The sequence below is a fragment of the Pseudomonas sp. 06C 126 genome (assembly GCF_001855215.1).
Taxonomy (GTDB): Bacteria; Pseudomonadota; Gammaproteobacteria; order Pseudomonadales; family Pseudomonadaceae; genus Aquipseudomonas; species Aquipseudomonas proteolytica.
Map to the genome: position 1 here is coordinate 169,061 of NZ_MIFU01000086.1, position 56,239 is coordinate 225,299.

Annotated in this window: 56 protein-coding genes (2 of these 56 cut by a window edge); 7 read left to right on the forward strand and 49 right to left on the reverse strand. The window is 61.3% G+C overall.

All coding sequences use genetic code 11. The features are described from left to right. The 47 genes from BHC62_RS15070 to BHC62_RS15300 all read right to left on the reverse strand — a co-directional run. Positions 1 to 413, reverse strand: the 5' portion of a protein-coding gene (locus BHC62_RS15070; protein ID WP_029292574.1) for a ParA family protein. Its footprint begins 376 nt before the window's first position; only the first 413 of its 789 coding nucleotides appear in the window; the start codon lies at positions 411 to 413; its stop codon lies off the left edge, out of view. A gap of 51 nt (positions 414 to 464) precedes the next feature. Then, positions 465 to 1,352 (reverse strand): flagellar motor protein MotD, encoded by an 888-nt coding sequence (motD, locus tag BHC62_RS15075; RefSeq protein ID WP_029292572.1) that lies wholly within the window; start codon positions 1,350 to 1,352, stop codon positions 465 to 467. Positions 1,353 to 1,590: 238 nt separating this feature from the next. After that, positions 1,591 to 2,331, reverse strand: coding sequence for a flagellar motor protein (locus tag BHC62_RS15080; protein ID WP_029292570.1), 741 nt, complete (start codon positions 2,329 to 2,331; stop codon positions 1,591 to 1,593). Further along, on the reverse strand, positions 2,331 to 3,452 hold the full coding sequence (locus BHC62_RS15085) for a chemotaxis response regulator protein-glutamate methylesterase (RefSeq protein WP_029292568.1): 1,122 nt from the start codon (positions 3,450 to 3,452) through the stop codon (positions 2,331 to 2,333). Before BHC62_RS15085 ends, BHC62_RS15080 begins: the two co-directional genes overlap by 1 nt. A 49-nt stretch (positions 3,453 to 3,501) precedes the next feature. Beyond that, positions 3,502 to 5,718: a chemotaxis protein CheA gene (locus tag BHC62_RS15090; protein ID WP_070995421.1), complete on the reverse strand. Its 2,217-nt coding sequence runs from the start codon at positions 5,716 to 5,718 to the stop codon at positions 3,502 to 3,504. 276 nt (positions 5,719 to 5,994) lie between these two features. Next, positions 5,995 to 6,783 carry a protein phosphatase CheZ gene (locus BHC62_RS15095; protein ID WP_029292564.1) on the reverse strand — a complete coding sequence of 263 codons (789 nt, stop codon included), beginning with the start codon at positions 6,781 to 6,783 and terminating at the stop codon, positions 5,995 to 5,997. An 18-nt stretch (positions 6,784 to 6,801) separates the two neighbouring features. Then, positions 6,802 to 7,176 carry a chemotaxis response regulator CheY gene (locus tag BHC62_RS15100; RefSeq protein ID WP_162473193.1) on the reverse strand — a complete coding sequence of 125 codons (375 nt, stop codon included), beginning with the start codon at positions 7,174 to 7,176 and terminating at the stop codon, positions 6,802 to 6,804. Positions 7,177 to 7,344: 168 nt separating this feature from the next. Further along, positions 7,345 to 8,085, reverse strand: coding sequence for an RNA polymerase sigma factor FliA (gene fliA, locus BHC62_RS15105; protein WP_029292560.1), 741 nt, complete (start codon positions 8,083 to 8,085; stop codon positions 7,345 to 7,347). Beyond that, positions 8,082 to 8,915 (reverse strand): flagellar synthesis regulator FleN, encoded by an 834-nt coding sequence (gene fleN / locus BHC62_RS15110; RefSeq protein ID WP_003192912.1) that lies wholly within the window; start codon positions 8,913 to 8,915, stop codon positions 8,082 to 8,084. The genes fliA and fleN overlap by 4 nt, the downstream gene beginning before the upstream one ends. Positions 8,916 to 9,015: 100 nt before the next feature. Further along, positions 9,016 to 10,332 (reverse strand): flagellar biosynthesis protein FlhF, encoded by a 1,317-nt coding sequence (flhF, locus tag BHC62_RS15115; protein ID WP_029292553.1) that lies wholly within the window; start codon positions 10,330 to 10,332, stop codon positions 9,016 to 9,018. Positions 10,333 to 10,343: 11 nt separating this feature from the next. After that, the gene (gene flhA / locus BHC62_RS15120) at positions 10,344 to 12,458 is read right to left on the reverse strand and encodes a flagellar biosynthesis protein FlhA (RefSeq protein ID WP_169852090.1); all 2,115 of its coding nucleotides are present in this window, start codon (positions 12,456 to 12,458) and stop codon (positions 10,344 to 10,346) included. A 134-nt stretch (positions 12,459 to 12,592) separates the two neighbouring features. Further along, positions 12,593 to 12,796: a cold-shock protein gene (locus BHC62_RS15125; RefSeq protein ID WP_070995422.1), complete on the reverse strand. Its 204-nt coding sequence runs from the start codon at positions 12,794 to 12,796 to the stop codon at positions 12,593 to 12,595. Positions 12,797 to 13,029: 233 nt separating this feature from the next. Next, positions 13,030 to 14,166: a flagellar biosynthesis protein FlhB gene (gene flhB / locus BHC62_RS15130; protein ID WP_029292547.1), complete on the reverse strand. Its 1,137-nt coding sequence runs from the start codon at positions 14,164 to 14,166 to the stop codon at positions 13,030 to 13,032. 3 nt (positions 14,167 to 14,169) lie between these two features. Next, positions 14,170 to 14,955: a flagellar biosynthetic protein FliR gene (gene fliR, locus BHC62_RS15135; protein WP_029292545.1), complete on the reverse strand. Its 786-nt coding sequence runs from the start codon at positions 14,953 to 14,955 to the stop codon at positions 14,170 to 14,172. A gap of 4 nt (positions 14,956 to 14,959) precedes the next feature. Then, positions 14,960 to 15,229, reverse strand: a complete 270-nt coding sequence (gene fliQ, locus BHC62_RS15140) for a flagellar biosynthesis protein FliQ (RefSeq protein ID WP_003192936.1) — start codon at positions 15,227 to 15,229, stop codon at positions 14,960 to 14,962. Positions 15,230 to 15,233: 4 nt separating this feature from the next. Next, positions 15,234 to 15,977, reverse strand: a complete 744-nt coding sequence (gene fliP, locus BHC62_RS15145; protein ID WP_029292538.1) for a flagellar type III secretion system pore protein FliP — start codon at positions 15,975 to 15,977, stop codon at positions 15,234 to 15,236. Further along, positions 15,977 to 16,411, reverse strand: coding sequence for a flagellar biosynthetic protein FliO (fliO, locus tag BHC62_RS15150; RefSeq protein ID WP_029292536.1), 435 nt, complete (start codon positions 16,409 to 16,411; stop codon positions 15,977 to 15,979). The genes fliP and fliO overlap by 1 nt, the downstream gene beginning before the upstream one ends. Position 16,412: 1 nt before the next feature. Next, the gene (gene fliN, locus BHC62_RS15155; protein WP_029292534.1) at positions 16,413 to 16,880 is read right to left on the reverse strand and encodes a flagellar motor switch protein FliN; all 468 of its coding nucleotides are present in this window, start codon (positions 16,878 to 16,880) and stop codon (positions 16,413 to 16,415) included. 55 nt (positions 16,881 to 16,935) lie between these two features. After that, complete coding sequence (fliM, locus tag BHC62_RS15160) at positions 16,936 to 17,904, reverse strand: flagellar motor switch protein FliM (protein ID WP_029292532.1); 969 nt, start codon at positions 17,902 to 17,904, stop codon at positions 16,936 to 16,938. A gap of 9 nt (positions 17,905 to 17,913) precedes the next feature. Next, the gene (gene fliL, locus BHC62_RS15165) at positions 17,914 to 18,417 is read right to left on the reverse strand and encodes a flagellar basal body-associated protein FliL (RefSeq protein WP_029292530.1); all 504 of its coding nucleotides are present in this window, start codon (positions 18,415 to 18,417) and stop codon (positions 17,914 to 17,916) included. Between the two features lie 202 nt (positions 18,418 to 18,619). Then, positions 18,620 to 19,942: a flagellar hook-length control protein FliK gene (locus BHC62_RS15170; protein WP_070995423.1), complete on the reverse strand. Its 1,323-nt coding sequence runs from the start codon at positions 19,940 to 19,942 to the stop codon at positions 18,620 to 18,622. Positions 19,943 to 20,032: 90 nt separating this feature from the next. Beyond that, positions 20,033 to 20,374 (reverse strand): Hpt domain-containing protein, encoded by a 342-nt coding sequence (locus BHC62_RS15175; protein ID WP_029292526.1) that lies wholly within the window; start codon positions 20,372 to 20,374, stop codon positions 20,033 to 20,035. A gap of 30 nt (positions 20,375 to 20,404) precedes the next feature. Then, positions 20,405 to 22,117 (reverse strand): fused response regulator/phosphatase, encoded by a 1,713-nt coding sequence (locus BHC62_RS15180; protein WP_070995424.1) that lies wholly within the window; start codon positions 22,115 to 22,117, stop codon positions 20,405 to 20,407. Then, a complete protein-coding gene (locus tag BHC62_RS15185; protein WP_070995425.1) occupies positions 22,114 to 22,419 on the reverse strand; it encodes an STAS domain-containing protein in 306 nt (101 codons plus the stop codon). Before BHC62_RS15185 ends, BHC62_RS15180 begins: the two co-directional genes overlap by 4 nt. A gap of 223 nt (positions 22,420 to 22,642) precedes the next feature. Continuing rightward, positions 22,643 to 23,092, reverse strand: a complete 450-nt coding sequence (gene fliJ, locus BHC62_RS15190) for a flagellar export protein FliJ (protein WP_029292520.1) — start codon at positions 23,090 to 23,092, stop codon at positions 22,643 to 22,645. A 6-nt stretch (positions 23,093 to 23,098) separates the two neighbouring features. Then, positions 23,099 to 24,457 carry a flagellar protein export ATPase FliI gene (gene fliI / locus BHC62_RS15195; RefSeq protein ID WP_029292518.1) on the reverse strand — a complete coding sequence of 453 codons (1,359 nt, stop codon included), beginning with the start codon at positions 24,455 to 24,457 and terminating at the stop codon, positions 23,099 to 23,101. Beyond that, entirely contained in the window at positions 24,447 to 25,211 is a 765-nt protein-coding gene (gene fliH / locus BHC62_RS15200) for a flagellar assembly protein FliH (protein WP_029292516.1), read from the reverse strand. The genes fliI and fliH overlap by 11 nt, the downstream gene beginning before the upstream one ends. Before the next feature lie 10 nt (positions 25,212 to 25,221). Continuing rightward, a complete protein-coding gene (gene fliG / locus BHC62_RS15205; RefSeq protein WP_029292514.1) occupies positions 25,222 to 26,241 on the reverse strand; it encodes a flagellar motor switch protein FliG in 1,020 nt (339 codons plus the stop codon). Continuing rightward, entirely contained in the window at positions 26,234 to 28,009 is a 1,776-nt protein-coding gene (fliF, locus tag BHC62_RS15210) for a flagellar basal-body MS-ring/collar protein FliF (protein ID WP_070995426.1), read from the reverse strand. Before fliF ends, fliG begins: the two co-directional genes overlap by 8 nt. A 16-nt stretch (positions 28,010 to 28,025) precedes the next feature. Further along, entirely contained in the window at positions 28,026 to 28,355 is a 330-nt protein-coding gene (fliE, locus tag BHC62_RS15215) for a flagellar hook-basal body complex protein FliE (RefSeq protein ID WP_029292509.1), read from the reverse strand. A 131-nt stretch (positions 28,356 to 28,486) separates the two neighbouring features. Next, positions 28,487 to 29,866, reverse strand: a complete 1,380-nt coding sequence (locus BHC62_RS15220) for a sigma-54 dependent transcriptional regulator (protein ID WP_070995427.1) — start codon at positions 29,864 to 29,866, stop codon at positions 28,487 to 28,489. Positions 29,867 to 29,872: 6 nt separating this feature from the next. Next, positions 29,873 to 31,084 (reverse strand): PAS domain-containing sensor histidine kinase, encoded by a 1,212-nt coding sequence (locus tag BHC62_RS15225; RefSeq protein ID WP_029292505.1) that lies wholly within the window; start codon positions 31,082 to 31,084, stop codon positions 29,873 to 29,875. A 110-nt stretch (positions 31,085 to 31,194) separates the two neighbouring features. Then, entirely contained in the window at positions 31,195 to 32,670 is a 1,476-nt protein-coding gene (locus BHC62_RS15230) for a sigma-54 dependent transcriptional regulator (protein WP_029292502.1), read from the reverse strand. A 173-nt stretch (positions 32,671 to 32,843) separates the two neighbouring features. After that, positions 32,844 to 33,140 (reverse strand): flagellar protein FliT, encoded by a 297-nt coding sequence (gene fliT / locus BHC62_RS15235; RefSeq protein ID WP_029292500.1) that lies wholly within the window; start codon positions 33,138 to 33,140, stop codon positions 32,844 to 32,846. Between the two features lie 25 nt (positions 33,141 to 33,165). Further along, a complete protein-coding gene (gene fliS, locus BHC62_RS15240) occupies positions 33,166 to 33,555 on the reverse strand; it encodes a flagellar export chaperone FliS (protein ID WP_029292498.1) in 390 nt (129 codons plus the stop codon). A gap of 127 nt (positions 33,556 to 33,682) precedes the next feature. Next, the gene (gene fliD / locus BHC62_RS15245; protein ID WP_070995428.1) at positions 33,683 to 35,047 is read right to left on the reverse strand and encodes a flagellar filament capping protein FliD; all 1,365 of its coding nucleotides are present in this window, start codon (positions 35,045 to 35,047) and stop codon (positions 33,683 to 33,685) included. A gap of 83 nt (positions 35,048 to 35,130) precedes the next feature. Beyond that, positions 35,131 to 35,475: a flagellar protein FlaG gene (locus BHC62_RS15250; protein ID WP_029292493.1), complete on the reverse strand. Its 345-nt coding sequence runs from the start codon at positions 35,473 to 35,475 to the stop codon at positions 35,131 to 35,133. Between the two features lie 74 nt (positions 35,476 to 35,549). Next, positions 35,550 to 37,262: a flagellin gene (locus BHC62_RS15255; protein ID WP_070995429.1), complete on the reverse strand. Its 1,713-nt coding sequence runs from the start codon at positions 37,260 to 37,262 to the stop codon at positions 35,550 to 35,552. A 402-nt stretch (positions 37,263 to 37,664) separates the two neighbouring features. Further along, on the reverse strand, positions 37,665 to 38,594 hold the full coding sequence (locus tag BHC62_RS15260) for a ketoacyl-ACP synthase III (protein ID WP_029292488.1): 930 nt from the start codon (positions 38,592 to 38,594) through the stop codon (positions 37,665 to 37,667). A 268-nt stretch (positions 38,595 to 38,862) separates the two neighbouring features. Further along, a complete protein-coding gene (locus BHC62_RS15265; protein ID WP_070995430.1) occupies positions 38,863 to 40,482 on the reverse strand; it encodes a flagellar hook-associated protein 3 in 1,620 nt (539 codons plus the stop codon). 14 nt (positions 40,483 to 40,496) lie between these two features. Then, a complete protein-coding gene (flgK, locus tag BHC62_RS15270; protein ID WP_029292484.1) occupies positions 40,497 to 42,521 on the reverse strand; it encodes a flagellar hook-associated protein FlgK in 2,025 nt (674 codons plus the stop codon). 10 nt (positions 42,522 to 42,531) lie between these two features. Next, positions 42,532 to 43,788 carry a flagellar assembly peptidoglycan hydrolase FlgJ gene (gene flgJ, locus BHC62_RS15275; protein ID WP_070995431.1) on the reverse strand — a complete coding sequence of 419 codons (1,257 nt, stop codon included), beginning with the start codon at positions 43,786 to 43,788 and terminating at the stop codon, positions 42,532 to 42,534. Positions 43,789 to 43,798: 10 nt separating this feature from the next. Then, complete coding sequence (locus BHC62_RS15280) at positions 43,799 to 44,887, reverse strand: flagellar basal body P-ring protein FlgI (protein WP_029292480.1); 1,089 nt, start codon at positions 44,885 to 44,887, stop codon at positions 43,799 to 43,801. Between the two features lie 27 nt (positions 44,888 to 44,914). After that, positions 44,915 to 45,610, reverse strand: coding sequence for a flagellar basal body L-ring protein FlgH (flgH, locus tag BHC62_RS15285; protein ID WP_070995432.1), 696 nt, complete (start codon positions 45,608 to 45,610; stop codon positions 44,915 to 44,917). 52 nt (positions 45,611 to 45,662) lie between these two features. Next, positions 45,663 to 46,448 carry a flagellar basal-body rod protein FlgG gene (gene flgG / locus BHC62_RS15290; RefSeq protein WP_029292476.1) on the reverse strand — a complete coding sequence of 262 codons (786 nt, stop codon included), beginning with the start codon at positions 46,446 to 46,448 and terminating at the stop codon, positions 45,663 to 45,665. A gap of 67 nt (positions 46,449 to 46,515) precedes the next feature. Beyond that, positions 46,516 to 47,256 (reverse strand): flagellar basal body rod protein FlgF, encoded by a 741-nt coding sequence (locus tag BHC62_RS15295; RefSeq protein WP_029292474.1) that lies wholly within the window; start codon positions 47,254 to 47,256, stop codon positions 46,516 to 46,518. Positions 47,257 to 47,553: 297 nt separating this feature from the next. Then, positions 47,554 to 49,116 carry a sigma-54-dependent transcriptional regulator gene (locus tag BHC62_RS15300; RefSeq protein ID WP_070995433.1) on the reverse strand — a complete coding sequence of 521 codons (1,563 nt, stop codon included), beginning with the start codon at positions 49,114 to 49,116 and terminating at the stop codon, positions 47,554 to 47,556. A 277-nt stretch (positions 49,117 to 49,393) separates the two neighbouring features. Between BHC62_RS15300 and phhA the strand changes: the two genes are divergently transcribed. The 3 genes from phhA to BHC62_RS15315 all read left to right on the forward strand — a co-directional run bounded on the left by phhA (position 49,394) and on the right by BHC62_RS15315 (position 51,843). Then, positions 49,394 to 50,185, forward strand: coding sequence for a phenylalanine 4-monooxygenase (gene phhA, locus BHC62_RS15305; RefSeq protein WP_029292469.1), 792 nt, complete (start codon positions 49,394 to 49,396; stop codon positions 50,183 to 50,185). A gap of 105 nt (positions 50,186 to 50,290) precedes the next feature. After that, positions 50,291 to 50,647, forward strand: coding sequence for a 4a-hydroxytetrahydrobiopterin dehydratase (locus tag BHC62_RS15310; protein WP_017134918.1), 357 nt, complete (start codon positions 50,291 to 50,293; stop codon positions 50,645 to 50,647). Further along, entirely contained in the window at positions 50,644 to 51,843 is a 1,200-nt protein-coding gene (locus BHC62_RS15315) for an amino acid aminotransferase (RefSeq protein WP_176770978.1), read from the forward strand. The genes BHC62_RS15310 and BHC62_RS15315 overlap by 4 nt, the downstream gene beginning before the upstream one ends. Positions 51,844 to 51,965: 122 nt before the next feature. Here BHC62_RS15315 and BHC62_RS15320 read toward each other — a convergent pair whose 3' ends face one another. Beyond that, positions 51,966 to 52,775 (reverse strand): UDP-2,3-diacylglucosamine diphosphatase, encoded by an 810-nt coding sequence (locus BHC62_RS15320; RefSeq protein WP_029292463.1) that lies wholly within the window; start codon positions 52,773 to 52,775, stop codon positions 51,966 to 51,968. A gap of 134 nt (positions 52,776 to 52,909) precedes the next feature. On the opposite strand from BHC62_RS15320, the gene BHC62_RS15325 reads away from it, so the two are divergent. The 3 genes from BHC62_RS15325 (at position 52,910) to BHC62_RS15335 (ending at position 55,053) form a co-directional block, all read left to right on the forward strand. Continuing rightward, the gene (locus BHC62_RS15325; RefSeq protein WP_070995435.1) at positions 52,910 to 53,668 is read left to right on the forward strand and encodes an AraC family transcriptional regulator; all 759 of its coding nucleotides are present in this window, start codon (positions 52,910 to 52,912) and stop codon (positions 53,666 to 53,668) included. Between the two features lie 93 nt (positions 53,669 to 53,761). Then, positions 53,762 to 54,643, forward strand: coding sequence for a DMT family transporter (locus BHC62_RS15330; RefSeq protein WP_070995436.1), 882 nt, complete (start codon positions 53,762 to 53,764; stop codon positions 54,641 to 54,643). Between the two features lie 128 nt (positions 54,644 to 54,771). After that, positions 54,772 to 55,053 carry a hypothetical protein gene (locus BHC62_RS15335; protein WP_070995437.1) on the forward strand — a complete coding sequence of 94 codons (282 nt, stop codon included), beginning with the start codon at positions 54,772 to 54,774 and terminating at the stop codon, positions 55,051 to 55,053. 38 nt (positions 55,054 to 55,091) lie between these two features. Here BHC62_RS15335 and BHC62_RS15340 read toward each other — a convergent pair whose 3' ends face one another. Continuing rightward, positions 55,092 to 55,379, reverse strand: coding sequence for a SelT/SelW/SelH family protein (locus BHC62_RS15340; protein WP_029292454.1), 288 nt, complete (start codon positions 55,377 to 55,379; stop codon positions 55,092 to 55,094). An 84-nt stretch (positions 55,380 to 55,463) separates the two neighbouring features. Between BHC62_RS15340 and BHC62_RS15345 the strand changes: the two genes are divergently transcribed. Further along, a protein-coding gene (locus BHC62_RS15345) for a patatin-like phospholipase family protein (protein WP_029292452.1) crosses the window boundary here: on the forward strand, positions 55,464 to 56,239 show its beginning. Its footprint extends 1,414 nt past the window's final position; 776 of the gene's 2,190 nt are visible here — the first part of the coding sequence; it begins with the start codon at positions 55,464 to 55,466; its stop codon lies beyond the right edge, outside the window.

The following is a 56,239-nucleotide window of genomic DNA, read 5'->3' on the forward strand; positions in this document are numbered from 1 at the left end:
ATCAGCACGCCGAGCAATGGCGGGCTGTCGATGATTGCGTAGTCGAAGTCCTGCCACAGTTGCGCCAGACTCTTGGCGATCACCAGGCCCAGGCCGCTCTGCCCCGGCGACTGGCGCTCAAGGGTGGCCAGGGCGGTGCTGGAGGGCAGCAGGGAAATCTTCTCGTTGCTGGTGGGCAACAGCAGTTGCCCGGGCAAGCCGGTGGGCACACTGCCCTTGTGCAGGAACAGGTCGAAGCAACTGTGCTCCAGGGCATCGGGGTCGTAGCCGAAATAGCTGGTCATCGAGCCGTGGGGATCCAGGTCGACAATGACCACACGCTTGCCCGCCTCGGCCAGCAGACCGGCTAAGGCGATGGAGGTGGTGGTCTTGCCGACTCCACCTTTTTGATTGGCAACTGCCCAGACTCTCATTCGGATTGTTCCTCCCGGCAGGCACTGGCTCGACCGAGAAATAGCACGAGGTTATAGAGCCGGTGACGGAGAATTGACGGCACTCTCCCGAACCGGCGGCTTTACGGGCGTCGGTGCAGTTTGTGTGCCAGCCCGCTTCATTGCAGCATCAGGTTGTGCATTGGCCGCGCCGGTGGCGGTCAGGCTGCGGCGCACATCCAGGTTGCGCGACACCACCAACACCACCCGACGGTTGCGCGCGCGGCCTTCGGCCGTCGCATTATTGGCCACGGGCTGGAATTCACCATACCCCACCGACGCCAGGCGCCCAGGGTTCACGCCCTGCATCGCCAGCATGCGCACGATGCTCGCCGAACGCGCCGACGACAGCTCCCAGTTAGTGGGAAATTGCGCAGTGTGGATCGGCTGGTCATCGGTAAAACCTTCGACGTGGATCGGGTTGTCGAAGGGCTTGAGGATGGCCGCCACCTTATCGATGATGCTGAACGCAATATCACTGGGCAGCGCATCGGCACTGGCGAACAGCAGGCTGGAATTGAGCTCGATCTCCACCCACAGCTCGTTGCCGCGAATGGTCATCTGGTTGGAGCTGATCAGGTCGCCAAATGCCGCACTGATATCGTCGGCGATGCTCTTGAGCGGATCGCTGCCGCCACTGATACCGGCGTCGGTCTCGTCGCTGTCCTTGACCAGGGGCTTGGCCGGGGTCATGGTCTTGGGCCGCTCGTCGCCAATGGGAATCGGCTTGAGGGCCCGGTCGGAATCGGTAAAGACGCCCACCAGGGCTTCGGAGATGACTTTGTACTTGCCTTCGTTGATCGAAGAGATGGAGTACATCACCACGAAGAAGGCGAACAGCAAGGTGATGAAGTCGGCGTAGGACACCAGCCAGCGCTCATGGTTGACGTGCTCTTCAGGCTCGCGGCGGCGACGGCTCACAGGCAGTACCCCTCTCGGGCTTGCTGTGGCAGCCGGGCTTGCTGTGGCGAGCGGGCTTGCCCCGCGCTGGGCTGCGAAGCGGCCCTAAAATAACCACCGCGCAGTGTCAGACAGTTCGCCGATCCAGGTTTTGGGGCTGCTACGCAGCCCAGCGCGGGGCAAGCCCGCTCGCCACAGCCACAGCTACAGCCACAGCCACCACCACAACCAGCCTGCTCGGCGCCGATGCTCATGGTCATCAATCCATGAAGCCCTGGAGCTTCAATTCGATGGAGCGCGGGTTCTCGCCCTCGGCAATCGACAGGATGCCCTCCAGGAGCATTTCCCGGTAGCGGGATTGGCGCATGGCAATGGATTTGAGCTTGCTGGCAATCGGCAGCAGCAACAGGTTGGCACTGGCCACGCCGTAGATGGTGGCGACAAATGCCACGGCAATGCCGCTGCCCAGTTGCGAGGGGTCGGCCAGGTTGCCCATCACGTGGATCAGGCCCATGACCGCACCGATGATGCCGATGGTCGGCGCATAGCCGCCCATGCTTTCGAAAACTTTGGCCGCGTTGATATCGCGGCTTTCCTGGGTGTAGAAGTCCACTTCGAGGATGCTGCGGATCGCTTCCGGCTCGGCGCCGTCGACCAGCAGTTGCAGGCCTTTGCGCGCGTAGCTGTCGGGCTCGGCATCGGCCACGCCTTCAAGGCCGAGCAGGCCTTCCTTGCGAGCGGTGAGGCTCCAGTTGACCACGCGATCGATACCGCCGGCCAGGTCCACGCGCGGCGGGAAAATGATCCACACCAGGATCTGCATGGCCCGCTTGAATGAGCTCAGGGGTGACTGCAACAGCGCCGCGCCGACGGTGCCGCCGATCACGATCAGTGCTGCCGGGCCGTTGGCCAGGGCGCCAAGGTGGCCGCCTTCCAGGTAATTGCCGCCAATAATGGCGACAAACGCCAGGAGTATCCCAACCAGGCTCAACACATCCATCAGTGACAGGCCTCCACCAGGTGCTTGCCGATGTCATCCAGGCTGTAGACCGCGTCGGCTAGGTCGGCCTTGACGATGGCCATGGGCATGCCATAGATCACGCAACTGGCTTCGTCCTGGGCCCAGATCGAGCTACCGCCCTGCTTGAGCAGGCGCGCGCCTTCGCGACCGTCCGCGCCCATGCCCGTGAGGACCACCGCCAGAACTTTGTCACCGTAGGACTTGGCGGCCGAACCGAAGGTGATATCCACACACGGCTTGTAGTTCAGACGCTCATCACCCGGCAGGATTTTCACCGCGCCGCGACCGTCGACCATCATTTGCTTGCCACCGGGGGCCAGCAAGGCCAGGCCCGGGCGCAGGATATCGCCGTCTTCGGCTTCCTTGACGCTGATGCGGCACAGCTTGTCCAGGCGCTCGGCAAAGGCCTTGGTAAATGCGGCGGGCATGTGCTGGATCAGCACGATGGGCGCGGGGAAGTTGGCGGGCAATTGGGTCAGGACGCGCTGCAAGGCCACCGGGCCGCCGGTGGACGTACCGATCGCCACCAGTTTGTAGGCCTTGCGCTTGGGCGCAGGCGACGCAGGAGTTGGCGCCGCCGTGCGCGTCGGCGCCACGGCAGGCCGTGCCACTGGAGCGGGAGCCGGACGCCCGAAACTGCTGCTGGTCGGTGCAGGCGCCGCTACCGGGGCGGGAGCCACCGGGGCACGGAAGCTGCTGCGGTTGCTGCGCGAGATGCTGTGCACCTTCTCGCAGAGCATCTGCTTGACCTTCTCGGGGTTGCGCGAGATGTCTTCGAAATTCTTCGGCAGAAAGTCCACGGCGCCAGCGTCCAGCGCATCGAGGGTCACCCGGGCGCCTTCGTGGGTCAGCGACGAGAACATCAACACCGGGGTCGGGCAACGCTGCATGATGTGGCGCACGGCGGTGATGCCATCCATCATCGGCATCTCGTAGTCCATGGTGATCACGTCCGGCTTCAACGCCAGGGCCTGATCAATCGCCTCTTTGCCGTTGGTGGCCGTACCGACCACCTGGATGTTGGAATCCGCTGAAAGAATTTCCGAGACGCGGCGGCGGAAGAAACCCGAATCATCCACCACCAGAACCTTGACTACCATAACCACTCCGTTAGGCCGGGCGAGGGACAATCGCCCTGCCCGGGCCGAATCAAATACGCCGTGCGGCGTAACGCTTGAGCATGCTCGGAACATCGAGAATCAGCGCGATCCGACCGTCACCGGTAATGGTCGCACCCGACATGCCTGGCGTTCCTTGCAGCATCTTGCCCAATGGCTTGATGACCACTTCTTCCTGGCCAACCAGTTGATCGACGACAAAGCCGATACGCTGGGTGCCCACGGACAGGATCACCACGTGGCCTTCGCGCTGCTCTTCATGAGCGGCGGATGCCACCAGCCAACGCTTGAGGTAGAACAAAGGCAGGGCCTTGTCCCGCACGATCACCACTTCCTGGCCGTCGACCACATTGGTGCGCGACAGGTCGAGGTGGAAGATCTCGTTGACGTTGACCAGCGGGAAGGCGAACGCCTGGTTGCCCAGCATCACCATCAGGGTCGGCATGATCGCCAGGGTCAACGGCACCTTGATGACGATCTTCGAGCCCTGGCCCTTGGTCGAGTAAATATTGATCGAGCCGTTGAGCTGGCTGATCTTGGTCTTCACCACGTCCATGCCCACGCCACGGCCGGACACGTCGGAAATCTCGGTCTTGGTCGAGAAGCCCGGGGCAAAAATCAGGTTGTAGCACTCGGTATCGGTCAGGCGGTCGGCCGCGTCCTTGTCCATGACGCCGCGCTTGACCGCGATGCCGCGCAGGATATTGGAGTCCATGCCTTTGCCGTCATCGGTGATCGACAGCAGGATATGGTCGCCTTCCTGTTCGGCCGCCAGAATCACTTTGCCCAGGCGCGGCTTGCCGCTGGCTTCGCGCTCTTCCGGGGTTTCCACACCGTGGTCAACCGCGTTGCGCACCAAGTGGACCAGCGGGTCGGCCAGGGCCTCGACCAGGTTTTTGTCGAGGTCGGTTTCTTCGCCCACCAGTTCCAGGGCGATCTCTTTTTTCAACTGCCGGGCCAAGTCACGGACCAGGCGCGGGAAGCGCCCGAAGACCTTCTTGATCGGCTGCATGCGCGTCTTCATCACCGCGGTCTGCAGGTCGGCAGTGACCACGTCGAGGTTCGACACGGCCTTTTGCATGGCTTCGTCGCCACTGTTCAAGCCCAGGCGCACCAGGCGGTTACGCACCAGCACCAGTTCGCCGACCATGTTCATGATGTCGTCCAGGCGCGCGGTATCTACCCGCACGGTGGTTTCGGCTTCACTGGCCGGGGCTTTTTCGGCAGCGGCCGGCGCGCGGGCTGGCGCCGGGGCGGCGGCACGTGCTGGAGCCGGTGCAGCGGCCTTGGCGGCAGCGGGTGCCGGTTTGGCCACCGCTGCTGTAGCGGTCGCGGTGGCTGTGGCGGCAGGCGCCACTTCAGAGAACTTGCCCTTGCCGTGCAATTCGTCCAGCAGGGATTCGAATTCGTGGTCGGTGATCAGGCCATCCGCCGCCGGTGCAACAGCAGGCGCCGCAGCAGCGGGTGCAGCAGGTGCAGCCGCCGCCGCAACTGCCGGCAACGCATCGGCAGCAAACGAGCCCTTGCCATGCAACTGATCGAGCAGCGCTTCAAATTCGTCGTCGGTGATATCGGTGCTGGCCGCTGGCGCAGCAGCCTCCACAGGCGGCGGTGTGGCCGCCACGGCGTCCGGCGCGAACTGGCCCTTGCCGTGCAACTGGTCGAGCAAGGACTCGAACTCGGCGTCGGTGATGTCTTCGCTGGTCGGCACCATGGCCGGCGCAGCCGCTGCCGGTGCTTCGGCCTCGGCCTTGACGGCATTGAGGGAGTCCAGCAGTTGTTCGAATTCGCTGTCGGTAACGTCGGGTTCGGCAACCGGTTCAGGCGCCGCTTCAACCACCGGGGCGGCGGCCAGGGCGGCAGGTTCTGCCAGGCGCGCCAGGGCGGCCAGCAGTTCCGGGGTGGCGGCAGTAATCGGTGCGCGTTCACGCACTTCATTGAACATGCCGTTGACCGCGTCCAGGGCTTCGAGGATCACGTCCATCAATTCCGAATCAACGTGCCGCTCACCCTTGCGCAGGATGTCGAACACGTTTTCGGCGATGTGGCAGCACTCCACCAGCTCATGGAGCTGGAGGAAGCCGGCGCCCCCTTTTACAGTGTGAAAACCGCGAAAAATTGCATTGAGCAGGTTCGCATCATCCGGTCGGCTTTCCAGCTCGACCAGTTGCTCGGACAACTGCTCTAGAATTTCGCCGGCCTCTACAAGGAAATCCTGAAGGATTTCTTCATCGGCGCCGAAGCTCATATACGTGCTCCTTTAGGTCCTGATAACGGCAAATGGCGGATCGCGTTGGAGCTGTGAGCGGGCCAGGCAAGGCGCGGAACGCAGGCAAGGGTTGTTTCCTTGTCAAGTTCCGCAACGCAGCATGGCGCGCTCACAGCTCCAACCCGGAGGGCCGCGCCCCGCAAGGCGCAATCCGTCGTTATTCGTCGTTCATTTGGAAAAACCAAACTTCTCTCCTCATGCCTAGTCTTGCGCCTTGCGGGGCGCGGCGCGACCGTCATTTGCCGTTATCAGGACCTAAAAGCCTAAACTGGACAGCAAATCGTCTACGTCATCTTGACCTGACATAACGTCTTCACGTTTATCGGCATGAATCTGCGGACCTTCACCCTTGGCGAGGTGTTTTTGTGGATCTTTTTCCGAGAGGATCGCTTCGCGGTCATGTTCGATGCCGGCAAAACGGTCGACCTGGCCAGCCATCAGCACCAGCTTGAGCAAGTTGCTTTCCACTTCAGTGACCAGCAGGGTCACGCGCTTGATCACCTGACCGGTGAGGTCCTGGTAATCCTGGGCCAGCAGAATGTCATTGAGGTTGCTGGAAACCGTACGGTTTTCCTGCTCGCTGCGTGACAGAAAACCTTCGACCCGACGCGCCAGGTCACGAAATTCTTCTGCGCCTACTTCGCGACGCATGAAGCGCCCCCAGTCAGCGCTCAACGCCTTGGCCTCATTGGCCATGCCGTTCACCAGAGGCGTGGCGTTTTCCACCAGGTCCATGGTGCGATTGGCTGCCGCCTCAGTCAGCCTGACCACATAGGACAGGCGTTCGGTGGCATCGGTGATCTGCGAGATTTCCTCGGCCTGGGGCATGTGCGGGTCGATCTGGAAATTGACGATCGCACTGTGCAACTCACGGGTGAGCTTGCCCACCTCCTGGTACAGGCCGCGGTCGCGGGTCTGGTTGAGCTCATGGATCAACTGCACCGCGTCGCCAAACTGGCCTTTTTCAAGGCTGTCGACCAACTGGTGAGCGTGTTTTTTCAAGGTCGACTCAAAGTCCCCCTGCGATGTTTCTTTATGCTCCATAGCTCCCCCGTGGCGACATCAACCGTGGATGCGTTCAAAGATCTTTTCGATCTTCTCTTTCAACGCCAATGCAGTGAATGGCTTGACCACGTAGCCGTTGACCCCAGCCTGGGCGGCTTCAATGATCTGTTCACGCTTGGCTTCGGCGGTCACCATCAACACCGGAAGATTGCGCAGTTTTTCATCGGCGCGCACATGGCGCAGCAGATCGATACCGGTCATGCCAGGCATGTTCCAGTCGGTTACCAGAAAGTCGATGCTCCCGCTGTTGAGGATCGGAATCGCCGTAATACCGTCATCCGCCTCGACCGTGTTAGTGAACCCAAGGTCACGCAACAGGTTTTTTATGATCCGCCGCATCGTTGAGAAGTCATCAACGATGAGGATTTTCATGTTCTTGTCCAATTCGACCTCCAAGCAGTCTTAAACGCGTCCAGCACCTGGGCGCGCCATATCATTCAACAGGCATTACACAAAAAGGACTGCCGGGGCGCACCACGAGCCGCTCCCGCCCGGCTTGCGCCCTGGCGGTTATCGCTCACAGTGTCCCCACACTGCCTGTCAGCGCGCTCGCCACTCTCCCAAACGCCCCCGCAAGCGGGCCGCGCATTGGCTATGTAGCTGGCTGACCCGCGATTCGCTGACCCCCAGGACCTCACCGATTTCCTTGAGGTTCAGCTCTTCGTCGTAGTACAGCGCCAACACCAGCCGCTCACGCTCCGGCAGGTTGGCAATCGCCTCTGCCAGGGCGCCCTGGAAGCGTTCATCTTCCAGGTCGCGTGAAGGCTCCTGGTGAGCGCTCGCGCCGTCCTCGTGCAGCCCTTCATGTTCGCCGTCCTGTAGCAGGTCGTCGAAACTGAACAGGCGGCTGCCCAAGGTATCGTTCAAAATCCCGTAGTAATCGTCGAGACTCAATTGGAGTTCGGCCGCAACTTCGTGATCTTTAGCGTCGCGACCGGTTTTTGCTTCAATTGAGCGAATTGCGTCACTCACCATCCGGGTATTGCGGTGGACCGAACGCGGCGCCCAATCACCTTTACGCACTTCATCGAGCATCGCGCCACGGATGCGGATACCCGCATACGTCTCGAAACTCGCACCCTTGCTCGCGTCGTACTTGGTCGACACTTCGAGCAGGCCGATCATCCCCGCCTGGATCAGGTCTTCGACCTGGACACTGGCGGGCAGGCGTGCCAGCAGGTGGTAGGCAATGCGCTTGACCAGAGGCGCATAGCGCTCGATCAATTCGCCCTGGCTGTCACGCGCTGATTTTTTGTAAAGGTTGTAGCCGCTGGCTGTCATAGCACCGGTCCTGCACTCGTCTGATGCACCAATCGCTCGACGAAAAACTCCAGATGCCCCCGGGGATTGGCGGGCAGTGGCCAGGTATCGACCTTCTGAGCAATTGCCTTGAACGCCAACGCGCATTTCGAACGAGGGAACGCTTCATAGACTGCACGCTGCTTTTGCACAGCCTTGCGCACACACTCGTCATAGGGAACTGCGCCGACGTATTGTAAGGCGACATCGAGGAAGCGATCCGTGACCTTGGTCAACTTGGCGAACAGGTTGCGCCCCTCTTGCGGGCTCTGGGCCATGTTGGCCAGCACGCGGAAGCGGTTCATGCCGTAGTCGCGGTTGAGCAGCTTGATCAGGGCGTAGGCGTCGGTAATCGAGGTGGGTTCGTCGCAGACCACCAGCAACACTTCCTGCGCGGCGCGTACGAAGCTGACCACCGACTCGCCGATCCCGGCGGCGGTGTCGATCACCAGCACGTCGAGGTTGTCGCCGATATCACTGAAGGCCTGGATCAGGCCGGCATGCTGCGCCGGGCTCAGATGCACCATGCTCTGGGTGCCGGAGGCGGCCGGGACGATACGAATCCCCCCTGGCCCCTGCAACAGCACGTCGCGCAGCTCACAGCGGCCCTCGATGACATCGGCCAGGGTGTGTTTGGGCGTCAGTCCCAGCAGAACGTCAACGTTCGCCAGGCCCAGGTCGGCATCCAGCAGCATGACGCGGCGGCCAAGCTCTGCCAGGGCCAGGGACAAATTCACTGACACGTTAGTTTTCCCGACGCCACCTTTGCCGCCGGTCACCGCGATCACCTGTACGGGATGCATGCTGCCCATGTTCTTTCTTTACCTTGTCTTGCTTAGCCGCAGGCTACATAGGGTGGCCGCGGTAGCAGACCATCGATGTAGGTACATTGCACTGTGTTTCATGTTGCCTTCAGCCGACCCGCTTGGCTGGGTTGTGATAGAGGTCGGCGAACATATCCGCCATCGCCTCTTCACTGGGTTCGTCCTGCATTTGCACACTGACTGCACGGCTGACCAACTGATGACGGCGCGGCAGATGCAAGTCATCCGGGATCCGCGGCCCGTCGGTCAGGTAGGCGACCGGTAGTTCATGGCTGATGGCAAGGCTCAACACTTCGCCCAGGCTTGCCGTTTCATCCAGCTTAGTCAGGATGCAACCGGCCAGCCCGCAACGCTTGTAGCTGTGGTACGCAGCAGTCAGAACCTGTTTTTGGCTGGTTGTTGCAAGTACCAGGTAATTTTTCGACTTGATCCCACGCCCGGCCAGGCTTTCCAGTTGCATGCGCAACGCCGGATCGCTGGCTTGCAGGCCGGCGGTATCGATCAGCACCACGCGCTTGCGCAGCAGCGGGTCGAGGGCGTTGGCCAGGGATTGGCCCGGGTCGACATGGGTCACCGGCACATTGAGGATGCGGCCCAAAGTCTTGAGCTGCTCCTGGGCACCGATGCGGTAGCTGTCCATGCTCACCAGGGCAATATTGTGGGCGCCGTACTTGAGTACATAACGGGCGGCCAGCTTGGCCAGGGTGGTGGTCTTGCCCATGCCGGCAGGGCCGACCATGGCAATCACGCCACCTTCTTCAAGGGGTTCGATTTCCGGGGTCTGGATCATCCGCGCCAAGTGGGCCAGCAGCATGCGCCAGGCCTGGCGAGGTTCTTCGATACCGGTGGTCAGCTCCAGCAGGTCACGCGACAACGGGCCGGACAAGCCGATGCGTTGCAGGCGACGCCAGAGGTTGGCCTGTTGCGGCTTGCTGCCTTGCAACTGGTTCCAGGCCAGCGAGCCCAACTGCACTTCCAGCAGCTCGCGCAGGCCGTTGAGTTCAAAGCGCATCGAGTCGAACACGCGCTGGTCGACCGCCGCAGCCGGCGCCGGCGCAGCAGGGCGCGGCGGCTCGACGAAGGTCGGCTCCACCAGGGGCTCGGCCGCGGTCAGCGGCAGGCCGGCAAACAGTTGGCGGTTGGTGGTCGCATCGCTGTCGCCACGCATGCTCAGCTCGGCCTGGGCCGAGACAATGCGCGAGGCGGTCTTGCGCAACTCGTCTTCGAGTTCCATGTTTGGCACGCGCGGCGCCAAGGCCTGGGGTTTGTAATCCAGGGCAGCCGTCAGCTCGACACCGCCGGCAATGCGACGGTTACCGATAATCGCTGCGTCGGCGCCCAGTTCATCACGAACCAGCTTCATGGCCTGACGCATATCGGCGGCGAAAAAACGCTTTACTTGCATAACCCACTACCTCAGCCGTTGGGCCCTACTGTCGCGACGATAGTCACTTGCTTGTTGTCAGGAATTTCCTGATAAGCCAATACGTGCAAATTCGGTACTGCCAGGCGTCCAAACCGCGACAACATCGCCCGGACGGGGCCGGCTACCAGCAGAATCACCGGTTGGCCCTGCATTTCCTGACGTTGTGCGGCGTCGATCAACGAACGCTGGAGCTTTTCAGCCATGCTTGGCTCCAGCAAGACGCCCTCTTCCTGGCCTTGTCCGGCCTTCTGGATACTATTGAGCAATATTTGTTCCAACCTTGGTTCCAAGGTGATTACAGGCAGCTCAGAGTCAAGCCCTACAATGCTTTGGACGATGGCACGCGACAAACCGACGCGTACCGCCGCCACCAGCGCGGCAGTATCTTGACTCTTGGCAGCATTGTTGGCGACAGCCTCGGCAATGCTGCGAATATCGCGCACCGGCACCTGTTCGGCCAACAGCGCCTGCAAAACCTTGAGCAGTTGCGACAGCGACAACACCCCCGGCACCAGCTCTTCGGCCAGTTTAGGCGAGGCTTTGGCCAGCAATTGCATGAGTTGCTGGACTTCTTCGTGGCCAATCAGCTCGTGGGAGTGTTTGTACAGAATCTGGTTGAGGTGCGTGGCAACCACGGTGCTGGCGTCGACCACGGTGTAACCCAGCGATTGTGCCTGGCTCCGCTGGCTGACTTCGATCCACACCGCGTCCAGGCCAAAAGCCGGATCTTTGGCGGTTATGCCGCTCAGGGTGCCAAATACCTGCCCGGGGTTGATTGCCAACTCGCGGTCGGGGTAGATCTCGGCTTCGGCCAGGGTCACGCCCATCAGCGTCAGGCGATAGGCACTGGGGGCCAGGTCGAGGTTGTCGCGGATATGCACGGTGGGCATCAAAAAGCCCAGGTCCTGGGACAACTTCTTGCGCACACCCTTGATCCGCGCCAACAACTGGCCGCCCTGGTTGCGGTCCACCAGGGGGATCAGGCGGTAGCCGACTTCCAGGCCGATCATGTCGATGGGCGTCACGTCATCCCAGCCCAACTCCTTGGTTTCCTGGGCACGGGCCGGCGACGGCAGCAAGTCCTGCTGGCGTTCCACCTCTTTCAAGGCCTGGACCTTGACCGTGTTCTGCTTCTTCCAGAACAGGTACGCGCCGCCAGCGGCCAGGGCGGCCATGCTCAGGAACGAGAAATGCGGCATGCCCGGCACGATGCCCATGATCGCCATGATGCCGGCCGCCACGGCCAGGGCCTTGGGCGAGGCGAACATCTGGCGGTTGATCTGCTTGCCCATGTCTTCGGAGCCGGACGCACGGGTCACCATGATCGCCGCAGCTGTTGATAACAACAGTGATGGCAATTGCGCCACTAATCCGTCACCGATGGTCAGCAGGGCGTACACCTTGCCCGCATCGCCGAAAGTCATGCCGTGCTGGAAGATCCCCACCGCCATGCCGCCGATCAGGTTGATAAACAGAATCAGCAAGCCGGCGATGGCGTCGCCGCGCACGAACTTGCTCGCACCGTCCATGGAGCCGTAGAACTCGGCTTCCTGGGCCACCTCGGAACGGCGGGCCTTGGCCTGGTTCTGGTCGATCAGGCCAGCGTTGAGGTCGGCGTCGATTGCCATTTGCTTGCCGGGCATCGCGTCGAGGGTAAACCGCGCGCTCACCTCGGAGATGCGCCCGGCACCCTTGGTCACTACCACGAAGTTGATGATCATCAGGATCGCAAACACCACGATACCGACCACGTAGTTACCGCCGATCACCACCTCGCCGAAGGCCTGGATCACCTTGCCCGCCGCAGCGTGACCGTCCTGGCCGTGCAACATGACCACCCGCGTGGAGGCCACGTTAAGGGCCAGGCGCAGTAGCGTGGCAACCAGCAAAATGGTAGGGAAGACCGCGAAATCCAACGGCCGCAGCGCATAGACGCAGACCAGCAGCACGACGATCGACAGGGCAATGTTGAAGGTGAAGAACACGTCCAGCAGGAACGGCGGCATCGGCAACATCATCATTGCCAACATCACCAGCAGCAACAGCGGCACACCCAGATTGCCTCGCGAGAGGTCTGTCAGGGTGCCACGGGCTGTGCTGAACATATTAGAGCGATCCACCGGTATTCCTCGTGTCCCTTGAAGCAAAACTTTGACGCCAGGAGGCGACTTGAAGGCGCTGTTGCAAGAAGCCTTCCAACTTTTGCTTGAGGACTATCGGTGGTACGCCAGGATGCTGGCTAGAGCGGCCTGACGTCTGCCGCTTGCTTGCCCTTTGGACCCTCGATGACATTGAACTCGACCTTTTGGCCCTCTGCCAGAGCTCTGTGACCACTACCGACAATGCCGGAAAAGTGAACAAACAGATCCTCTCCCCCACCGTCTTGCGTAATGAAGCCAAAGCCCTTTGAATCGTTGAACCACTTCACTGTGCCCGTTGCCATTGCCCGTCTCCCGGATCAGCCCATTCTTCACGGCCTATCAAAGCGCGCTACGCGAGTGCCGGCTACTGTCAAAGTTGACAGGTTGGGAGGAACGCTGGACGAACGGTAACTGGCTGAAGATCGGATTGCCTGTTTCGACGCCATCGCGGGCAAGCCCGGCTCCCACATTGAAATGCAATCAACTGTGGGAGTCGGGCTTGCCCGCGATGGCGTCAGGGAATGCACAACGCAGCTCAGGAGTCGCGCTGCAAATCCGGCGGAATCGGCAAATCCTTGAGCGGATCCGGACGCTTGCCCTTCCCCGCACGGTATTGGCGGATCTGGTAGACGTAGGCCAGTACCTGCGCCACCGCCAGGTACAGCCCGGCCGGGATTTCATGGTCAAGGTCGGTTGAGTAGAAGATCGAACGCGCCAGCGCCGGTGACTCCAGCAGCAGGATGTCGTTGGCCTGGGCGATTTCGCGGATTTTCAGCGCCGTGAAGTCACTACCCTTGGCCAGCAATAGCGGCGCACCGCCCTTCTCGGCGTCGTATTTGAGCGCCACGGCATAGTGGGTCGGGTTGGTGATGACCACGTCGGCATCGGGCACCGAAGCCATCATCTTGCGCTGGGACATCTCGCGCTGCAGCTGGCGGATGCGCTGCTTCACTTCCGGCTTGCCTTCCTGGTCCTTGTGCTCGTCGCGCACTTCCTGCTTGGTCATCAGCAGTTTCTTGTGGCTTTCCCACAGCTGGATCGGCGCATCCACCGCTGCAATCAGGATCAGCCCGCAGGCCATCCACAATGAGCTCCACCCCACCAACTGCACGCTATGGATGATTGCCAGGTCCAGCGGCTCATGGGCGATACGCAGCAGGTCGTCGATATCTGACTTCAACACCACCAGTGCCACGAACAGGATGATAAAGAATTTCGCCAAGGCCTTGAGCAGCTCCACCACGGCCTTGGCGGAGAACATGCGCTTGATCCCGGCACCGGGGTTCATCCGGCTGAATTTTGGCGCCAGGCTGCCGGCTGCAAACAGCCAGCCGCCCAAGGAGATCGGCCCGATGATCGCCGCCAGGAGCAAGGTGATCAGCACCGGTTGCGCGGCAAGGATCGCGATCTTCCCTGAGTGCAGCAGGTAGATGCCCATGGCACGCGGGTCCAGCAGCACTTCCCGGGGCAGGGAGAAGTTGTGCTTCATGATTTCCATCAGGTCCTGGGCCAGGCCGCCGCCGTAGATCAGCAGGCCACCGGCACCGGCGAGCATCACCGCGAGGGTGTTGAGCTCTTTGGAGCGGGCAATCTCGCCCTTTTCCCTGGAGTCCTTTTTACGTTTCTCCGTGGGGTCTTCTGTTTTGTCCTGACCACTCTCGCTCTCGGCCATGGCTCAGCGCGCCCGTGCCAGATCACGTAAGAACTGCAAGGCGTCACTGGCCAGCGGTTGATACTGATTGAGAATGTCGGCCAGGCCGACCCAGAAAATCCCCAGGCCCAACACCAGGGTCAGCGGGAAACCAATGGCGAAGATGTTCAACTGCGGCGCAGCGCGGGTCATCACGCCGAACGCAATGTTGACCACCAGCAACGCGGTGATCGCTGGCAGCACCAGCAGCAACGCGGCGCCCAGCACCCAACTGAGGCGGCCGACCACTTCCCAGAAGTGATTGACGATCAAGCCCTCGCCCACCGGTAACGTGGTGAAGCTCTCGGTGAGGATCTCGAACGCCACCAGATGGCCGTTCATTGCCAGAAACAGCAAGGTCACCAGCATGGTCAGGAACTGCCCGATCACCGCCACCGATACGCCGTTGGTGGGGTCGACCATGGAAGCGAAGCCCATACCCATCTGGATCGAGACGATTTGCCCGGCAATCACGAAGGCCTGGAAGAACAGGGTCAGGGAGAAGCCCATCAAGGCGCCGATCAGGATCTGTTCGGCGATCAGCAACAGCGCACTGAGGTCCAGGGCGTTGACCGGCGGCATCGCTGGCAACGTCGGCACGATGACCACCGTAATCGCTACCGTGAAAAACAGGCGTACGCGCTTGGGAACCAGCGTGGTACCGATCACCGGCATGGTCATCAGCAAGGCGCCCACCCGAAACAGCGGCAGGATGAACGCAGCCACCCAGGTGCTGATCTGGGTGTCGGTCAACGCCAGCAAGGACTGCATCAGGTCAGCCGATCAACTGCGGAATACTGCCGTACAACTGCAGGATGTATTCCATGAAGGTCTGCACCAGCCAGGGGCCGGCAACGATCAGCGTCACCAGCATCACCAGCAGGCGAGGAAGGAAGCTCAAGGTTTGTTCGTTGATCTGCGTGGCAGCCTGGAACATCGCCACCAGCAAACCCACCAACAGGCTGGGCACCACCAGCACGGCGACCATCAGGGTGGTCAGCCACAGTGCTTCACGAAACAGGTCGACGGCGACTTCTGGAGTCATGGCGCTATACCCCTCCGAAACTGCCGGCCAGGGTGCCGATAATCAGCGCCCAACCATCCACCAATACAAACAGCATGATCTTGAACGGCAGCGAAATGATCAGCGGCGACAGCATCATCATACCCATGGCCATCAGCACACTGGCCACCACCAGGTCGATGATCAGGAACGGGATAAAGATCATGAAGCCGATCTGGAACGCGGTCTTGAGCTCGGAGGTGACAAACGCCGGCACCAGGATGGTCAAGGGTGCCTGGTCCGGGCTGGCGATGTCAGTGCGCTTGGACAGGCGCACGAACAGCTCCAGGTCGCTGGACCGGGTCTGCGACAGCATAAAGTCCTTGATCGGGCCCTGGGCCTTTTCCACCGCGTCCTGGGCCGTCATTTTCTCTGCCAGGTAGGGTTGCAGGGCTTGCTGGTTCACCTTGTCGAACACCGGCGCCATGATGAACAGCGTCAGGAACAGCGCCATGCCGGTGAGGATCTGGTTCGAGGGGGTCTGCTGCAGCCCCAGGGCCTGGCGCAGGATCGAGAACACGATAATGATCCGGGTGAAGCTGGTCATCAGCATGACGAACGCCGGGATAAAACTCAGCGCGGTCATGATCAGCAGGATCTGCAGGCTGACCGAATATTCCTGGGCGCCGGCCGCATTGGTGCCCAGGGTGATCGCCGGGATCGACAACGGGTCCGCGCCGAACGCCAGCGGCGCTGCCAGCAACAGCATGAGCGTCAGTAGAACGCGCATTACTTCTTATCCTTCTGGTCCTTGCCCATCAGCTCCATCAGGCGCTGGGCGAACTCCGGTGTGGCGGCCTCGGTCTGGGCCACGCTGACCGGATGCTTGAGCACATGCAACGGGGTAATGCGGCCTGGGGTGAGGCCGAGCAGGATCTGCTCTTCGCCCACCTGCACCAGCACCAGGCGGTCACGCGGCCCCAAGGCCCGCGAGCCCACCAGTTCAATGACCTGGGCGTTGCCCGGGCCGATGCGTTGCACCCGGCGCAACAGCCAGGCGAGGACGAAGATCAGCCCCACCACCAGCAACAGGCCCAGCACCAACTGGGTCAGTTGCCCCGTCACGCTGGCGCCGGCGGCGGGCACGGCGACCTGGGCCACCGGTTCAGCCGCCATCACGCCCAGGGGCAATGCCCACACGAGTCCCAGCCAGCGGCGCGCCATCTCAGCGAAGCTTCTTGATACGTTCGCTGGGGCTGATCACGTCAGTCAGGCGGATGCCGAACTTCTCGTTGACCACTACGACTTCGCCATGGGCAATCAATGTGCCGTTGACCAGCACATCCAGCGGCTCGCCGGCCAGGCGGTCGAGCTCGATCACCGACCCCTGGTTGAGCTGCAGCAGGTTGCGGATATTGATCTCGGTACTGCCCACTTCCATGGAAATCGACACCGGGATATCGAGGATCACGTCCAGGTTCGGACCATCCAGCGATACCGGCTCATGGTTCTTCGGCACGCTGCCGAACTCTTCCATAGGCAAGCGGTTGCCCACGGGTGCAGTGGCGGCGTCGGCTGCCAGCAAGGCGTCGATATCGTCCTGGCCTGCATCGCCGGTTTCTTCCAGCGCTGCCGCCCATTCGTCAGCCAGGGCCTGGTCTTCGGCGGAAGTGTTTTCGTGTTCGGTAGCCATTACATGTCCTCGGCGCAGCAAAAATCATGAATTAGGGATGCATCATCGGGTTGAGTCAGCGACGGTTGATCGGCTCGACCACTTGCAACGCCAGGTTGCCCTTGTGGGAACCGAGCTTGACCTTGAACGACGGCACGCCGTTGGCGCGCATGATCAATTCGTCTGGCAGTTCGACGGGAATCACATCCCCCGGCTGCATATGCAAAATGTCCCGCAGGCGCAATTGGCGACGCGCCACGGTGGCGCTCAGCGGCACGTCGACATCCAGCAGGTCTTCGCGCAGGGCCTTGACCCAGCGTTCGTCCTGGTCGTCGAGGTCGGACTGGAAGCCCGCATCGAGCATCTCGCGCACCGGCTCGATCATCGAGTACGGCATGGTCACGTGCAGGTCGCCGCCACCGCCATCGAGTTCGATGTGGAAGGTGGAGACCACAATGGCTTCGCTGGGCCCGACGATGTTGGCCATGGCCGGGTTCACTTCCGAGTTGATGTATTCGAAATTGACTTCCATGATCGCCTGCCAGGCTTCCTTCAAATCGATAAAGGCCTGCTCCAGCACCATGCGCACCACGCGCAGTTCGGTAGGCGTGAATTCACGGCCTTCGATCTTGGCGTGACGGCCGTCGCCGCCAAAGAAGTTGTCCACCAGCTTGAACACCAGCTTGGCGTCGAGGATGAACAGCGCGGTACCACGCAGGGGCTTGATCTTCACCAGGTTGAGGCTGGTGGGCACGTACAGCGAATGCACGTACTCGCCAAACTTCATTACCTGCACGCCGCCCACTGCCACGTCCGCCGAGCGGCGCAGCATGTTGAACATGCTGATACGGGTGTAGCGGGCAAAACGTTCGTTGATCATCTCCAGGGTCGGCATGCGTCCGCGGACGATGCGATCCTGGCTGGTCAGGTCATAACTTTTGACGCTGCCGGGCTCGGCAGCCATTTCGGTCTGTACCAGACCATCGTCGACGCCATGCAACAGGGCGTCGATTTCATCCTGGGACAGCAGGTCTTGCACGGCCATGTCGTGATCCTACTGCAATACGAAATTAGTGAAGAGCGCCTGCTCGACCACGACTTTGCCCAGTTCTTTCTGGGCCACTTCCTGCACGCTGGCAGTGACTTTCTGGCGCAGCATTTCCTGGCCCACCGGGGTGGCCAGGCTGTCGAAACTCTGCCCGGAGAACAGCATCACCAGGTTGTTGCGGATCACCGGCATATGCACCTTGAGGGCATCGAGGTCCGCCTGGTTGCGCGCCAGCAGGGAAATACTCACCTGCAGGTAGCGTTGTCGACCGTTCTGGTTGTAGTTGGCGACAAAGGCCGGGAGCATCTGCTCGAAGATTGCCGGTTGCTTGACGTTGCTGGCGGTCTCGGCCGCAGGTACCGGCTTGCTCTGGGCACTGTGCATAAAGTACCAGGTAGCCCCCACCGATACGCCGATGGCCAATAACAAGGCCAGGACAATCAACAGGATCATCTTGAGCTTGCCCTTGCCTGCTGCAGGAGCTGTTGCTGCGTCGTCACTCTTCGCCATGCCAATAATCCGTCACTATTCGGGGTTTCATAGATCCACGGGAAGGCAAGAGCAAGTGTTATGCCAGAGTTGTCACGGTTTTCAGCAACGCTACAAAACCAGTGTGGGAGCTGGCTTGCCTGCGATAGCGGTGTGTCAGGCACGAGCTATATTGCTGACCCACCGCTATCGCAGGCAAGCCAGCTCCCACAGAGGTCAGGTTTCAGGCGTAGTAGTCCACGGCGCTGGAGCCGATGACGGATTGGGCTATCGGCGCCGCCACTTCGGTGGCTTCGCCGGCAAGGCCGGTGTCATGCCCATCGTTGTGCCCACCACTGCCGCTGACACCACGGGCCTGGTTTTGCTGTTGGTCCTGGCCCTGGCCCTGCCAGCCACGGGACTGGTCGGAGACATTCACATCAACCTGGCCCATGCCCTGCTGGGCGAACATCTCCCGCAGGCGCCCGGACTGGCTTTCCAGGGCCTCGCGCACGGCGGCATGGCCACTCATGAAATTCACCTGAGCCTGCTGGTCGGCGGTGATGTTCACGCGGATATCCAGGCGCCCCAGTTCGGCCGGCTGCAATTGGATATCGGCAGATTTGAGGTTGGCGCTGGACAGGTACATGACCCGGTTCACCACTTCCTCGGTCCAGCCACCCTGGTGCATGGCCAGCGGCTGGTTGTTCAGCGGCAAGGCGTTGGCAGTCTTGGGCGTGGCAGCCTGGGTCAAGGCGGCCAGGCGATTGGCGAAGTCATCGACGCGGGTGTCGCTGCTCGCGCCTTTCAAATCCTTGAGGCCATCTTCGATCAGGCCACTGAAAGCCTTTTCGCCCCCCTGGTCGGTGCTGTCCTTGGCCGCCTGCTGGTCGACCATGGCCGCCAGGCCGTTGGTGAAGTTCTGCGCGGCGGTGGGTTCAGCCTGGGTCGGCAAGTTCTTTTGCGCCGCCTGGCTGCTGGCTGAGACATGGCCGCCCTGCTCCATCGCCAGGCGCACCGCCGGCAACGAGTCCAATGGATCGGCTTCGGGGTCGAAGGCCGGCGCGACCTCTTCCGTGACCGGCGGCGTGGTCACCAGCAGCGGCGTGCTGACGTCATCCGCCACTCCCGCCTGGGCCGCCACTGGGGCGGGGGCCACCGCCGCGATCACGGCTGGATCGAGCACCGGGTCGACTGCCGGTGGCTGGGCTTGCGCCAGATCCTTGTCGGCACTTTTATCGTCATCGCTGCTGGCTGCCGCGTCTGCCTTGGCGGGCGGCTTGGCAGGCAAAGTCTTGCCGCTATCGGCAACTGCTGGAGTGCCAGCGGCAGGCTTGTCGTTGCCGACATCCTTCTTCGCGCTGGCCTCGGCCGGCTTGTCGCGGCTGGGCTTGGGCGCCATTTCCACAGCCTTGGAAGGTGCCGCCTTGGACTCCTTGGCGAACACCTGTGCAAAGCCTGGCGCTTTGGCCCGCGCGTCCGCGGCCGTTGCCTGCGCATTGGCGGGGGAAGCCTGCGGCTTGACCGCGGGGGCGGCCTGCAGGAGCGAGTTGGGGGCTAGAGGCATAGTTCAGGTCTCCGCTGCGCAGGGTCGAGGGCGCAGGCAGAAGATAGAGAGCAAAAGTCGGGCCAGCTTTGCAAACCGGCCCGGGCAACCCTAGAAGCGCTGGCGCTCGGATTCATACAGCGGCTTGACCAAGGCAAACTCGTGGTCGATCTGGTCGACCAGTTTGCCCAGGTCGGTCACCTGCGCCTTGGCTGATTCTGCCTCCAGGCGCTGGCACAGCCGCGCCAGGCGCACCGCACCGAGGTTGCCGCTGCTGCCCTTGAAGCTGTGGGCAATCCGCCCCAGCGCCTTGGCGTCATCGCGCGCCTTGCGCAGTGCTTCGACGCGCTTTTGCGAGTCATCGAGGAAGGTGTCGAGCAAAAGGGGGTATTCACCCTCCATCACTTCCCGCAAACCCACCAACACTTCAGGGTCCATATGTATCTGCGTCACTTGCTCGCTCCTTGATCAAGAATCGGCGGATTATGCCAGAGCCACCCAGCAAAACTCCACGCACACGCTGCGCCCGCCATCGGTCCAGCGTACATCGCTGCTCAGTTGCCGGACCAGGTTCAGCCCGCGCCCAGACAGACGGTCGATATCCAGCGGCCGCGCCAGCATGGCTTCCACGTCAAAGCCCGGACCGCTGTCTTCGATACGCAGGCTCAGGCGCCCACCCACTTCGGTCGGCAGCACATCCACATGTATGCGTACATAACCACTGTTCAACTGGTCGAGCCGCTCGCTGCGCAGGCGATAGTAGCGGGCAAAGCCCTGCACATCGCGCTTGAGCTGGGAGTCCAGGCCCAGCACGCCATGCTCCAGCGCATTGGAATACAACTCGGCCATTACGCTGTACAGCGCGCCACTCTGGCCGCGCAGGCCGTGGATTTCCAGGAGCAGTTGCAGCAAGTACGGCAACGGGTTGTAACGTTTTAGGGTTTCGGCGCGAAATTCAAAACTCACTGACCAGTCCAGCGGGCACGACTGCCCACTGTCGGTGTATTGCATGGTCGAAGAATGCAAAACCTGGCCGGGCAACAGGCTGATTTCCACCAGGCTCACATCATCGCGTACCTGGCCACGAAACCCGGCAAGGGCTTGTTCGATTTCCTCAAACAGGCGCTCAGGCTCGCGGTTGGCGGCGAACACCTCAAGCAAACGTTCCACCCCAAACAATTGTTCGCTGGCATCCGCCGTATCAATCACCCCATCGGACAGCAGGAACACCCGATCCCCCAGGGCCATCGGCCAGACTTCAGTGCCATCGTCAAAGACCTCGGGCGCCAACACGCCCAGCGGCAAATGCCGGGACACCAACGGCGTACGCCTGCCGGTGGCCACTTCGTGCACATAGCCATCGGGCATCCCGCCGTTCCATACCTCTACTACCCGCCGCTGCACACTGAGGCACAACAGCGTGGCACAGCAGAACATGTCCACCGGCAGGATGCGCTTGAGCTTGGCGTTCATCTCCCGCAGGGTCTGCGCCAGGCCATAGCCTTTGGCGGTCATGCCGTAGAACACCTCGGCCAGGGGCATCGCGCCGACGGCCGCCGGCAGACCATGGCCGGTGAAATCCCCCAGCAGCACGTGCATGTCCCCCGATGGTGTGTAGGCCGCCAACAGCAGGTCGCCGTTGAACAGCGCATAGGGTGATTGCAGGTAGCGAATGTTCGGGGCCGCGTTGATGCAGCCGGAGTGGGCGACTTTGTCGAACACCGCCTTGGCCACCCGTTGCTCGTGCAGCAGGTAGTCATGGTGGCGGGCGATCAGGTCGCGCTGCTCGAGGACCGTGGCCTGCAACCGGCGCAGGCGGTCCATGGCGTTGATCTTCGCCGCCAGGATGACCTGGTTGTAGGGCTTGGCCAGAAAGTCGTCGCCGCCGGCATCCAGGCAGCGCGCCAGGGCTTCGCTCTCACGCAGGGAGGTGAGGAAAATGATGGGCACCAGCGCCTCGCCAGCCAGTTGCTTGATCTGCCGGGCCGCCTCGAAGCCGTCCATCACCGGCATCAGGGCATCCATCAACACCAACTGCGGGCGGTCGCGGGCAAACACCTGCACCGCTTCGGCGCCGTTGCTGGCGGTCAGCACGTGATGGCCCTGGCGGCGCACGATGGTCGAGAGCAATAGCAGATCAGTGGCGCTGTCTTCGGCGATCAGCACGGTCAGGGTGTCGAGGGCCTGGGCGCTCAACTGATCTCAAACAGTCTGTCGAAGTTGGAGATGGCGAAGATCTTGCGCACGTCAGAGCTGCTGTTGATCACTCGCACATCCGCGTTATCGCCCCCGGCATGATCACGCAACAGCAGCAACATGCCCAAGGCTGAGCTGTCGAGATAGGTGGCCTCTTTCAAGTCCACCACGTAGACATCGGGAACCTTGTAGAACCGCTCATAGGAATCACGAAAGGGCTGGTGACTACCGAAATCGAATCGGCCCTTGATTGCGATCGTCAACTGCTTCCCATCCAGGGACACTTCTGACTCGACTGACATACGACTGCTTCCTTGTCGTGGGTATGTGCAACAAGGTGTAGCAGGTGATCAGGCAGTGGGCAAGGTGCTGCTGTGGCGAGGGGGCTTGTCCCCGCTGGGCTGCGCAGCAGCCCCAACAAGACCGCTGAGTTTTTTCAGATAGACCGGGGCGGCAGGTCTTGGGGCTGCTGCGCAGCCCAACGGGGGACAAGCCCCCTCGCCACAAAAAGCACCTTAGGTCCGGTTAGTACTGATCCTGGCGTGGCAAGCGCTGGGACAGCTCATCCAACAGCTTCTGCTCGCGCTTGTCTTCCAGGGCGCGGGCTTCGTCGATGTAGCGCTGCACCAGCTTGCGCAGGCCTTCAACCCGGGCGTAGGCCTGTTGCCAGCCTTCGCGGGCCTTGTCGAGGTTGTTCTGGTGCCAGGCCAGGCTCTGGCGCTGCTGGCCGACGGCGCTTTCCAGTTGATTGAGAAAGTGCTGGTAATTCATCAGCCACTGCCCGGAAACGCCCTTGCTGCCGCGATCGATCCACTGCTGCTGGTACTCGCCCCGAAAACGTTCCAGGTCGCCCAGTTTGCTCTCGGCCAGGCGCACCTGGCCCTGGAAATGCCCCAGGCGCTGGGCGGCGGTGCGTTCGGCGCTTTCAGCCATCTCCACCACCGGCGCAAGACGCGCGGCGCGACTGCTGGCCATGCGGGGTTAGCCGCCAGGCGCAGGTGCGAACACCGACGCCAGGTGCGCTTCACTTTCGGCCATGCTGATGTTGTCGTTCAGGCCCTGGCGCAGGTAGGTCACCAGTTGCGGTTGCAGGGCAATCGCCAGGTCGGTCTCGCGGTCGCCACCGGCCACATAGGCGCCGACGCTGATCAAGTCGCGGCTCTGCTGGTAGCGCGACCACAACTGTTTGAACTGCTGGGCACGGGTCATATGCTCGGCGCTGACCACCGAGGGCATGACCCGGCTGATGGACGCTTCGATATCGATGGCCGGGTAGTGCCCTTCCTCGGCCAGGCGCCGGGACAGCACGATGTGCCCATCGAGCACGCCTCGCGCCGAGTCGGCAATCGGGTCCTGCTGGTCATCGCCTTCGGACAATACGGTGTAGAACGCGGTGATCGAGCCACCACCGGCCTCGGCATTACCGGCACGTTCCACCAGCTTGGGCAGCTTGGCGAAGACCGACGGCGGATAGCCTTTGGTGGCGGGCGGCTCGCCAATGGCCAGTGCGATTTCCCGCTGGGCCTGGGCGAAACGCGTGAGGGAGTCCATCAGCAACAGGACATTCTTGCCCTTGTCGCGAAAATATTCGGCAATCCGCGTGCAATACATGGCCGCGCGCAGGCGCATCAATGGCGCATCGTCCGCCGGGGACGCCACCACCACGGACCGCTTGAGGCCCTCTTCACCGAGGATGTGCTCGATGAACTCCTTGACCTCACGGCCCCGCTCACCGATCAGGCCAACCACGATGATGTCGGCCTCGGTAAAGCGCGTCATCATGCCCAGCAGCACACTCTTACCCACGCCGGTACCGGCAAACAGGCCCAGGCGCTGGCCGCGACCGACCGTCAATAAACCGTTGATGCAACGAATACCCACGTCCAGCGGCTGGCTGATGGGGTTGCGCTTGAGCGGGTTGATGGTCGGGCCGTCCATCGGCACCCAGTCTTCGGCCTTCATCCCGCCCTTGCCGTCCAGCGCACGACCGGCGCCGTCGAGCACGCGGCCGAGCATGCTCATGCCCATCGGCAGGCGCCCGGTATCCGCCAACGGCACCACGCGTGCGCCTGGCGCAATACCGGCGAGGCTGCCGACCGGCATCAGGAAAATCTTGCTGCCGGAAAAGCCCATGACTTCCGCCTCCACCTGCACCGGGTGGTAGCTGTCATCGTTGATCACCAGGCAGCGGCTGCCCATGGCCGCGCGCAGGCCTTCGGCTTCGAGGGTCAGGCCGACCATGCGCAGCAGGCGGCCTTCCAGGATCGGCTGGCCGGGCAACTCGGTGGCTTCGATATAACCGCCCAGGCGCTTGGCGAAGCTGGTGCGATCAAGGCGCATCAGGCGCGTCCAGGTCCGTGCTCAGGTCCGGCGCCGCCGGGTGCAGCGCCTGTTCGTGCAACTGGTCGAAGAGCTTGGCCATGATCTGCGTGATACGCGTCTCGACCGTGGCGTCGATCCGGCTGTGCTCGGTCTCGACCCGGCAACCACCGGGCTGCAACGCGGCATCCTCGACAATGCGCCAGGTTTCCTCATGGCGCTCGCGCAGGGCTTTGACCTGCTCGAAATCCTGCGGGTTGATGTACAGCCGCACATTGCCGACGCCCAGGGGCAACAGCTTGAGGGCTTCGCGCATCACGCTTTCAATCTGGCTGGAGTCCAGCGCCAGTTCACGCTGGATAACCTGGCGGGTGATGTGCTCCACCAGGCCGACCATGGCTTTTTCCAGTTGCGAGTCCTGCTCGGCAATCGGCGCGAACAGGTTGCCCATCAGCCGTTCGAGGCTGGCCAGTTTCACAGCGAGGGCCGCGTCAGCTTCCTGGCGAACCTTGAGGGTGGTGCTGTGAAAGCCCTCTTTCTCACCCGTGGCGAAGCCTTCGTTGTAAGCCTCCTGACGGATGCTTTCGAGCTCTTCGAGGGTCAGTGGCTGGACTTCGTCCAGGGGCACTTCTTCCATTTCCACCGGGGTCTCTTCGACCGGCTCGGGCTCGGGTTCGGGCTTATGCGGGTCGAAGCTGGGCAGCGACCAGACGTCGAACCCGCCGACGTCCCGGGCGCGAATCAAGTCGCTGGGCGTCTCATCATTGTTCGACATGCGCTGCGCCTTAGATCATTTCTTCGCCGCCCTTCCCGCCGAGAACGATTTCTCCGGCTTCGGCCATACGGCGGGCAATGGTGAGGATTTCTTTCTGCGCGGTTTCCACGTCGCTGACGCGCACCGGGCCCTTGGCCTCGAGGTCGTCGCGCAGCAGTTCGGAAGCACGCTTGGACATGTTCTTGAAGATCTTTTCCTTGACGCCCTCGTCCGAGCCCTTGAGGGCCAGCACCAGTACATCGGAGGACACTTCGCGCAGCAACGCCTGGATGCCACGGTCGTCGACATCGGAGAGGTTGTTGAACACGAACATCAGGTCTTCGATCTGCACCGACAGGGTGTCGTCGATCTCGCGGATCGAGTCCATCAGCTGGCCTTCGACCGAGCTGTCGAGGAAGTTCATGATGTCGGCCGCGCGCTTGATACCGCCCAGGGTGGTGCGTGCAGCGTTGGAGTTGCCGGAGAACTGCTTCTCCAGGATCGTGTTCAGTTCTTTCAAGGCCGCTGGCTGCACGGTGTTCAACGACGAGACGCGCAGGATGATGTCCAGGCGCACCTTGTGGTCGAAATGGCCGAGCACTTCGCCGGCCTGGTCCGGGTCCAGGTAGGCCACGACAATCGCCTGGATCTGCGGGTGCTCGTAACGGATCACGTCCGCCACCGCTCGCGGTTCCATCCACTTGAGGCTGTCGAGGCCGCTGGTGTTGCCGCCCAGCAGGATGCGGTCGATCAGGCCGTTGGCTTTGTCTTCGCCCAGGGCCGAGGTGAGCATCTTGCGGATATAGCTGTCGGAGCCAACGCCCAGGCTGGTCTGGTCGCCGACGATCTCGACGAACTCGCTCATCACCTGCTCGACTTGCTCGCGGTGCACATTGCGCATCTGCGCCATGGCGACGCCGACCCGTTGCACTTCCTTGGGGCCCATATGGCGCAGCACTTGGGCCGCGTCGGTCTCACCCAGGGACAGCAACAGCACGGCGGCTTTGTCGACCCGGGTCAGCTTGGCAACAGAGGCTCGATTATCACTCATCTGCGTTGATCCACTCTTTCACGACCTGGGCCACACGACCCGGGTCTTCTGCCACCAGACTTTTGATTGCATTCAACTGCGCGTCATACCCTTCGCTCGGACTTGGCAGCAGAATGCTCTGCGGCCCGCCAAGGCTGACGCGGTCGTTGGCCAGTTCGCCATCCAGGCCGCCCATGCCACCCAACTCGACATCGCCGAACGGCGCCAGCTGCTTCTTGCCGTGGCCGGTGATGTTGTTGAGCACAGGGCGCAGCACGCCAAACACCAGCACCAGGATGAACAACACCCCCAGCACTTGCTTGACGATGTCCCAGAACCAGGGTTGAGAGTAGAACGGAATATCGGCAATCACCTCACCGCGCTCCAGGGAGAACGGCATGTTGATCACGCTGACGCTGTCGCCACGGCTGGCATCGAAGCCCACAGCGTCCTGCACCAGGCGGGTGAAGCGCGCCAATTCATCGGCGGTCCACGGGGCGCGGGTGGTTTCACCGTTGGCGGCGTTGATCTTGATCTGGTCATCCACCACCACCGACACCGACAGGCGGTTCAAGCGCCCTTGCTGTTGCTTGGTGTGGCTGATGGAGCGGTCCAGTTCGAAGTTTTTCGTCGATTGCGAACGCTTGTCGGCGGGGTACGGCGCGAGCATCGGCTGGCCGGTGGCCGGGTCCATGATCTGCTGACCATTGGCGTCCAACAGCGGCTGGCCGGGCTGGATCGCGCTGGCGGTCGCGGCGGCGCCACCGGTGGTTTGCGGGGCACTGGCCGGCGCTGGCGGCTGATTGCTCAGGGCGCCGGGTACGCCTTGCGGAGGACCATTGGCGGCAGTGCGTTGTTCGCTGGTCGATTGCTCGCTGCGCAGGGCCGGCTGGTCCGGGTTGAACTGCTCGGAAGTCGACTCGACGGCGCTGAAGTCCACATCGGCGGACACTTCAGCCTTGTAGCGGTCGTTGCCCAGTACCGGTTGCAGGATGTTGTGCACACGCTGGGTGAGCATGCTTTCCATGCGGCGACTGTAGTCGAACTGCTTGCCGGCCATGGTCAGCGCGGAGTTTTCCGCCTGGTCGGAGAGCAGGTTGCCCTTCTGGTCGACCACGGTGATCTGTGACTTGCTCAGCTCAGGCACGCTGGTCGCCACCAAATTGACGATGGCCAGGACCTGGCCAGGCTCCAGGGAGCGCCCGGCAAACAGTTCGACCAATACCGAAGCGCTGGGCTTGCGCTCGTCGCGCACAAACACCGAGCTTTTCGGGATCGCCAGGTGCACACGGGCACCCTTGACGTTGTTCAGGCTAGCGATGGTGCGCGCCAGTTCGCCTTCCAGGCCGCGACGGTAGCGGGTGGCTTCCATGAACTGGCTGGTGCCCAGGCCCTGGTCTTTATCGAGAATCTCAAAACCGATGTTGCCGTCGGTCGGCGCCACGCCGGCGCCGGCCAGCTTCAAGCGGGCACGGGCGACGTCGTCGGCCTTGACCAGCAAGGCGCCGGAGTTGGGCTCCACGGTATAGGCGATATCGGAGGCGGCCAGGGTTTCCATGACCTGCTTGGCATCCATCCCCGCCAGGCTGCCATAGAGTGGCCGGTAATCGGGTTGCTGGGACCACAACACCACGGCAAAACCAATCGCCACGCTGGCAGCCAGGCCGACCATCAGGCCCACCTGACGCAACATGGTCATTTCGGAGAGGTTTTCCAGGAACGACAGGCCAAACAGCGGCGGCTTGCCGTCTGTCTTGGCGGGTACGTTATCCACGACTGCTTCTGCCATGACTTAAATCTCGTCCTTAAACCGGCATCTGCATGATGTCTTGATAAGCCTGAACCAGCTTGTTGCGCACTTGGGTCAAGGCCTGGAAGGAAACGCTGGCTTTCTGGGATGCGATCATCACGTCGGTGAGGTCGACGCCACTCTTGCCGATTTCGAAAGCGGTCGACAGTTGGCTGGACGCCTGCTGGGTATCGCTGACTTTGTTGATGGCTTGACCGAGCATATCGGCGAAGCTGCTTTGGCCCAATTCCGGCGCTTGCACGACGGATTTCGGCTGGGACATGGCGTCCATTTGCATGGATCGCATATCCAACATCAACCGATTGAACTCAACACCTTGGCTCATGAACTTCTCTCTCCGACGACCCGCAATTTTTTGACACTACGCAGCGGTTAGTAGGGGTGGTAGCAACAAGGGTGCCAGCTCCATGGCAACTCGTAAGAAAAGCCGACAAACCTTGTCAGCTGATGTGTATCTCAGCTGGCGAAAAGGAACGCTTCCACGTCCATCCCCGCATCGCGCATTTGCGCCAGCTTGTAGCGCAAGGTGCGCGGGCTGATGCCCAGGCGCTCGGCAGCCTCTTTGCGGCGGCCACGTTCGGCACGCAGCGTGTCGATAATCATCTGGAATTCGCGGCGGCGCAGGTCGTCGCCCAGGCCACCGGCGGCCTCGGCCGGCGCGCTTTGCAAAGGCGCGGGGGTTAGGCTTGGCATCGGCGCCGTACCGGCACCGACCGCCAGGCAGAAGTCCTGGGGCTGGATCAGGCCGCCCTGCTGCAAAATCAGCGCGCGCTGGATCGCGTTGTCCAGTTCACGCACGTTGCCGGGCCATGGGTAACTGATCAGGCAGGCCTGGGCCTCGGCCGACAGGCGCGCCTGGGCATGCTTCATTTTATTGACGTGTTTGTTCAACAGGCGTTCGGCCAACGGCACGATATCGGCCGGGCGCTCACGCAACGGGCGCCAGGCCAGCGGGAAGACCGAGAGCCGGTAGAACAGGTCTTCACGAAAGCGCCCCGCCGCCACTTCGCCGGCGAGGTCACGGTTGGTGGTGGCGACCACGCGGATATCCAGCTGGATCGGCTTGCGTGCGCCGACCCGCTCCACTTCGCGCTCTTGCAGCACGCGCAGCAGCTTGGCTTGCAGGCCGAGGGGCATTTCGGAGATTTCGTCGAGCAGGATGGTGCCGCCATCGGCCTGCTCAAACTTGCCGGCCTGGGCGGCGATGGCGCCGGTAAAGGAGCCTTTCTCATGGCCGAACAGGGTGGCTTCGAGCATGTTGTCAGGGATCGCCGCACAGTTGATCGCGATAAACGGTTGGCTGGCGCGGTGGGATTGCTGATGGATATAGCGCGCCAACACTTCCTTGCCGGTACCGGACTCGCCGGAGATCAGCACCGTGGAATCGCTGCGGGCGACCTTGGCCGCCAGCTCCAGCAGTTGCGCACTGGCCGGTTCGCAGGCAATCGGTCCCTCGCTGTCTGCCGCCCCGACGACGCCGAGAGCATGGCGCGCCACCAGCTCGATCAAGGCCTTGGGCTCGAATGGCTTGACCAGGTAATCTGCCGCGCCCTGGCGCATGGCATCGACTGCGCGCTCTACCGCGCCGTGGGCGGTCATCAACAGCACCGGCAGTTGCGGCTGGCGTGCCCGCAGCAGACCGAGCAACTGGTGGCCGTCCATGCCAGGCATGTTGACGTCACTGACCACCAGGCTGAAGGACTCTTGCTCCACCGCCTCCAAGGCTTCCTCGGCCGAACCGACCGCCCGATAGTCATGGCCCGCCAACAACAGCGTGTCAGCCAGTGCTTCACGCAGGGCGCGATCGTCTTCAACCAGTAAAACCTTGATAGCCATTTATCCTTACTCCGCGCTTGCCGTGCCCGAAAACAGCGGCAGCGTTATCAATGCACAGGTGCCGCGCCCCACACGGGAACGCAACTGCAATTCTCCCTGATGGGCACGGGCCACTGCCTTGACCACGGTCAGCCCCAGGCCGGTGCCGTTGGTCTTGGTGGTAAAGAAAGGTTCCCCCAGGCGCTGCAACACGGCTGGATCAATCCCACTGCCGCTGTCGCTGATGCACAGGCGCAGGGTTTGCTCGCGGCTGTACAGGTGCACTTTGAGTCGCGCGCCCGGGCCGCTGGCCTGGCTGGCGTTTTCGATCAGGTTGAGCAGCGCGCCCACCAGGGTGTCGCGATTGCACAGCAGCTCGCCCCAATGGCTGTCGCACTGCCAGCGTACCGAGGCTTCCTGTACATGGGTGGCGGCGGCGGCCTGCAGCGACTGCATCAAGGCGGCGGGCGTGACCCGGTCGGTCAGCGGCAATTCGCCACGGGCGAATACCAGCATATCGCGCACTTGGTGCTCCAGTTCATGCAGGCGCTCCTTGAGCCGCCCGGCAAAACGCTGGTGGGTGGCGGTCGGCAATTGCTCATCAGTCAAATGGCTGGCGTAGATCAACGCAGCGGACAACGGCGTGCGGATCTGATGCGCCAGCGAAGCCACCATCCGCCCCAGGGACGACAAGCGCTCATGGCGCGCCAGTTGGTCTTGCAGGTGACGGGTTTCTGTCAGGTCGTTGAGCAGCACCAATTGACCAGGCTCGGCGTCCAGGGAACGGGTGGCGATGGACAGGCGGCGCCCGTCCTTGAGGGAAATTTCGTGGCCGTCGTCTTCACGGGGGGCAAAGCAGCGGGTGATGACATGGCGCCACAGCTCGCCTTCGAGCGGCAGGCCCAGCAGGTCACAGGCCGCTGGGTTGGCTTCGCGCACGCGGCCCTGGTCGTCGATCACGATCACGCCACCGGGCAACAGGTCGAGGAGGTTTTGCAGACGGTTGGCCAGGCGCTCTTTCTCGGCCAGCTCTTGCATGCGCTGGGCACTGACCACCGCCAACTCGCCCTTAAGCTCCGAAACCCGGGCTTCCAGCAGGCTGTAGGAGTCTGTCAACTGGCTGGACATCTGGCTGAACAGCGAAAACGCCTGCTCAAGCCCTTGCCGGCTGATCTGCTCTACGGACGGGACAAGTCCCTGGGTGTCAGGGACTGAAGAAAGGTGGGCGGCGTGGGGCATCGTGCTCTCTCGCTTGGCTGACCGTCAGTTAAACGGAACGTTGCGAGTGCTATAGCAATACCCGTGCCGGAAAAAATATCCTTATTTTTCAGCAGGTTAAAAAACAGGCGTCAATCATCCGCCTGTTCATCACCTTCACGCCGGCTCATGCCGTACTTGCGCATCTTCTCCACCAACGTGGTGCGGCGGATGCGCAGGCGCTCGGCAGCACGGGCGACGATGCCATTGGCGTCGTCCAGTGCCTGCTGGATCAGCCCTTGTTCGAGGCTGCCGAGGTAGTCCTTAAGGTCCAGGCCTTCGGGGGGCAACATGGCGGTGGCACCGAAGTCCGGGGTATGGCCATTGATCGCCACTCGTTCTTCGAGGTCGCTGCGCAGGCTGTCCACCAATTGCTCGTCTTCGTCGTCGACGTAGCGGAATTTCTTCGGCAACTCGACCACGCCGATCACCCCGTACGGATGCATGATCGCCATGCGTTCCACCAGGTTGGCCAACTCGCGCACGTTGCCCGGCCAGCCGTGGCGGCACAGGGACATGATTGCGGCGGAGTTGAAACGGATCGAGCCGCGCTTTTCGTGCTCCATGCGCGAGATCAGCTCGTTCATCAGCAACGGGATGTCTTCCACACGCTCGCGCAGCGGAGCCATCTCGATGGGGAATACGTTGAGGCGGTAGTACAGGTCTTCGCGGAAGCTGCCGACCTCGATCATGCTTTCGAGGTTCTTGTGGGTGGCCGCGATGATGCGCACGTCGACGCTCTGGGTCTTGTTGCTGCCCACGCGTTCGAAGGTGCGCTCCTGCAACACGCGCAGCAGCTTGACCTGCATCGGCAACGGCATATCGCCGATTTCGTCGAGGAACAGGGTGCCGCCATTGGCCAGCTCAAAACGCCCGGCACGGCTGGTGATCGCCCCGGTAAAGGCACCCTTCTCGTGGCCGAACAGTTCGCTTTCGAGCAGCTCTGCCGGGATCGCCCCGCAGTTGACCGGCACGAAAGGTCCGTCACGACGCTTGGAATGGTAATGCAGGTTGCGCGCGACCACTTCCTTGCCGGTGCCGGACTCGCCGAGGATCAGCACGCTGGCGTCGGTATCGGCCACTTGCTGCATCATCTGGCGCACGTGCTGGATCGCACGGCTGGTGCCGACCAAGCTGCGGAACAGGTTGGGTTCGCGGTGACGACCGCGCTCGCGGGCCTGGTCGTACATCTCGCGATAGACCTGGGCACGGTGCAGGGAGTCGAGCAATTTGCTGTAGCTGGGGGGCATTTCCAGGGTGGAAAGCACACGGCGGCGCTGGTCTTCCGGCAAATCCACGGAAGAAATATCGCCCATCAGCAACACGGGAAGGAACTCATCCCAGGTTGAGAGTGTCTTTAACAGGCCAAGAACTGCGCCAGGAGCGTTTACCGTCCCGATCAGCACACAGATGACTTCACGGCTCGATGACAAAGAGCTGACGGCCTGCTGCCAATCGTGGCTGCCGCAGGGTAAATTTTCTTCACCAAGAAAATTCAAAATCACCGCCAAATCGCGGCGACGGACGCTATCGTCATCAATCAGCAGAATTTTCGTTTCACGCCACATGCAATAGCAACTTCCCTAGTAAAACTCTAATGCCCTCGAATCGGGGCAATCTAGATAGCTGTAGGCGTTTTCTGCGCTACGGTTACCTGACGTCTGAAAATAGCACTAGTTAAGTCAAAATTATGCGAGCAGTCAAATTTATGACGCGCTATGTTCGGATTAACTGAGCCAGATCAGCCGAACAGATGGTAAACCTTTGACGCATTTTTCGCTTGGTTGATCTGCGACATCTCTTCAAATATCGCCTGGCGCTCGCCGGTCGTCACCTCCAGCAGCTGTTGGTAGACCACCAACAGGCTCTCCAGCTTCTCGCGCAGCGCACCCTCGTCCACCGGCGCTTCACTGAGCACTTCGTCGATACAGGCGCGGCAACCCATGTCCAACTCGCCGATAGCATCCCAATTGCGTTCTGCCAGCGCACCGATCAAGGCGTCGCGGGTTTCGTCAATGCGTTGCAGTGCGTGGCTCATGCTGTGTTCCTCAAGGCCGGCGGCCTTATTGTGGAGCGATGGCATCCCAGCCACTTTTGACGGTAATCAACAAGCGTGCGACTTCGTCGATCATGTCGGCATCGTTGACGCCATTGGCCTCAACCAAGCGGTTACTCATGTACTCGTACAACGCATCCAGTTGCTGCACTGCCGCTGGATCCTCGGCTTTTTCCGGCTCCAGACCATCGCGCAAACCGGAGATGATTTCAATCGCCTTGCCCAGCATCAGCCCTTTCTGGGCGATATCACCACGACTCAACGCACCCTTGGCCTGAGCCATGCGATCGAGACCGCCTTCCATCAGCATCTGCACCAGACGGTGCGGGCTGGCTTCGGAGATTTGAGCGTGGGAATTGACCTTCTGGTATTGGCGAAGGGCTCTCATAGGGTTCATGTTGCTACCTCGTTACAGGCCACAGTCGAATAGGTTTGCTTAAATAGTTTTTCGACTGTGCCGAGAAAAACTTTAATCCCTCACCGGCTGCCAGGGCTCTTTTTCAGAGCCCCTGGCATGCCACTTATCAGCTCGACTTCGGATTGTTCAGCGAGTTGAGGGTAGTCATGATGCTGGAGCTGCTGGCGTTGATCTGCGCGATCATGGTGTCCATGGCGGTGTACTTGGCCGACAGGGATTTTTGCAGGGCTTCCATACGACGATCCAAGTCAGCCTTCTCGGTGGTCAGGTCGGTCAGCTTGGTGTTGAGATCCGTCGCACGGGTTGCCAAGGTGCCAGTGGAGCCGACATAGCTGTTGGTCGCCTTGTTCATGCGCGTAATCAAACCGGTATCGCCGGTGAACATCTTGGCGATATCCCCTGCGCCCTTGACCACAGCCTTGTCCCACGCTTTGTCTTCCAGGCTTAGCAAGCCGGTTTTCTGGTCCGTGGTAATGCCCATCTGGGCTAGGCTGCTTATACTGCCCGCCCCCGAACCATTGACCAGCTCAGAGCGCAGACTTGATACCAACTGACGCATCGACGCATCGCCGGTCAGGGCGCCCGCCGTGGTGGTCGAGGCATCGCCAGTGGCGGTGACCTTGGTCTGGGTGTTGATGGCAGTCATCAGCGTGTTATAGGCGGTGACGAACGACTGCACCGAGGTCTTCAGGGTGTCGGTGTTGCTGGCTACGGTCAGTGTGACCTTCTTGGTCAGGTCGCCATCCAGCAGCTCCAGGGTCACGCCGCTGATCGCGGAGGTGATCTTGTTGCTGGTGGACTCCATCTGGACATCATCGATGGAGTAGATGGCGTTTACCGGCGCTTTACCCTTGTCATAACCGACCGCCAGCTCCGAATTACCACTAAGGGTGATGTCGGTGCCTACACCACTGTTACTGGAGGTCAGGACCAAGCGCCCGCCATTGGAGTCACTCAGTACGTTGGCGCTGATACCTTGGGCTGAGAGCTGGGTATTGATGGATTCACGGACCTCTTGCAGGGTCGCACCACCTGCCACCAATACATCGTAGCTCTTACCCGATTGGGTAATCGTCAGCGTCTGAGTTTCATCGCTGGCGTTGGCTTTGCCCGAGGCGCCACCTTCGATCACTTTGCTGGAGACCTTCGACGAGGTCGCCAGGTTCTTGACCTCAAGGGTGTATTTGCCGGGTGCCGCGCCGTCACCGAGGGTGACCTTGGCGTTTTTTTCTTCGGAGGTAGTGGCGGCCAAGCCATTGAAGGCGGACTGGTTGTTCAACTTGGTGATTGCCGCCTGGTAGGCTTCCAGCGCCGTTTTCACCGAGCCCACGGCCGACAGCTTGACGGTGGCGTCTTTCTGCTGGGCGGTGATCTGCGCCTCTTTGGGCGCACGTTCGGCCCCCACCAACGCCTTGACGATGGCTTGGGTGTCGTAGCCCGAACCTGGGCCGGAAATCGTTGAACTAGCCATTTGCTACTCTCCTTGTCCTGCGGTTGCCGCTTTTTTGGCGTACGAACGCCCAAGCGGCAATCAGAAACATGTTTCGTGCCAACTCAGGCCTTTGTATCAAACAACAGGCTGCTGGCATCGCTCAGGTTCTGCGCCAACTTCAGCGCAGTCTCCGATGGAATCTGTCGAATCACTTCACCACTGTCGGTGGCGATCACCTTGACCACCACTTTGCCAGTGGAGTCATCGATGGAAAAATCCAGGTTGCGCTGTGAAGCCTGCACAAACTCACGCATATCGGTAACAGCTTTTTCCAGTGCCACGCGCTGCGGCTCCTCGGCGGGCTCGGCCTCGGCCTGCTGGACAGGCTTGGCCTGTGTCGCAGTCGCGGTAGGAGCCTGGGTAGTGGCAGCCGGGTAAGACGCGTTCAGCTTGATGCTCATGTCCATGTCATCACCTCCAAACTGAAAAAACGGAAGGGCACGTTAGACGCACCCTCCCGTTGATTAACCGCTAGCCGATATTACTGAAGCAGCTTCAGTACAGCGGATGGCAGTTGGTTGGCCTGGGACAGGATCGCAGTGGAAGCCTGTTGCAGGGTTTGTTGCTTGGTCAGTTCAGCGGCTTCGGAAGCGAAGTCAGCGTCTTCTACGCGGCCTTTGGCAGCCGAGGAGTTCTGCGAAATGCTCTGCAGGTTGGCCACGGTGCTGGCGAAACGGTTTTGCACCGCACCCAGCTGCGAACGCTGGCTGTCGATCTGCTGCATGGCGCCGTCCAGAGCCTGGATAGCTTGTTGCGAGCTGGCCGCAGTCAGGATGCTCAGGTCGGCGACAGTAGTTTCCAACGTAGTGGAAGCAGTGGTGCCAGCGGTCAGGCCCAGAGCAGTCAGGCCAGTGCCCGCGCTGCCGTCAGCGATGACAATATCTTTCTTGGAGAACAGAGCCAGGCTACCGTCAGCGTTTTTGCTGGCGTTCACACCGGTGCTTGCACTGTTTATCGAAGAAACGATTGCGTCAGCGGTGTCACCCTTCTTGAACTTCACTTCAACGCCATTCAGCGAAACCGAAGTATCAGCAGTCAGTTTGGCCTGGGAGGTACCAGCCGACAGACCCAGCTGCGACAGCGAGCCGCTTGCGGTGTTGGTTAGCTTGACATCTTTGCCATCTTCAGAGGTGATCGAGATACGACCATCTTTGATAGAGGCAGTGTCGATACCATCTAGAGCAGTAATGGTATCCAATACGCTCTTAACTGTATCGCCCGCGTCCCACTTAACCGCTGTACCGTTAACGGTGATCTCACCGGCTTTACCCAAAGCATCAGTTTCTTTCAGCGCGACAGAAGGATTGCTAGGTGTCGTGCCGGCGGTCAGGCCGATAGTGCTCAGAGTAGTGCCAGCGCCCACGTTTTCCAGCTTGATCGCTTGGCTAGAAGTGAGGACAAGTTTATTGGCGCCGTCCAGCGTTGCAGTCACGCCAGTAGTATCTTTTTGGGCGTTGATTTTAGCCAGAGCTTCAGAAGCTACAGTACCGCCACCAGTGGCGGCTGCAGCCACAGCAAAGGTGATTTCCGTGCCGTTAATGCTGATTTTATCAGTAGCGGCAAGAGCTGCTGTGTCGGTTACACCAGTACCATTTACAGTGGCAGTACCCAGAACCGAGCCAGTGGCTGTAGCGCTCAAACCTTCCATCGCCTTACCGCCGAAGGTCGCTTCGCTGTACTCGCCCTTCAGAGCGGTAGCGCTGATGTCGGTCATACCGAACGAGATAGTCTCGTTGGCATTGGCGCCGATCTGGAACGCTACGTTGTTGAACGAACCGTCCAGCAGGTTACGACCACCGAAAGTAGTGGTGTTGGAGATACGGGTCAGCTCGCCGATTTTAGCGGTGAATTCTTGTTGCAGGGAAACACGGTCAGCGTCGCTTTTATCACCGTTCGCCGCTTGCAGGGCGAGTTCACGCAGACGCTGCAGGGTGTTGGTGGATTCTTGCATTGCGCCTTCAGCGGTCTGGGCGATCGAAACACCGTTGTTGGCGTTAGCGATGGCAACGTTCAGGCCTTTGACCTGGTTGTTCAGACGGTTGGCGATCTGCATGCCAGCGGCGTCGTCTTTAGCGCTGTTGATTTTCAGGCCGGAAGACAGACGGTTCATCGACTGGCTCAAAGCGTCGGATGCTTTGTTCAGGTTCTTCTGGACGCCCAGGGAAGTGATGTTGGTGTTTACGGACATTGCCATGACGAAATCCTCGTGAGTTGGATACTGCGGCTTCCGGCCCTGGCAACCGCCGGGTGTGGCCTAGAGAACCTTCGTAATAGTTATCGTCGTGAAAGCAGGTTGCTTGAGGATTTTTTTGATTTTTTTTACTAGCCCTGTGCCATCCCTTGCATTTCAAGACCTTATAGAGGCGTGAAACGCCAGCAATCACGGGATACTGGCGCCAAAACTTCGCCTTCAAGACTGCCCCCCTTGTAGGAGCGAGCTTGCTCGCGAAAAACGTTAACGATGACGCGGGCATTCAGAATGCACGCGGCGCCCTCAGGTTCTTCGCGAGCAAGCTCGCTCCTACAGGGTAGAGGCACAAAAAAACGCCCATGATCTTTCGATCATGGGCGTTTTTTTGTGCAGCCTATTAGAGCATCACGGCCGATAGATAATCGCCGAGCCCCACGACAGGCCAACACCAAAGCCACTGATGGCCACGCGCTTCCACTCGGCGTCCATCACGTGCTTTTCCAGCAGCAGCGGAATGCTCGACGACACGGTGTTACCGGTCTCGACCATGTCCTTGATGAACTTCTCCACCGGCGCATCTTCAAAACGCCGGGCCACGGCGTCGACAATCGCCGCACTGCCCTGGTGGATGCAGAACGCGTCAATATCATCGGCCTTCAGGTCCGACTCGTTGAGCAACTCGTGCAGGTGCGCTGGCACCTTGAGCAGGGCGAAGTTGAACACCTGGCGGCCGTTCATGAAGAACACGCCATCACTGACCTTCAAATGCGGTGCGCCGGAACCGTCGGTACCGAACTTGGCCTTGCCCAACTGCCAGGTGGCGTCTTCGCCCATCCAGGTAGCGGTGGCGGCGTCGCCGAACAGCATGGTGGTGTTGCGGTCTTCCGGGTCGACGATCTTCGAGTACGGGTCGGCGGTCACCAGCAGGCCGTTTTTCAGGCCGGCGGCTTCCATGAAGCCCTTCATCGCGTAAATACCGTAGACGTAGCCGGAGCAGCCCAGGGAAATATCGAAGGCAGCGACGTGGGTCGGCAGGCCCAGCTTGTCCTGGACGATGGCGGCGGTGTGCGGCAGCCCTTCTTCGTCGCCGTTCTGGGTCACGACGATCAGCGCGTCAATCGACTCACGCTTGAGCTCGGGGTTGTTGGCAAACAAGGCATTGACCGCCTCGACGCACAAATCCGAGGTTTCCTGTGCAGCATCCTTGCGCGGCAGGAATGCCGAGCCGATCTTGCCAATGATGAATTCTTCATCCTTGGCGAATTTGGCACCCTGGGCGTAGTTGTCCAGCCCTTCTGCCGGCACGTAGCTGGCGATGCTTTTTATGCCAATCATTGTGGCTTCCCAATACAAAATAGCTGGAGAACACCCCTGAAAACCCTTCAGGAGCGCTGACAATAAAGGGGATAACCCCGCAAAAACCCGCCGAAACTACCGAAGCCAAAGCCTGGAAAGCGGTCTGGCCTTTTCACACGATACAGTGAAGATGCGCTTTATGACTCATAGGTCACTCATTTTTGTGCGCTTTGTTTAAAAGCCTGCGCCAGAAACGACAACGGCCCAGCCTGTTTCCAGGGTGGGCCGTCGTGTCTTGCCGGGCCGATTACATGCGGCTGAACAGGCTCAACTGGGAGATTTTCACAAAGGCCAGTTGCGAGGCCTCGAGCATTGCCTTCTGGAACGCCAGGTCAATCGAGGCCGTTGCCACATCGGTATCACCGATGGCGGCGGTGGTCGATTTGTTGGCCAGCACCATGCTGGTGTTCTCCGTTTCCTGGATCGACAGCGAGTTCATCCGCGCGCCAATGGAGCCGCGCACCCCATCAACCTGGGCCTGGGAGGCCTTGATGTTGGTAATGGCAGCATTGACCACATCGGTCAGCTTGGCCTGGGCAATCGGATCACCGTCGGACGGGGTTTCCAGGGCCTGGCGCAGTTGGCTGAGGGTATCCAGGGCACTTTGCGTCTTGTGGGTATTGGAGCCCACCGCAAACTGGTCACCGGAGTCGGGTGCGCCGGTGATGTCGAACTTAACACCAGCTGCCGTGATGCTGGCTGGGGTCGCAGGCACAATCGGCGGCCCCGGCTGGGCTGGCGTACCAGGCACCACGGTGCCGCTGGAAACCGGCTTGCTGTCGGCAGTGATCGGCTGGGCATACACCTCGTACTCTGTGGTCGAGGTAAATTTGATCACCGCGCCTTTGTTCGGGAAGGTGCTGCTGTAATCCGCCTGGCTGGTGACCGTGCCGCCCGATAACTGCGCCGCAGTTTGGTTGCTCGGCGTACGCGAGACACTGAAGCTGTCCGGCTTGCTTTGCAGGGTGAATTCACGGTCCTTGTACACCGCGTCAGCCTCAGCGCCGGGCTTGGCATCCCCCAGGTTCTGGTCGACATCAAAGGTCACGCCGCGCACGGTGACCGAAGCACTGCCTTCCTTGGTGGCATCGAACTTGCCGTTGCCCGGGGTTTGCGCAGTGATGTCGTTACCCGCCGCATCCGACACGGTGTACTCCGTGCTGCTGATAAAGGTCAGCTTGTACGGCTGGCCATCCGTGAAGCTGCTGTCGTAGGTCGACGGCGAAGTCACGATGCCGCCCGAAACCAGCACCTTGCCGTCGTTGACGCTGCCGGTGGCCTGGGTACGGCCCGCATTGACCGTGCCTTCCAGGATCGATTTGCCGGTGTCATTGACCACCATCGACAAGGTGTCGGAAACCTTCAGGCTCAGGGGCGTTTCGTCGCCCTGATAGCTGTAGGTACCGTCGCTGTTACGCGCATACGGCGGCGTGTCGCTCTTGCCGCCGGCAAACAGGTAATGGCCGGACGAATCCTTGCTGTTGAGCAGGCTCAAGACCTGCTTTTCGATTTCACCAATCTCGGCGGCAACGGCCTTGCGGTCATCATCGCTGATACCGCCACCGCCCTTGCCCGCCACCTTGAGCGACAGCTCACCCGCGCGCGCCAGGGCGGTGTCGATACTGGCAAGCACGCTTTCCTCGCTATTAAGCGAGTTCTTCATGCTGCTGATATTGCCCGCATACTGCCCCAACATGTCCTGCTGCTGTTGCAGCAGCAGCAAACGCGCCGCGCCCACCGGATCATCCGCCGCAGTTTGGATACGCACGCCGGAGTCGATCTGCTGCTGGGTCTTGGTGACGTTGGAGAAGTTGTTGGTATAACGCGCAGTCGTGGTATTGAAATACTGTTCGGTCGAGATTCGCATCGTCTCAAACTCCCTTAAAGACTGTTGATCAGCGTGCTGAAGGTTTCTTGCGCAGCTTTAATGATCTGCGACGACGCGGTGTAGTACTGCTGGAAACGGATCATGTCGCCGGCCTCCTCGTCCAGGTTGACCTGGGACACGGAGCTGCGATTGGACGTGGCGGCCGCCAGCATGGCGCCGGTCGCGCTGTTGTCGACGTTGGCCTGGCTGGCCTTGCCGCCGACGCTCGACACCAACTGGCTGTACGCGGTGCTCATGCTCACGCCCGCATTGCCATCAGTGGCGCCCACGGTCTTGCGGGTTTGCAGGTCGAGCAATTGCAGGGCATTGCGGTTGTCGAGCTTGCCGCTGCTGTTGAACGACACGGTGTAGCTGTCGTCCGGCTTCGGCTCGCCACGGATCACGGTGTCCACCCCGAACGTCTGCGCATTACCGCCGGCGTCGACGTAGGGCACCTTGATCGTCAGCTTGTTGTCCTGGCCCGGCACGATGGTGCCGGTGCCAATAGGCTGGCCCTGCGCGTTATTGATCACATAGCTCTGGGTGCCATCGGCGGCACGCTCGCCAAAGGTCATCTTGACCGGCATCGACGACTTGATCGCCGCTTCCAGCTGCGCAGTATCGGCGCCGCCATGGATGTCCAGGGGCAGCGTCAGGGTCGGCGGCTCAAACACGCCAGTACCACTGTTGTTTTTGTTGCCCTCGGCCAGCAGCGGCGCAGAAAACGCCAGCTTGTTGGGGTCGGTCATCACCACCTTCAGGTCCATCGCGCCGCCAGCGGTCGGGCTGACCTTGAACGTATCGCCCGCAGCTACCGGGCCCTTGCCATCGAGGGCCAGGGTGAAGCCGTCGATTTCCGGAGGGGTCTGGGTGACGTCGAAGGGGCCCATGGACTTACCGTCCGAACGCAGGACGCTGTACATCTTGTCGTCACTGAAGGTCACCTTGTAGTCAAAGGTGCTCAGTTTGCTGGTGTCTTTGATCGTGACGTTCAGGTTGCCGGAGTTCGCGCTGTTGTTCGAGCCGCCCACACTGCGCTGGCCAATGGCAAATACGCTGTTGATGTCATTGAACAGCGCGGCGCCGAACTGCCCATTGGCGTCCAGGCCCTGCCCCAACTGGGTATTGACCGCTTCACCGACAACCATGGCGGTACGCCCCAGGTCATTGATGGCCGGCATCAACACGTCCTGGCGATAACGCAGCAGGCCGCCGATGGAGCCACCGCTGATCACTGAGCTGACGTCCATCGCTTGCCCGCCGGTGGTCAGCACCACCGAGTACTGGCTCTTGTCATCCTTGCTCGGCACCGCCGACAGCTTGTTCGACACACCGTCCGCAACCAGGGTCTGCCCAGTGCCCAGGGAGACATTGAAATGGCCGTCCGACTCAGTGACCTTGACCCCAACCAGCTCGTTGAGCGAGCGCACGGCTTCGTTGCGCGCATCCAGCAGGTTCGCCGGCTCGCCATTGCCCTGGCCCTTGGCCTGGAAAATCTGCTGATTGAGGGAGGCGATCGAAGAGGTCAATTGGTTGACCTGGCCGGTGATCGTCTCCAGCTGGCTGTTGATGCCTTCTTTTTGCTTGTTCAGCTCGGTGGCAATCGAGTTGAAGCGATTGCCCAGGGTCTGGGCAATGGTCAATACCAGTTGGCGCGCGGAGTTGTCGCTGGGGTTGGCCGAAGACGTCTGCAATGCGGCGAAGAAGCTGTTCAAGGCCGCACCGACACCGGTGGACTTATCGGACAGCAGCTTGTCCACCGAGCCGATCTGGTCCAGATAAGCCTTGGCGTCGAAGTTCAGCGACGTGGTGGTCTGCAACTGGGTGTCAAGAAACTGGTTATACACCCGGCGCACATCCGACAGCGTGGTGCCGGTGCCGACAAAGACCCCGCCGACCCCGGACATGCCGTTGGCCGTCTGCATGGTCTGCTGACGCGAGTATCCAGGGGTCTTGGCGTTGGCAATGTTGTTACTCAAGGTCGCAAGCGATCCCTGAGCCGCATTGAGTCCTGACATCCCGATATTGAGCAAACCCATGGTTCAAACCTTATAAATGAGTGGATGCGCCAGCGGCAGCGTAGTTTTGATAGCTGTTCATGGTTTTGGCGATCTGCGAAATCTTGCTGGCGTACGCCGGATCCGTTGCATAACCGGCTTTTTGCAACTCGCGTACAAACTGTTCCGGGTTATCGGCCGACTTCAGGACTTCTTGATATCTTTCATTGCTTTGCAACAAGGTCACGAGGTCGTGGAAGCTGTCCTGGTAAGAGTCGTAGGAACGGAACTGCGCCGTTTCCTTGACCATCTCGCCATTGCGAAACTCACTGGTGATCGCCCGCGCCTGGGCGCCCTGCCAACTTTGGCCTGCCTTGATGCCAAACAGGTTGTGGCTGCTGCTGCCGTCTTGCTGGCGCATCACCGATTTGCCCCAACCGGTTTCCAGGGCAGCCTGGGCCACCAGGTAACGTGGGTCGATGCCAATGCGTTCGGCCGCCTGCTTGGCCATGGGCAGCATGGTGGCGACAAATTCGTCTTGCGAGCTGAAGGCTTTTTTCGCCGGCGCCAGCGGTGGCTGGGCCACGGCACGGCCGTAGATCTGCATGCGCGAATCGCGGGCGGCAAAAGTGCGCGCGGCACCGTTGATCACGCCATCTTCGGCGGCACTGTTGCGCAGTGGTGCGGCCTTGGCCGCACCCGTCGCCTCGACACCCGGCACGATACCGGCCAGCAGGCGATCGGTGAGTTTGCTTGGCAAGGCAATGCGCCGCTGATTCATCAACGCCATGTCATTGCGCAGGGTGCCGTCATCGGCCCGTGGCGCCACCTCGACCCGCGCCGCCCACAGCGCGCGCTGACCATTGGAACGACCCAGCGGGCCATCCGCCTGGGTGCCGGCGGCAATCGGCGTCGGTACATCGACTTTCTTCTCGACCGCGTCCGGGCCCTGCAAGGTCGAGGCTTGCCCTTCCATTGGCTTGTTCTTTTGCATCTGGCGCAACAGCACGTCCGCCAGGCCAATACCGCCGCCCTCGCGGGACAGCGAGACGGCCAGTTGCTGGTCGTACATTTCCTGATACTGCTTGGCCGCCGGGGTGTTCAGCGGGTTGTCCTTGCCCAGGGCATCGGTGGCCGAGCGCATGGACTTGAGCATCTCGTTGAGAAACAGCGACTCGAATTCCTGCGCCACCTTGCGCATGTTGCCTTCGCTGTTCTTGTCGCCGAACTTGAGCTGGTTAAGCCGGTTCAGGTCCGAGTAAGACCCCGAGTCGGCCGTGCTGGCGATACCGCTCTTGCGCATGTCCATGACTAGGGCCTCAAATCACGATCAGGTCGGCTTGCAAGGCGCCGGCCTGTTTCAGGGCTTCAAGGATCGCCATCAAGTCGCCGGGCGCCGCGCCCACCTGGTTCACCGCTCGTACGATTTCATCCAGGGTGGTACCGGGGCCGAACTTGAACATCGGCTTGGCTTCTTGCTGGGCATTGACCCGCGAGCGTGGGACCACGGCAGTCTCGCCGTTGGAGAACGCCCCAGGCTGGCTGACAATCGGGTCTTCGGTAATGGTCACGGTCAAGCTGCCGTGGGTCACGGCCGCTGGTGACACCTTGACGTTCTGCCCGATCACGATGGTGCCGGTACGCGAGTTGATGATGACCTTGGCCACCGCCTGACCCGGATCAACCTCAAGGTTTTCCAGGATCGACAGGTAGTCCACACGCTGGCTTGGGTCCAGCGGCGCAGTCACACGGATCGAACCGCCATCGATGGCCTGGGCCACACCAGGGCCGAGCATGTCGTTGATCTTGTCCACCACACGCTTGGCGGTGGTGAAGTCCGAACGGTTGAGGTTCAGGGTCAGGCTGTTGCCCTGGTTGAACCCGCTGGGCACGGTGCGTTCCACCGTGGCGCCGCCAGGAATCCGCCCGGCCGATGGCACGTTGACGGTGATCTTCGAACCGTCGCGACCTTCAGCATCAAACCCGCCCACCACCAGGTTGCCCTGGGCGATGGCGTAGACGTTGCCGTCGATACCTTTGAGCGGGGTCATCAGCAAGGTGCCGCCGCGCAGGCTTTTCGAGTTACCAATCGACGACACGGTGATGTCCACCACCTGCCCTGGCTTGGAGAACGCCGGCAGATCGGCACTGATCGACACCGCTGCGACGTTTTTCAACTGCACGTTGCCCGAGCCGGGCGGCACCTTGATCCCGAACTGCGAGAGCATGTTGTTGAAGGTCTGCAGGGTGAACGGGGTCTGGGTGGTCTGGTCGCCCGTACCGTTGAGGCCCACCACTAGGCCGTAACCGATCAACTGGTTGGTGCGCACCCCGGAAATACTGGCGATGTCCTTCAGGCGTTCGGCCTGGGCAGCGACGCTCAGGGAGAGCAACAACACCGCTGCCATCAGCTGTTTGAGATTCAAAGTGATCACCTAGAAAGGGAACAGCGGGCTAAGGAAGAAACGGTCAAACCAACCCGGCTGACTGGCGTCGGCAAACGAACCCGTACCCGAATAGGTAATGCGTGCATCGGCGATCCGCGTGGAAGGCACGGTGTTGTCGGTGGCGATATCGTCAGCCCGCACCATGCCGGCAATGCGCACCAGTTCGTCACCGGTGTTGAGGGTCATCCATTTTTCGCCGCGCACGGCAATGATGCCGTTGGGCAGTACATCGGCCACCGTCACCGTGATCGAGCCCACCAGGCTGTTGCCCTGCCCGGCCTTGCTGCTGCCGTTGGTGGCGCGGTCGCCGCTGTAGCCCACGTCCAGGCTCAAGTCACCACTGCCCAACGGGTTGTTGGTGTTCAAGCCACCGCCAAACAGCGAGGTCAGGCCGATGCCGGTCTTGCTGTTCTTGGCCACCTGGGAGTTGGCGTTCTTGCTCGCTGTGGTGCGCTCGTTCAGGGTGATGGTGATGATGTCCCCGACCCGGAATGCCTTGCGGTCGCTGTACAGGTTCTGTTCGAAACCGGCCTGGTAGATCGAACCGTTGTTGGCGGCGGCAGGCAGCGGCGTGCGCGGCAACACCGGCGCGTAGTACGGGTCATTGGGTTTTGGCGCCGGGGCGACACAGCCCGCGAGCACGGCAATCCCACTCAATGCCAGAACAGAAACAAAGCGACTCATGACCCTTACCTCACGGTGTTGCAGGCGCCTTATGAGCGCCCCATAGACTGGATTACAGATTCTGCGTAACGAACGAAAGCATCTGGTCGGCGGTGGAGATCACCTTGGAGTTCATCTCGTAGGCACGCTGGGTGGTGATCATGTTGACCATCTCTTCCACGGTGCTGACGTTGGAGGTTTCCAGGGTGCGTTGCAGGGTGGTGCCAAACCCGTTGAGGCCCGGGGTGCCGACTTGCGGCGCGCCGCTGGCGGCGGTTTCCAGGAACAGGTTGTTACCGGTGGCTTGCAGGCCGGCCGGGTTGATGAAGTCGGCGGTCTGCAGGTTGCCGATCACTTGCGACGCTGGGTTGCCGGCGATAGTGACGGACACGGTGCCGTCGGCGCCGACCGTGAAGGTCTGGGCATCGTTGGGCACGACAATCGCCGGCTCTAGGGCAAAGCCGTTGGCGGTCACGACCTGGCCGTTGGAATCCAGGTGGAAGGTGCCGTCACGGGTGTAGGAAGTAGTGCCATCCGGTTGCAGGATCTGGAAGAACCCACGGCCATTGATCGCCATGTCCAGCGGCTGCCCGGTCTGTTGCAGGTTACCGGCGGTGAAGTTCTTCTGGGTGCCGACGATGGACACACCCGTACCCACTTGCAGGCCCGACGGCAATTCGCTGTCCTGGGTCGACTGCGCACCCGGCTGGCGCTTGATCTGATAGAGCAAGTCCTGGAACTCGGCGCGATCACGTTTGAAGCCCGTGGTCGAAACGTTCGCCAGGTTGTTGGAAATAACGGTCAAGTTAGTGTCCTGGGCGGACAGACCGGTTTTGGCAACCCATAGAGCCGGAAGCATGCTGTTCTCCTTCGTGCGCCTGTTTGTTGGCGCCGCGTTACGAAATTGGTGGTCAGTGGCGCTGCAATCAGCTCATCTGCATGACGCGGGTCATGGCCTGGTCGTCTTCTTTGGCGCTGTTCATCATTTTCACGTGCAATTCGAATTGCTTGGACAAAGCCAGCACCGCGGTCATTTCTTCGACGGCATTGACGTTGCTCGACTGCAAAAAGCCCGAGTTCACCTTGACGCTGGCATCGGCCACCGCGGGCTGGCCGTCCTTGGTGTGGATCGCGCCGTCCAGGCCCTTGGTCATGTTGGCCAGGTCTGGCTTGACCAGCTTGATGCGGTCCACTTCAGCCATCACCCGCGGGCCTTCGCCCATGGCGCGGATGCTGATGGTGCCGTCTTCGCCGATTTCGACCTTCTGCTCGGGCGGCACGGAAATCGGCCCGCCATTGCCCATGATCGGCATGCCGTTGCCGGCCCGCAGGACGCCGAGCGCATCGATATTCATGCTGGCGGTACGCACGTAGGCTTCGCCACCATCGGGGGTCTGCACCGCGATCCAGCCATCGCCGCCGACGGCAACGTCCAGGTCACGACCGGTCTCGACCATCGAGCCAGGGGAAAAATCAGTGCCCGGCCGCTCGGTCAGGGCAAACGCCCGCGCCGGAAAGCTGTCACCAAACACCGGCATCGAGCGGGCCTGCTCCAGGTCACGCTGAAAACCGTTGGTGGAAATGTTCGCCAGGTTGTTGGCATGGGCCTTTTGCGCCAGTGCATTCTGGCTGGCGCCGGTCATTGCCACATAAAGGTACTTGTCCACGCTCATTCCTCTTACTGACGGACGTTTGCCGCCCACCGATGTACTGAGGAGTCTTTAGCAATTTGCGCACCAACTTTTTAAAAGCCGGGGAAAGCCAGGCGGGGCAAGGGGTTGGGGCGTATCGAGGATTATCGGAGGGGCAGGACGAGTCGGAAAAACGGCGGAGTTCTGCCGGTTGCGGCAAACAGCGGTCTTGGCAGCTATACAAATTCAATGGGGAGTGGGCTTGTGTGGGAGCGAGCAAGTCGAATCGTCGCACCGCCGCTCCCACATTTTTAATCCCGTTGTGTCAGGGGTTTATTTGTCGGCCTTGAGCACTGCGTAATCGCGCAGTTTATTGGCGATGGTGGTGTGGGATACACCCAGGCGCTTACCCAACAACCGACTGCTGGGATGCTCGGCATACAGGCTCTCCAGCACCGCCTTTTCAAACCGCCCGACAATCTCCTCCAGCCCACCCTCCAGGGAGAAATCGCCAAGGGGCTGGCGCACGCCGTAGTCCGGCAGGCGAATATGCTCAGCCTTGACCGTCCCGCCCTCACACAACGACACCGCCTGGAACAGCACGTTTTCCAACTGCCGCACGTTACCCGGCCAATGGTAGTGACTGAGCCGCTCCATGGCCGCCGGCGCCAGCTTGGGCAGCGGGCAGCCAATCAGGCGGCTGGCCTGGTCGATAAAGTGCTCGACCAGCGGCGGTAAACCGTCAAGGCATTCGCGCAGCGGCGGGATATGCAGCGATAACACGTTGAGCCGGTGATACAGGTCCTGGCGAAACTCCCCGCGGGCACACAGTTCCGACAAGTCCACCTGGGTCGCGCAGATCACCCGCACATCCAGGTAGACCTCTTCATCGCTGCCTACACGGCGGAAGCAGCCATCCTGCAGAAAGCGCAGCAATTTCACCTGCAACCGCGCGCTCATTTCGCCCACGCCATCCAAAAACAACGTACCGCCTGCCGTCAGCTCCAGCAGCCCGAGCTTGCCCTCTGCACGCGCCCCTTCAAATGCGCCGGGGCCGTAGCCAAACAGCTCGGTCTCGGCCATCGACTCCGGCAACCCCGCGCAATTGAGCGCCATCAACGGAGACTGCCCGCGCGGGCTGGCCAGGTGACAAGCGCGTGCCAGCAGCTCCTTGCCGGTGCCGGTTTCACCTTCTATTAATAGAGGCGCGTCGAGGGGCGCCATGCGCCGCGCTTCACGCACCACCGCGGCCATCACTTTGGAGCTTTGGAAAATGCTGTCGAAGCCGCGCAACTCCTGCTTGCGCACATTGTAGATACGCTCACCGACACGGTCGGCACGGTGCAAGGTCAACACGGCGCCAGCCATGGCTTCGCTGTCGTCATGCTCGGAGGATTGCAAGGGGGCGATATCGGCCAGGAACACATCGCCCTTGACCTTGACCCGCAGGCCATTGATCCGCGACTTGCTCGCGCGCACCAGTTCCGGCAGGTCGAAGTCCTCGGCGTAGCGCGATAAGGGAATGCCCGGCACTTCGTCCACCCGCACCCCGAGCAACTGCGCCGCAGCGCGGTTGGCCGCGACAATCGAGCCGCCCATGTCGATGGACAGCACCGGGAATTCCAACGCTCCGAGCAAGGCGTTGAGTTCCATGTGCCGACGCTCGCTGGGCATCAGCCCTACCCGCTTGACGCCAAATACCCCGGCGATCGCCTCGAACTGCGGGCGCAGGGCCTGGAACTGCATGTTCACCAGGTTCGGGCAGTACAGGTAAATGGCATTGCCATGCTCGCCACCGACCTCGCCCTTGGCCACGTTGACGCCGTATTCCACCAGCAGGTTGAGAATGTCCCGCAGGATGCCGATGCGGTTCTGGCAATGCACTTTGATACGCATGTAAAGGCCCGGTTTGTTGTAGGAGAGCTGATCGAGCTGCGTCTTTTTGTCGCCGCACGCAGATAGTCGTCAAGATTATGTGACAGCCAACGACCTTTTCCCATCCGAAAATCACAATGCAGCGTGCGCCATGCCTAATCCGTAACGAATACTTTACGATAATCGGTGAATTTTCCTACAGCCCTGCCCTAATGACAGGTGGAATCCACCGCCAGGCGGAGTATCAATAAGGCCATAGCAGGACATAACAAGAACGAATGCCTAGCAGGAGAGCCGTATGAAGCAGACGCACTACGTGGCCCGCGAGCCCGATGCGCAAGGTTTTATCCACTACCCGCCCGAAGAACATGCGGTGTGGAACACCCTGATCACTCGCCAACTGAAAGTGATCGAGGGTCGCGCCTGCCAGGAATACCTGGACGGCATCGACAAGCTCGGCCTGCCCCACGATCGTATTCCGCAACTGGCCGAAATCAACAAAGTGCTAGCCCAAACCACCGGCTGGCAAGTGGCGCGGGTGCCGGCGCTGATCCCCTTCCAGACGTTCTTTGAATTGCTCGCCAACAAGCAGTTTCCGGTAGCGACCTTTATTCGTACCCGTGAAGAGCTGGATTACCTGCAAGAACCGGATATTTTCCACGAGATTTTCGGCCACTGCCCACTGCTGACCAACCCCTGGTTCGCCGAATTCACCCACACCTACGGCAAGCTCGGCCTCGCCGCCACCAAGGAGCAGCGCGTGTACCTGGCGCGCCTGTACTGGATGACTATCGAGTTCGGCCTGGTGGACACCCCTGAAGGTCGACGCATCTATGGTGGCGGCATTCTGTCGTCACCCAAAGAGACGGTGTACTGCCTCTCGGATGAGCCCAAACACCAAGCCTTTGACCCGCTGGAAGCCATGCGCACCCCTTATCGCATCGACATCCTGCAACCGCTGTATTTCGCCCTGCCCAACCTCAAGCGCCTGTTTGAAGTGGCGCAGGAAGACATCATGGGCATGGTCGAGCGCGGTATGCAGTTGGGTCTGCACGCGCCGCTGTTCCCACCCAAGCCCAAGGCGGCTTGAACTGATGCTTTTAAGGCCAGGTGAGTCTGTTCCCTGGCCGCGCGTTGCTTTAGGGTGACGCCACTGGCAACCGAATTCCACATACTCGATTTCAGGAACACCTTTATGACCACCTTGAACCAAGCCCATTGCGAAGCCTGCCGTGCCGACGCCCCACAAGTCAGCGACGAAGAACTGCCGGTGCTGATCAAGCAGATCCCCGACTGGAACATCGAAGTGCGCGACGGTGTGATGCAGTTGGAAAAAGTATTCCTGTTCAAGAATTTCAAATTCGCCCTGGCCTTTACCAACGCCATGGGCGAAATCTCCGAGGCTGAAGGCCACCACCCAGGCCTGCTGACCGAATGGGGCAAAGTCACCGTGACCTGGTGGAGCCACTCGATCAAAGGCCTGCACCGCAACGACTTCATCATGGCCGCGCGCACCGACGAAGTAGCCAAGGATGCCGAGGGCCGCAAGTGATGCATTTCGCCGATATTGGCCGGGTGCCTGGTGATCCGATCCTGGGGCTGATGGAGTCCTATGCCAAGGACGCCAACCCGCAAAAATTCGACCTCGGCGTGGGCGTCTACAAGGATGCCCAGGGCCTGACCCCGATCCTGCAGGCAGTTAAGCGCGCCGAGCAGCGCCTGGTCGAGCAGCAAACCACCAAGACCTATATCGGTGGGCATGGCGACCCGGCTTTCGGCTGGCTGGTTAGTGAGTTGGTGCTGGGCGCAGGCAGCGCACTGCTCAAGGCACAACGCGCTGGCGCCACGCAAACCCCGGGTGGCACCGGCGCCCTGCGCCTGAGCGCCGACTTCATCGCCCACAGCCTGCCAGGCCGTGGCGTGTGGCTGAGCAACCCGACGTGGCCGATCCACGAAACCATCTTCGCCAAGGCCGGGCTCAAGGTCAGCCACTACCCATACGTGGGCAGTGACAACCGCCTGGACGTGCCGGCCATGCTCGCCACCCTGGCCACCGTGCCCGAAGGCGACGTGGTGCTGCTGCACGCTTGCTGCCACAACCCCACCGGTTTCGACCTGTCCCAGGACGACTGGCGCCAGGTGCTGCAGATCGTGCGCGAACGCCACCTCCTGCCGCTGATCGACTTCGCCTACCAGGGTTTTGGCGACGGCCTGGAGCAAGACGCATGGGCAGTTCGCCTGTTTGCCGATGAACTGCCTGAGGTGCTGATCACCAGTTCCTGCTCGAAGAATTTTGGCCTGTACAGCGACCGCGTCGGCGCGCTGATCGTGTGCGCCAACGATGCCGAGAAGCTGCTGGATGTGCGCAGCCAACTGGCGTTTATCGCGCGCAACCTGTGGTCGACACCGCCGGATCATGGGGCTGCTGTAGTCGCCACCATTTTGGGTGATGCCGAACTCAAACAGCTGTGGAGCGCCGAAGTCGAAGGCATGCGCTCGCGCATCGCGCAGTTGCGTTCGGGCCTGGTCGAAGCACTGGTGCCCCATGGATTGGCCGAGCGTTTCGCCCATGTCGGCGTGCAGCGCGGGATGTTTTCCTATACCGGCCTGAGCGCCGAACAGGTGAAGCAACTGCGGGAAAAACACAGCGTATACATGGTCAGCTCCGGGCGCGCCAACGTCGCCGGGATTGATGAGACGCGGCTGGGGTTGCTGGCCGAGGCCATTGCAGACGTGTGCAAACCCTGAAAAGTGGGAGCGGGCTTGCCCGCGATGAGGGCGTGTCAGTCGATACATATAGTGACTGACACACCGCCTTCGCGGGCAAGCCTGCTCCCACATTTGTCCGCGTTGACCCAGGAATATCTGCCTCAGCCCGCAACCATCTCGGCCTTGACCTGCGCCTCCTTGGCCTGGGCATCCGCCAGTCGATACAGCTCGATATGCCCATCCCAGTGCTCGATCAACGCGGTGCACGACTCCACCCAATCCCCGCAATTGAGGTAGTCCACCTCGCCCACCTTGCGAATCTCCGCGTGGTGGATATGCCCGCACACCACGCCGTGCAACTCGCGCTTGGTCACTTCGTGGGCGATGGCTTCCTCGAAGTCGCTGATAAAGCTCACTGCGGTCTTCACCTTGTGCTTGAGGTACGCCGACAGCGACCAATAACCGTAGCCGTAGCGTGCCCGCCAGTGGTTCAGCCAGCGGTTGAGGGTCAGGGTGAATTCGTAGGCCGAGTCGCCGAGAAACGCCAGCCAGCGATGGTAGCGGGTGATCACGTCGAACTGGTCGCCGTGGATCACCAGCAGATGCCGGCCATCGGCGGTCACATGCACCGCTTCGTCCACCAACTGGATATTGCCCAGGATCAGCTTGGAATAGCGGCGCAGAAACTCGTCATGGTTACCGGTGACGTAGATCACCTCGGTGCCGCGCTTGCTCATGGTCAGCAGGCGGCGGATCACGTTGGTATGGGCCTGGGGCCAATACATGCCGCCGCGCATTTTCCAGCCATCGATGATATCGCCCACCAGGTACACCTTGTCGGCGTGGTAGCCCTTGAGAAACCGCGACAAATGTTCGGCCTGGCAATCCCGGGTGCCCAGGTGCACGTCGGAGATCCACAGGGTGCGAACCCGTTGCTTGCGACTGGGTTTGGCGAGCTCGGCGCTGGTCATGGGCATACCTCGAGGGTGTTTTCGCCAGCTTGCTCCCGGGCAATTAATAGCCCATGACAGTCTTGCGTCAGTCAGATGACAACGCCCGCCGCGCGTCGGGCGGTGTAAACTGCCGGCCTGCCCGGGAGATTGCGATGAGACCGACCCTCACGCTGCGCCATTACACCCACGACCTGATCGCCCATAGCCATGACCACGCGCAACTGGTGTTTGGCCTGGCCGGCCGCCTGGACTTCGAGGTGGAAGGCATCGGCGGCGAAATCTGCCCGCAAGGGGTGATGGTCCTGCCCTTCTCCACCCATCACAGCTGTGGCAGCCCCCGTGGCAGCCAATGCCTGGTGCTGGATGTGCCCGACGAACAGTGGGTGATGCAATCTTTGGGCGAGCACGCGGATGCCAGTCGCCGCCTGCTGGACCAACCGGCTCGGGTGAAGCTGGATGCCCGCCAGGGCCAATTGGTCACCTGGCTGGCGAGCGGCGCGCTGGATGACCCACTGATCGCCCAGCAAGGCGCGGTGTTGTTATTGGCTACGCTCAATGGCCAGCCGCCTGCTCAAGCCAGCGCGCGACGCCTGCCCTACGGCGCATTCAACGCACATATCGACCAGCACGCGGCCTACCCGCTGCAGGTCGCGGATCTGGCACGGCTGGCAGATATTTCCGTCGCCCGCCTGCACGCCCGCTTTGTCGCCGAATGCGGGTTGACCCCCATGGACTACATCCGCACCCGCCGCCTGCAAATGGCCCGCGGCTTGTTGCGCGACAGCCTCCTGCCCATTGGCGAGATTGCCGCGCGGGTCGGCTATGGCTCGCAAAGCGCGTTTGCCGCGGCCGTGTTGCGCGAGTTCGGCAGCTCGCCCGGAGCCCTGCGCCGGCTCGACAACGGGCGCTAGTCCTGCGATAAAACCGGCGATTCCCACGACAGACACCCAGGCGCCAGGCGCTCTAGACTGGATGCCTGCCTGCTTACTGTTTTAAGGACTGTCATGACTCCCCGCACTGCCTTAGGCGCCCTGCACATCGGCGCACTGATGTTTGGCCTCACCGGCGTCTTCGGCAAGCTTGCCGCCGCCTCGCCCGGCATCATCGTATTTGGCCGTGCCGCTTTCGCGGTAATCGCCCTGGCGCTGTTCGCGCGTTTTGCCAGCAGCACGCCGTGGCAAAAACTCTATAGCACCGACCTGCGGCGCCTGCTGCTCAGCGGCCTGCTGCTGGCCGGGCACTGGGTGAGCTTCTTTATTGCGGTGAAAGTGGCCGGCGTGGCGATTGCGACCTTGGGGTTTGCCACATTCCCGGCTTTTACGGTGATCCTCGAAGGCCTGATCTTCCGCGAGCGGATTCGCGCCAATGAAATGGTGTTGGTGCTGCTGGTCAGCATCGGCCTGGTGCTGGTCACCCCGGACTTCGATCTCGCCAGCCAGGCCACCAGCGGCCTGGTCTGGGCCGTGGTCTCGGGCCTGCTGTTCTCGCTGCTGTCGCTGAACAATCGAGCCAGCGCCAGCATCCCGCCAGTGCAGGCGGCCCTCTGTCAAAATGTGGTGGTGGCCCTGTGCTTGTTGCCCTTCGCCGCTCCTGGCCTGGGCGACGTGCGCGCTCTGGATTGGCTATGGATCGGCCTGCTGGGGGTGTTCTGTACTGGCCTGGCCCACAGTTTGTTTGTCGCCAGCCTCAAAGTGCTCAAGGCGCGCACCGCTGCCGTGGTGTTCGCCATGGAGCCGGTGTATGGCATCACCGTGGCCTGGCTGCTGTTCAGCGAAACCCCGACCCTGCGCATGCTGCTGGGCGGCGCACTGATCATTGCGGCCATCGTGGTCTCGGGCTTGATGAGCCGCCCCGTCAAGGTCAAACAGCCATCAACCATGGCCTGATCTATACTTTTCCTATCCGCAACAGTCAGCTGTCGTTCAACGGATACAGACTCCTCGACGACAGCCGTGAACCTTGAAGTTGCTGCATGCGAGTGGTCGCTCCCCTAACGCTACGCAGGAGTTTCACCATGGACATGTTCATCACACTGATCATTCAGATCATCAGCGGCGCAGTCGGCGGCAACCTGGCCGGCCTGAGCAAACAAGGCCTGGGCTCCGGGCTCAATACAGTGGTCGGTGGCGTCGGCGGCCTGGTGCTGGGGCAGATCGTCTCGGCCATCAGCGGCCTGCCTCCTGGCGGCGCGCTGGATGTCGCGGCGGTGGGCAGCAATATCGTCGGCGGCGGTGTCGGCGGCCTGGTGCTGACGCTTGTCGTCGGCTGGATCAAAAACAAAATGGCCGCCAAATAAACCCACTGTCACTGCCGGCTGCATGCCGGCAGTGTCGTTTACGAGGTACGGTCGTTGTGCCCCAGGTCTCGCTCTGGATCGATCTGGTCACGTACCCGCTGCTTGAGTACCTTGGCCTCCGGAAAGCCACCATCGGCCTTGCGCTCCCAGATCTGCACGCCGTCGCATGTAATGCGAAACACCCCGCCGGTCGCCGGTTCCAGGGCCACTTTGCCGAGGTCATCGGCAAAGGTGCTCAGCAGTTCCTGGGCCAGCCACGCGGCGCGCAGCAGCCACTGACATTGGGTGCAATAGGTGATGACAATCTCGGGCCTGGATGCGGACATGAAATGAAGAACTCCTGAGATGACGAGACAGGTGGATCGGATGGCTATAATACCGGCCTTTGCCGTCCAGCCCCGAGATTGATGATGCGCCGCCTGTTGTCCTGCCTGTTGCTGTGCCTGCTCCCTGTCCTTGCCCAAGCCGTGGAAGCCCCCCGCCCGAAAATCGGCCTGGTGTTGTCCGGCGGTGCCGCCCGTGGCCTGGCGCACATCGGCGTGCTCAAGGCCCTGGAAGAGCAAGGCATCCATATCGATGCGATTGCCGGCACCAGCATGGGGGCGGTGATTGGCGGGCTGTACGCGTCGGGCTACAAGATCGACGAACTGGAAAAGCTGGCGCTGAGCATCGACTGGCAGTTGGCGCTGTCCGATGCCCCGCCCAGGGAAGACGTGCCGTTCCGGCGCAAGCAGGATGACCGGGACTTCCTGATCAAGCAGAAACTGAGCTTTCGCGACGACGGCAGCCTCGGCCTGCCCCTGGGCGTTATCCAGGGTCAGAACCTGGCGCTGCTGCTGGAGAGCATGTTCGCCCACAGCAGCAACACCCGCGACTTCGACAAGTTGCCGATTCCATTTCGCGCCGTGGCCACCGATATCACCAGCGGCGAGAAAGTGGTGTTCCGCAAGGGTCACCTGCCCCAGGTGATTCGCGCCAGCATGTCGATCCCCGCGGTGTTCGCCCCGGTGGAACTGGACGGGCGACTGCTGGTGGATGGCGGCATGACCGATAACATCCCCCTGGATGTGGCACGTGAGATGGGGGTCGATATCGCCATCGTGGTGGATATCGGTACGCCGCTGCGCAGCCGCAAGCAACTGGCGACGGTGGTGGATGTGCTCAACCAGTCCATCACCCTGATGAC

What these genes read in the sequence shown, in the direction of transcription:
- BHC62_RS15080 (WP_029292570.1), bottom strand. Translation starts at nt 2,331, where the DNA reads ATGGATGTGTTGAGCCTGGTTGGGATACTCCTGGCGTTTGTCGCCATT.
- BHC62_RS15085 (WP_029292568.1), bottom strand. Translation starts at nt 3,452, where the DNA reads ATGGTAGTCAAGGTTCTGGTGGTGGATGATTCGGGTTTCTTCCGCCGC.
- BHC62_RS15090 (WP_070995421.1), bottom strand. Translation starts at nt 5,718, where the DNA reads ATGAGCTTCGGCGCCGATGAAGAAATCCTTCAGGATTTCCTTGTAGAG.
- BHC62_RS15095 (WP_029292564.1), bottom strand. Translation starts at nt 6,783, where the DNA reads ATGGAGCATAAAGAAACATCGCAGGGGGACTTTGAGTCGACCTTGAAA.
- BHC62_RS15100 (WP_162473193.1), bottom strand. Translation starts at nt 7,176, where the DNA reads ATGAAAATCCTCATCGTTGATGACTTCTCAACGATGCGGCGGATCATA.
- fliA (WP_029292560.1), bottom strand. Translation starts at nt 8,085, where the DNA reads ATGACAGCCAGCGGCTACAACCTTTACAAAAAATCAGCGCGTGACAGC.
- fleN (WP_003192912.1), bottom strand. Translation starts at nt 8,915, where the DNA reads ATGGGCAGCATGCATCCCGTACAGGTGATCGCGGTGACCGGCGGCAAA.
- flhF (WP_029292553.1), bottom strand. Translation starts at nt 10,332, where the DNA reads ATGCAAGTAAAGCGTTTTTTCGCCGCCGATATGCGTCAGGCCATGAAG.
- flhA (WP_169852090.1), bottom strand. Translation starts at nt 12,458, where the DNA reads ATGTTCAGCACAGCCCGTGGCACCCTGACAGACCTCTCGCGAGGCAAT.
- BHC62_RS15125 (WP_070995422.1), bottom strand. Translation starts at nt 12,796, where the DNA reads ATGGCAACGGGCACAGTGAAGTGGTTCAACGATTCAAAGGGCTTTGGC.
- flhB (WP_029292547.1), bottom strand. Translation starts at nt 14,166, where the DNA reads ATGGCCGAGAGCGAGAGTGGTCAGGACAAAACAGAAGACCCCACGGAG.
- fliR (WP_029292545.1), bottom strand. Translation starts at nt 14,955, where the DNA reads ATGCAGTCCTTGCTGGCGTTGACCGACACCCAGATCAGCACCTGGGTG.
- fliQ (WP_003192936.1), bottom strand. Translation starts at nt 15,229, where the DNA reads ATGACTCCAGAAGTCGCCGTCGACCTGTTTCGTGAAGCACTGTGGCTG.
- fliP (WP_029292538.1), bottom strand. Translation starts at nt 15,977, where the DNA reads ATGCGCGTTCTACTGACGCTCATGCTGTTGCTGGCAGCGCCGCTGGCG.
- fliO (WP_029292536.1), bottom strand. Translation starts at nt 16,411, where the DNA reads ATGGCGCGCCGCTGGCTGGGACTCGTGTGGGCATTGCCCCTGGGCGTG.
- fliN (WP_029292534.1), bottom strand. Translation starts at nt 16,880, where the DNA reads ATGGCTACCGAACACGAAAACACTTCCGCCGAAGACCAGGCCCTGGCT.
- fliM (WP_029292532.1), bottom strand. Translation starts at nt 17,904, where the DNA reads ATGGCCGTGCAAGACCTGCTGTCCCAGGATGAAATCGACGCCCTGTTG.
- fliL (WP_029292530.1), bottom strand. Translation starts at nt 18,417, where the DNA reads ATGGCGAAGAGTGACGACGCAGCAACAGCTCCTGCAGCAGGCAAGGGC.
- BHC62_RS15170 (WP_070995423.1), bottom strand. Translation starts at nt 19,942, where the DNA reads ATGCCTCTAGCCCCCAACTCGCTCCTGCAGGCCGCCCCCGCGGTCAAG.
- BHC62_RS15185 (WP_070995425.1), bottom strand. Translation starts at nt 22,419, where the DNA reads ATGTCAGTCGAGTCAGAAGTGTCCCTGGATGGGAAGCAGTTGACGATC.
- fliJ (WP_029292520.1), bottom strand. Translation starts at nt 23,092, where the DNA reads ATGGCCAGCAGTCGCGCCGCGCGTCTTGCGCCGGTGGTGGAGATGGCT.
- fliI (WP_029292518.1), bottom strand. Translation starts at nt 24,457, where the DNA reads ATGCGCCTTGATCGCACCAGCTTCGCCAAGCGCCTGGGCGGTTATATC.
- fliH (WP_029292516.1), bottom strand. Translation starts at nt 25,211, where the DNA reads ATGTCGAACAATGATGAGACGCCCAGCGACTTGATTCGCGCCCGGGAC.
- fliG (WP_029292514.1), bottom strand. Translation starts at nt 26,241, where the DNA reads ATGAGTGATAATCGAGCCTCTGTTGCCAAGCTGACCCGGGTCGACAAA.
- fliF (WP_070995426.1), bottom strand. Translation starts at nt 28,009, where the DNA reads ATGGCAGAAGCAGTCGTGGATAACGTACCCGCCAAGACAGACGGCAAG.
- fliE (WP_029292509.1), bottom strand. Translation starts at nt 28,355, where the DNA reads ATGAGCCAAGGTGTTGAGTTCAATCGGTTGATGTTGGATATGCGATCC.
- BHC62_RS15220 (WP_070995427.1), bottom strand. Translation starts at nt 29,866, where the DNA reads ATGGCTATCAAGGTTTTACTGGTTGAAGACGATCGCGCCCTGCGTGAA.
- BHC62_RS15225 (WP_029292505.1), bottom strand. Translation starts at nt 31,084, where the DNA reads ATGCCCCACGCCGCCCACCTTTCTTCAGTCCCTGACACCCAGGGACTT.
- BHC62_RS15230 (WP_029292502.1), bottom strand. Translation starts at nt 32,670, where the DNA reads ATGTGGCGTGAAACGAAAATTCTGCTGATTGATGACGATAGCGTCCGT.
- fliT (WP_029292500.1), bottom strand. Translation starts at nt 33,140, where the DNA reads ATGAGCCACGCACTGCAACGCATTGACGAAACCCGCGACGCCTTGATC.
- fliS (WP_029292498.1), bottom strand. Translation starts at nt 33,555, where the DNA reads ATGAACCCTATGAGAGCCCTTCGCCAATACCAGAAGGTCAATTCCCAC.
- fliD (WP_070995428.1), bottom strand. Translation starts at nt 35,047, where the DNA reads ATGGCTAGTTCAACGATTTCCGGCCCAGGTTCGGGCTACGACACCCAA.
- BHC62_RS15250 (WP_029292493.1), bottom strand. Translation starts at nt 35,475, where the DNA reads ATGGACATGAGCATCAAGCTGAACGCGTCTTACCCGGCTGCCACTACC.
- BHC62_RS15255 (WP_070995429.1), bottom strand. Translation starts at nt 37,262, where the DNA reads ATGGCAATGTCCGTAAACACCAACATCACTTCCCTGGGCGTCCAGAAG.
- BHC62_RS15260 (WP_029292488.1), bottom strand. Translation starts at nt 38,594, where the DNA reads ATGATTGGCATAAAAAGCATCGCCAGCTACGTGCCGGCAGAAGGGCTG.
- BHC62_RS15265 (WP_070995430.1), bottom strand. Translation starts at nt 40,482, where the DNA reads ATGCGAATCTCGACCGAACAGTATTTCAATACCACGACTGCGCGTTAT.
- flgK (WP_029292484.1), bottom strand. Translation starts at nt 42,521, where the DNA reads ATGGGTTTGCTCAATATCGGGATGTCAGGACTCAATGCGGCTCAGGGA.
- flgJ (WP_070995431.1), bottom strand. Translation starts at nt 43,788, where the DNA reads ATGGACATGCGCAAGAGCGGTATCGCCAGCACGGCCGACTCGGGGTCT.
- BHC62_RS15280 (WP_029292480.1), bottom strand. Translation starts at nt 44,887, where the DNA reads ATGGCAGCGGTGTTGTTGCTCTCCCTGAGCGTCGCTGCCCAGGCCGAA.
- flgH (WP_070995432.1), bottom strand. Translation starts at nt 45,610, where the DNA reads ATGAGTCGCTTTGTTTCTGTTCTGGCATTGAGTGGGATTGCCGTGCTC.
- flgG (WP_029292476.1), bottom strand. Translation starts at nt 46,448, where the DNA reads ATGCTTCCGGCTCTATGGGTTGCCAAAACCGGTCTGTCCGCCCAGGAC.
- BHC62_RS15300 (WP_070995433.1), bottom strand. Translation starts at nt 49,116, where the DNA reads ATGCGTATCAAAGTGCATTGCCAGAACCGCATCGGCATCCTGCGGGAC.
- phhA (WP_029292469.1), top strand. Translation starts at nt 49,394, where the DNA reads ATGAAGCAGACGCACTACGTGGCCCGCGAGCCCGATGCGCAAGGTTTT.
- BHC62_RS15310 (WP_017134918.1), top strand. Translation starts at nt 50,291, where the DNA reads ATGACCACCTTGAACCAAGCCCATTGCGAAGCCTGCCGTGCCGACGCC.
- BHC62_RS15320 (WP_029292463.1), bottom strand. Translation starts at nt 52,775, where the DNA reads ATGACCAGCGCCGAGCTCGCCAAACCCAGTCGCAAGCAACGGGTTCGC.
- BHC62_RS15325 (WP_070995435.1), top strand. Translation starts at nt 52,910, where the DNA reads ATGAGACCGACCCTCACGCTGCGCCATTACACCCACGACCTGATCGCC.
- BHC62_RS15330 (WP_070995436.1), top strand. Translation starts at nt 53,762, where the DNA reads ATGACTCCCCGCACTGCCTTAGGCGCCCTGCACATCGGCGCACTGATG.
- BHC62_RS15335 (WP_070995437.1), top strand. Translation starts at nt 54,772, where the DNA reads ATGGACATGTTCATCACACTGATCATTCAGATCATCAGCGGCGCAGTC.
- BHC62_RS15340 (WP_029292454.1), bottom strand. Translation starts at nt 55,379, where the DNA reads ATGTCCGCATCCAGGCCCGAGATTGTCATCACCTATTGCACCCAATGT.